This is a genomic window from Myxococcus sp. AB025B (genome assembly GCF_006518215.1).
GTDB lineage: Bacteria > Myxococcota > Myxococcia > Myxococcales > Myxococcaceae > Myxococcus > Myxococcus fulvus.
Genome location: NZ_SRLW01000047.1, coordinates 1 through 43,057 on the forward strand (window position 1 = coordinate 1; position 43,057 = coordinate 43,057).

General features: G+C 70.6%; 32 protein-coding genes. 23 read left to right on the forward strand and 9 right to left on the reverse strand.

Annotated elements, in window-relative coordinates; genetic code table 11:
- Both FL311_RS10390 and FL311_RS10395 read left to right on the forward strand, forming a co-directional pair.
- Window positions 1-1,581: DUF1592 domain-containing protein (locus tag FL311_RS10390; RefSeq protein ID WP_141324773.1), on the forward strand; the 1,581-nt coding region annotated here is incomplete at its 5' end.
- The gene (locus FL311_RS10395) at window positions 1,578-3,185 is read left to right on the forward strand and encodes a DUF1552 domain-containing protein (RefSeq protein ID WP_141324774.1); all 1,608 of its coding nucleotides are present in this window, start codon (window positions 1,578-1,580) and stop codon (window positions 3,183-3,185) included. The genes FL311_RS10390 and FL311_RS10395, both read left to right, overlap by 4 nt.
- A 1-nt stretch (window position 3,186) precedes the next feature.
- On the opposite strand, the gene FL311_RS10400 is transcribed toward FL311_RS10395, so the two are convergent.
- Complete coding sequence (locus tag FL311_RS10400; RefSeq protein WP_141324775.1) at window positions 3,187-5,442, reverse strand: di-heme oxidoredictase family protein; 2,256 nt, start codon at window positions 5,440-5,442, stop codon at window positions 3,187-3,189.
- Window positions 5,443-6,319: 877 nt separating this feature from the next.
- Window positions 6,320-6,718 carry a hypothetical protein gene (locus tag FL311_RS10405; protein WP_141324776.1) on the reverse strand — a complete coding sequence of 133 codons (399 nt, stop codon included), beginning with the start codon at window positions 6,716-6,718 and terminating at the stop codon, window positions 6,320-6,322.
- Window positions 6,719-7,070: 352 nt separating this feature from the next.
- Between FL311_RS10405 and FL311_RS10410 the strand changes: the two genes are divergently transcribed.
- From FL311_RS10410 to mgtA, 7 genes are all read left to right on the forward strand, one after another.
- Window positions 7,071-8,105: a S8/S53 family peptidase gene (locus tag FL311_RS10410; protein ID WP_194869145.1), complete on the forward strand. Its 1,035-nt coding sequence runs from the start codon at window positions 7,071-7,073 to the stop codon at window positions 8,103-8,105.
- 304 nt (window positions 8,106-8,409) lie between these two features.
- Window positions 8,410-8,793 (forward strand): zinc-binding dehydrogenase, encoded by a 384-nt coding sequence (locus FL311_RS10415; RefSeq protein ID WP_228556797.1) that lies wholly within the window; start codon window positions 8,410-8,412, stop codon window positions 8,791-8,793.
- Window positions 8,794-8,825: 32 nt separating this feature from the next.
- Complete coding sequence (locus FL311_RS10420; RefSeq protein ID WP_141324778.1) at window positions 8,826-10,259, forward strand: glycosyltransferase; 1,434 nt, start codon at window positions 8,826-8,828, stop codon at window positions 10,257-10,259.
- Between the two features lie 16 nt (window positions 10,260-10,275).
- On the forward strand, window positions 10,276-12,618 hold the full coding sequence (gene ppsA, locus FL311_RS10425) for a phosphoenolpyruvate synthase (RefSeq protein ID WP_141324779.1): 2,343 nt from the start codon (window positions 10,276-10,278) through the stop codon (window positions 12,616-12,618).
- A gap of 8 nt (window positions 12,619-12,626) precedes the next feature.
- Window positions 12,627-14,729: a PAS domain S-box protein gene (locus FL311_RS10430; RefSeq protein WP_228556798.1), complete on the forward strand. Its 2,103-nt coding sequence runs from the start codon at window positions 12,627-12,629 to the stop codon at window positions 14,727-14,729.
- A 220-nt stretch (window positions 14,730-14,949) separates the two neighbouring features.
- The gene (locus FL311_RS10435; RefSeq protein WP_141324781.1) at window positions 14,950-15,441 is read left to right on the forward strand and encodes an Hsp20/alpha crystallin family protein; all 492 of its coding nucleotides are present in this window, start codon (window positions 14,950-14,952) and stop codon (window positions 15,439-15,441) included.
- Between the two features lie 180 nt (window positions 15,442-15,621).
- A complete protein-coding gene (gene mgtA / locus FL311_RS10440) occupies window positions 15,622-19,110 on the forward strand; it encodes a magnesium-translocating P-type ATPase (protein WP_228556799.1) in 3,489 nt (1,162 codons plus the stop codon).
- On the opposite strand, the gene FL311_RS10445 is transcribed toward mgtA, so the two are convergent.
- The 3 genes from FL311_RS10445 to FL311_RS10455 all read right to left on the reverse strand — a co-directional run bounded on the left by FL311_RS10445 (window position 19,031) and on the right by FL311_RS10455 (window position 23,587).
- Window positions 19,031-21,550, reverse strand: coding sequence for a cation-transporting P-type ATPase (locus FL311_RS10445; protein WP_141324783.1), 2,520 nt, complete (start codon window positions 21,548-21,550; stop codon window positions 19,031-19,033). The genes mgtA and FL311_RS10445 overlap by 80 nt on opposite strands.
- 480 nt (window positions 21,551-22,030) lie before the next feature.
- Window positions 22,031-22,420 (reverse strand): suppressor of fused domain protein, encoded by a 390-nt coding sequence (locus FL311_RS10450; RefSeq protein WP_141324784.1) that lies wholly within the window; start codon window positions 22,418-22,420, stop codon window positions 22,031-22,033.
- 99 nt (window positions 22,421-22,519) lie between these two features.
- Window positions 22,520-23,587 (reverse strand): alkene reductase, encoded by a 1,068-nt coding sequence (locus FL311_RS10455; protein ID WP_141324786.1) that lies wholly within the window; start codon window positions 23,585-23,587, stop codon window positions 22,520-22,522.
- Between the two features lie 65 nt (window positions 23,588-23,652).
- On the opposite strand from FL311_RS10455, the gene FL311_RS10460 reads away from it, so the two are divergent.
- On the forward strand, window positions 23,653-24,555 hold the full coding sequence (locus FL311_RS10460; protein ID WP_141324788.1) for a LysR family transcriptional regulator: 903 nt from the start codon (window positions 23,653-23,655) through the stop codon (window positions 24,553-24,555).
- A 63-nt stretch (window positions 24,556-24,618) separates the two neighbouring features.
- Here the strand turns inward: FL311_RS10460 and FL311_RS10465 are convergent, their stop codons facing one another.
- Both FL311_RS10465 and FL311_RS10470 read right to left on the reverse strand, forming a co-directional pair.
- A complete protein-coding gene (locus FL311_RS10465) occupies window positions 24,619-25,326 on the reverse strand; it encodes a hypothetical protein (protein ID WP_141324789.1) in 708 nt (235 codons plus the stop codon).
- 39 nt (window positions 25,327-25,365) lie between these two features.
- A complete protein-coding gene (locus tag FL311_RS10470) occupies window positions 25,366-26,208 on the reverse strand; it encodes a pirin family protein (protein ID WP_228556800.1) in 843 nt (280 codons plus the stop codon).
- Between the two features lie 85 nt (window positions 26,209-26,293).
- Here FL311_RS10470 and FL311_RS10475 point away from each other — a divergent pair, with 85 nt between their 5' ends.
- Entirely contained in the window at window positions 26,294-27,124 is an 831-nt protein-coding gene (locus FL311_RS10475; RefSeq protein ID WP_141324791.1) for a LysR family transcriptional regulator, read from the forward strand.
- A 171-nt stretch (window positions 27,125-27,295) separates the two neighbouring features.
- Window positions 27,296-28,060, forward strand: coding sequence for a hypothetical protein (locus tag FL311_RS10480; RefSeq protein ID WP_194869146.1), 765 nt, complete (start codon window positions 27,296-27,298; stop codon window positions 28,058-28,060).
- A 5-nt stretch (window positions 28,061-28,065) separates the two neighbouring features.
- Here FL311_RS10480 and FL311_RS10485 read toward each other — a convergent pair whose 3' ends face one another.
- Window positions 28,066-28,506, reverse strand: a complete 441-nt coding sequence (locus FL311_RS10485) for a hypothetical protein (protein ID WP_141324795.1) — start codon at window positions 28,504-28,506, stop codon at window positions 28,066-28,068.
- 210 nt (window positions 28,507-28,716) lie between these two features.
- On the opposite strand from FL311_RS10485, the gene FL311_RS10490 reads away from it, so the two are divergent.
- From FL311_RS10490 to FL311_RS10535, 10 genes are all read left to right on the forward strand, one after another.
- A complete protein-coding gene (locus FL311_RS10490) occupies window positions 28,717-29,355 on the forward strand; it encodes a glutathione S-transferase family protein (protein ID WP_141324797.1) in 639 nt (212 codons plus the stop codon).
- A gap of 109 nt (window positions 29,356-29,464) precedes the next feature.
- Complete coding sequence (locus FL311_RS10495) at window positions 29,465-30,568, forward strand: alpha/beta fold hydrolase (protein ID WP_228556801.1); 1,104 nt, start codon at window positions 29,465-29,467, stop codon at window positions 30,566-30,568.
- A 241-nt stretch (window positions 30,569-30,809) separates the two neighbouring features.
- Complete coding sequence (locus tag FL311_RS10500) at window positions 30,810-32,177, forward strand: TolC family protein (protein ID WP_228556802.1); 1,368 nt, start codon at window positions 30,810-30,812, stop codon at window positions 32,175-32,177.
- Between the two features lie 28 nt (window positions 32,178-32,205).
- Window positions 32,206-33,297: an efflux RND transporter periplasmic adaptor subunit gene (locus tag FL311_RS10505; protein WP_141324799.1), complete on the forward strand. Its 1,092-nt coding sequence runs from the start codon at window positions 32,206-32,208 to the stop codon at window positions 33,295-33,297.
- A gap of 1 nt (window position 33,298) precedes the next feature.
- Window positions 33,299-36,439 carry an efflux RND transporter permease subunit gene (locus FL311_RS10510; protein ID WP_141324801.1) on the forward strand — a complete coding sequence of 1,047 codons (3,141 nt, stop codon included), beginning with the start codon at window positions 33,299-33,301 and terminating at the stop codon, window positions 36,437-36,439.
- Between the two features lie 379 nt (window positions 36,440-36,818).
- Window positions 36,819-37,373 (forward strand): peroxiredoxin, encoded by a 555-nt coding sequence (locus FL311_RS10515; protein WP_141324803.1) that lies wholly within the window; start codon window positions 36,819-36,821, stop codon window positions 37,371-37,373.
- Between the two features lie 6 nt (window positions 37,374-37,379).
- The gene (locus FL311_RS10520; RefSeq protein WP_141324805.1) at window positions 37,380-37,904 is read left to right on the forward strand and encodes a carboxymuconolactone decarboxylase family protein; all 525 of its coding nucleotides are present in this window, start codon (window positions 37,380-37,382) and stop codon (window positions 37,902-37,904) included.
- A gap of 129 nt (window positions 37,905-38,033) precedes the next feature.
- Entirely contained in the window at window positions 38,034-38,510 is a 477-nt protein-coding gene (gene dps, locus FL311_RS10525; RefSeq protein ID WP_046711706.1) for a DNA starvation/stationary phase protection protein Dps, read from the forward strand.
- Between the two features lie 180 nt (window positions 38,511-38,690).
- Complete coding sequence (locus FL311_RS10530; RefSeq protein WP_141324807.1) at window positions 38,691-39,497, forward strand: hypothetical protein; 807 nt, start codon at window positions 38,691-38,693, stop codon at window positions 39,495-39,497.
- A gap of 47 nt (window positions 39,498-39,544) precedes the next feature.
- Entirely contained in the window at window positions 39,545-40,807 is a 1,263-nt protein-coding gene (locus tag FL311_RS10535) for a pyridoxal phosphate-dependent aminotransferase (RefSeq protein WP_141324809.1), read from the forward strand.
- Between the two features lie 70 nt (window positions 40,808-40,877).
- Here FL311_RS10535 and FL311_RS10540 read toward each other — a convergent pair whose 3' ends face one another.
- Window positions 40,878-41,282 (reverse strand): hypothetical protein, encoded by a 405-nt coding sequence (locus FL311_RS10540; RefSeq protein ID WP_141324810.1) that lies wholly within the window; start codon window positions 41,280-41,282, stop codon window positions 40,878-40,880.
- Window positions 41,283-41,576: 294 nt separating this feature from the next.
- Between FL311_RS10540 and FL311_RS10545 the strand changes: the two genes are divergently transcribed.
- Window positions 41,577-42,893 (forward strand): MFS transporter, encoded by a 1,317-nt coding sequence (locus FL311_RS10545; protein WP_141324812.1) that lies wholly within the window; start codon window positions 41,577-41,579, stop codon window positions 42,891-42,893.
- The last annotated feature ends 164 nt before the right edge of the window (window positions 42,894-43,057 follow it).

The window sequence follows — 43,057 nt, forward strand, 5'->3', positions numbered from 1 at the left end:
TCCCGGAAGCAGCTGATGAACTCGCTGCGCTCCGCCGTCGACCGCGCGCTGCCGGAAGAAGCCGATGCCATCTGGACGAAGCTCACCCCCATCCTCGCCCGCTACCCCACGGACCAGCGCACCCCCGCGCCCGGCGACGTGAAGGGCGGCTTCAGCCGGCTGGACCAGTCCATCCAGCAGACCCAGGTCGACGTCATGTACGACCTGGGCAAGGCCGTGGCCCAGGAGCTCACCAGCACCGACGCGCGCCGCGACGCGCTGCTGGGCCACTGCGCGAGCGACAGCCAGACCTCCAACGACCGGGCCTGCCTGGAGGCCTTCCTCCGAGGCTGGGGCGCCCGCGTCCTGCGCCATCCCTTGTCCACCGCGGAGGTCACCGTCTTCGCGGACATCGCGGGCACCACGCCCGTGGACAGGGCCGCGGTGGCGGACGTCATCACCACCCTGCTGAACTCGCCCGGGTTCCTCTACCGGATCGAGCACGGCACCACCGCCGGCCAGCCCGCGAGTCCCCTCTCCGCGTTCGAGCTGGCCGCGAAGCTGTCCTACCAGTTCTGGCAGGCGCCTCCGGACGACGCGCTCTGGGCCTCGGCGGAGGATGGCTCGCTCCTGACGGAGAGCGGCTTCGAGGCCCAGCTCGACCGGATGCTCCAGAGCCCCCGACTGCGCGGCTCGCTGGACGAGTTCGTCAGCGAGTGGCTGCGCCTGGACGAGCTGCCGTCCCTGGTGGCGCTCCGGAACGACCCCATCTACCGCTCCTTCGTCGGCGCGCAGATGCCCACGGACGCCACGCGCACCGCGATGTTCGAGGACGTCCAGCTCTCCGCGTGGAGCACCCTCGTGTCGGGCGGCTCGGTGAGCGACTTCCTGAACGACCGGCGGTCCTACACGGCGGACCCCTTCCTCGCCGGCATCTACGGTGTCCCCGTCTGGGACGGCTCGGGTCCAGCGCCCGTCATCCCCTCCCAGAATCGCAGCGGCCTGCTCACCCGCGCGGCGCTGCTGGCCACGGGCACCGCGTCGACGCGTCCCATCCACAAGGGCTACCTGGTGCGCAACGCGCTGCTCTGCCAGCAGGTCGGCGCTCCGCCGCCCAACGCCAGCGACAGGCCTCCCGCGCCGACGGACCGCATGACGACGCGGCAGGTGGTGACCCAGCTCACCTCCGGAGGCAGCTGCGGGGGATGCCACAACAACTCCATCAATCCCCCGGGCTTCGTGCTGGAGGGGTTCGATGCGCTCGGACGCGAGCGCGGCGTGGAGCGGCTGTTCAACCCGCAGGGCCAGGAGACGGCCGCGCCCTCCGTGGACACCTCCGCGGACGTGTGGCTCTACGACTCCGAGCAGCGGGTCATCTCCAACGCCGCGGAGCTGTCGCGGATGGTCGATGAGAGCCAGCTCTTCGAGTCCTGCGTCGCGCAGCACTACTTCCGCTTCGCGCACGCTCGCGTGGAGTCCACCTCTCGCGATGGCTGCCTGCTCTCGGAGCTGGAGTCCGTCGCGCGCAGCGGCGCGCCGATGGCCGACCTGCTGAAGACCATCGCCCGACACCCCACCTTCAAGCAGAGGAGCTTCCAGTGAGCAACACACCTGTCATCCGATGGGACCGCCGCATGTTCCTGCGCGGCGCGGGCGGCGCCGTGCTGGCGTTGCCGCTGCTCCCCTCGCTCTTGAGTCCCCGCGAGGCGAAGGCCCAGGCCGCTCAGCGCCCGAAGTGCTTCGTGCACTTCCGCACCCCTCACGGCGCCATCTTCGGCGCGAGCATGTGGCCGACGGACGCCGCGCTGACACAGAGCCTGTTCTACGCGGACCACGACGTCCGACGCGGAGACCTGGTCGCGACGGCCAACGCGAGCGGTGACGCGGCCATCAGCCGGGTGCTCACCGCGAGGTCGTCCGTGCTCACGCCCACGCTCGTCTCGAAGATGAACATCCTGCGGGGGCTCGATTACCCCCTGTACATGGGTCACAACTTCGGCGCCCCGCTGGGCTACTACGACTTCGACAAGCAGCGGCCCGGCTCCCCCCGAGCGACCATCGACCAGGTGATGGCCTACTCCCCGGCGTTCTATCCAAGCGTCGCCTCCGTCCGGAAGCGGAGCGTCGCCATCGCCGGCTCGGGCACGTCGACGGGCAGCTGGGGATACAGCACGCCCGGGGTCCGCTCCTCCGGCGTGGCCACGAGCGCCATCGGCGGCACGGAGAGCTCACTCGCCCTCTTCGACACCCTGCTGGCCGGGACGAGCAGCCCCGGCACCACCCGGCCCTCCGTGGTGGACAAGGTCCTGGAGAGCTACCGGCGGCTGCGCAACGGCAACGGTCGGCTCTCGGCCGAGGACAAGCGGCGACTCGACCAGCACATCGACGCCGTCGCCGAGCTGCAGCGCCGCCTGGAGACCACCAGCGCCGGTTGCCAGGTGCCGGCCCGCCCCACCACCGACAACCTGTCGCTGCGAAACTCCAGCGCCTTCGCGGGCGACCCCGCGATGAACGTCGAGTACTTCCGGCTCATCAACGAGGTGCTCGCGGTGGCGATGAACTGCGGCGTCTGCCGCGTCGCCACCCTGAGCATCGACGAGAACAACCAGAACCTGACCTTCACCCCACGCGCGCCGCAGGGCGAGGACTGGCACAACAACGTCGTGCACCCCTCGACGGTGCCCGGGGCCAACCAGGACCTGGTGGTCCAGTTCAACCAGGTCTTTTTCTCGCAGGTGTTCCTCGACCTCGTCTCCCGCTTCGAGCGCTTCTCGAACGGCGCGGGAGGGACGCTGCTGGATGACGCGCTCATCGCGTGGGGCCAGGAGAACGGCAACACGCCGCACTTCTCCTTCTCCGTCCCGGTCGTCACCGCCGGCAGCGCGGGGGGCGCCCTGAAGACAGGCAGCTACTGCGACTACCGGAACATCACGCGCAAGGTGAGCGGCGACTCGAGCACGGGCAGCGAGGGCAGCTTCCTGTGGGCGGGGCTGCTCTACAACCAGTGGCTCGGCACCGCGCTCCAGGCGATGGGCATCCCGAAGTCGGAGTGGAGCGAGACGGACCACCCCGGCTACGGCTGGAAGGCGTCATACCAGTCCACCTACGAGTACCTCTTCACGAACAAGGGCTTCAGCTCGGCGCAGGCCTACCCGGCGTCGATGTGGCAGAAGACCGGAGAGTTCCTGCCGTTCCTCTCGCCCTGAATCAGAGCGACTGGATGAACCTGAGGAGCGCCGCGCGTTGGGCGGCATTCGCGGTGCGGAAGGCCTCCTTGGAGGACTCGGCTTCACCTCCGTGCCACAGGATGGCCTCGGAGAGGTTGCGCGCGCGGCCATCGTGCAGATAGGCCTCGCCGCCGCTGACGCCCGCCGTCAAGCCGATGCCCCAAAGGGGCGGCGTGCGCCACTCCGCGCCCGACGCCCCCTCCTCCGGGAGGTTGTCCGCCAGCCCCGCGCCCAGGTCATGCAACAGCAGATCCGTGTAGGGCCGAATCACCTGGCTCCGCAGCTCGGCGTAGGGGTGATACGGGCTGGTCGTCAACGTCGAGACGTGGCACCGCGCGCAGCCCATGCCCCCGAAGAGGCTCTCCCCCTGGAGCGCCTGGGCGTCACCGAGATTGCGGCGCGCGGGGACTCCGAGCAGCGCGAGGTAGCGCACCATCTTCTCCAGGTCCGCGTCCGCCAGCTCGGTGCTCGCGCCCGCGCAGGTCTGCTGCGAGCCACAATCCGGCATGGGGAAGACAGACGTGGTGACGCCCATGTCGACATTGAGCGCGTTCGCGACCTGATGTCGGAGCCTCGCCTTGCCCGCCTTCCAGCCGAAGCGCCCCGCGCGCGTCTGCCCCGTCTGCGGGTCCACCACCGTCTGCACGCGGCCGGAGATGCCATCGCCGTTGGCGTCATTCGGGTCGGCGAGGCTGGCCAGCGTGCCTTCGTCAATCGCCTCCAACAATCCCAGACCGACGAGGGGCGGCGTGATGCGGGCCGAGTGGTGCGTGGGAACGGGCCCCGTGAAGGCATAGACCGGACGCCGCAGCTGATAGCCCGTGCCGTCGCCATACGTGCCGTTCGTCACCGTCCAGCCCGAGATGCTCACGCTGCCCTCGGGCGTCCCCTGGGTGCTCTGCGGCTGGAGGACCCATCCCAACGCCGGATGCGCCGTCACCGTGGTGCCGACGGCCCCCACCCTGACGGTGTGGCGCAGGGGCGGCGCGACGACGACGTGGCCATGAGGGCTGGTCCCGCTGGAGCCAGCGCCGTTCACCGTGAAGCTCACCGGCGACGTGGTGCTCAGCCCTCCCGAGGTGTTGCCGATGGTGAAGTGGTACTGCACGACCGTGCCCGCTGGGACGTTCGCGAGCACCTGGGTGTTCGTGTTGGAGCTGTCACGCGCCATCCGGAAGCTCTGCTGCGCGCCCCCGTTGAGCCGGTAGTGGACGTCCGCCCAGGGCGCCGCGTTCACATAGAACCGCACGGTGTACAGGGACGTCGCCGGGTCGGGCGGGAGCGCGCGGCCATTGTTGATGTGGCAGGCCACGCAGCTGCGAGCGATATAGGACGGGCCGAGCTTGTTCTGCTGCGCGGTGAAGCTCGGGTTGCCAGCCTCCGAGTGGGTGCCGTCCGCGAAGTCGGTGTGATGCAGGCGCCGGCCCTCGACGAACGGCTGGGCGTTCACCGGCGCCAGGTTGGTCGCCATCTGCTTGAACAGGTGCGCCGGCTCGTTCGAGTAGTTGTAGCCCAGCGTCGTGCGCCCACCCAGCCACGCCGTCTCCGCGAGGGGGAACGAGTCCAGGTTCGCCCCCCTTCCCTCCCAGGGCACCATGCCGCCCTGGCCCACGATGTAGAGGAACGCCGTGCCGTAGTAGTTGGCGCGCCCCACCACGGGAGGCAGCATGAAGGGGCTGATTTCAATCTCCATGCGGTCGCCCACCTGGAGCCGCCGGTTCTCCTTCGCGTTGTAATTGAGGGTGGCCGTGTAGCGCAGGGGGTCCACCTGCGCCATGTCCACGTTGAACCAGTATTGAGAGAGCACCGCCTGGCCTTGGTAGAACGCGCGGAAGTCCGGCGTGTCCAGGGGCCAGAGCGAGGTGATGTTGACGGTGATGTCGTTGCCGCCCTTGGCCACCCTGTCGATGACCTCGATGCTGTACGTGCGGTACTCGAAGTACAGCGGCAGGTAGTGCTCGTAGCTCTGGAACTGTGACTCCCGCGCGTGGCGATCTCTCGACCGGTCCGCGAGCCGGGTGATGAGCGCCGTGGGTGTATCCACCACCAGCGCGGGCTCCAGCGGAGTGCTGGCGTCGAAGAGCGGGACCACCGGGGCCAGGGGCGCCACGGTGGAGGAGGCTTCCGGCGGCGCTTCCTCCTGATGCCCCTGGGGCGCGTTCCCGCAGGCGCCCATGAACAACCCCAGGATGGCCAGACTCCAAGCCGCCGCGCGTGTGCTGGAAGGCTCTCTCATGCCAGGGATTATATTCCGGCCAAATCCGTAATTCGCGAACTCCATGAGTGACGCATCACATCCATCCCATGTCTGTTTGAAATCAGATATCGGCGGGGCTTCACCGGGTCGCGGCATCCACGCGTCTGCGTGGGGCTCTGACGTCCAGGCCCCCCTGTCCGTCCTTCATCAAGAAGCGCACCTGCTTCAGTGCGTGGAGGTCCTTCAGCGGGTCGCCCTCCACCGCCGCCAGGTTCCGCGAGCTTGTTCGGCTCCACCGAGCCGAGCTGGTCCTGCAGGCGCAGCAGCTCCGCCGCGTTCAGGGTCGCGGCGCGCAGGGCGAGGCGCGGCGGCCCAGACGGGACTCGAAGCAAGGAACAGCGTCGCGACAAGCGCCGCGCACTCGAGCGTGAGGCTCTTCATGGACATCTCCAATGGAGAACGACTGTGATTGAAACAGCCTCGGGGCACACAACGGCAGTCGCCCCCCCACTCGCGAAGCCACCCGGATGCGCCGGACAGCCCTCGCGGTGTGGAGCCCCACCTCGAATCATCCCCTGGAGGCTGAAACCAACGTACGATTCAAATCGTACTTTGTCAACGCGGCGCTCCCCTCATCCGTCAAGCAATCCACGCGGATGAGCCAGGGTGCCGACCATGATGTCGGCACCATGCGCCCCACTTCATCGACGCTTCGCCTCCCGACAGTGTTCCTCGCGATGGTCCTCCAGGACTGGGCGGGAGACCCGAGGCCGCTCCCGGAGCTCCCAAAGAGGAGGTGAGCCCGGTGCTGGCCGTCCCGGCTGGGATGGGGCGCGAGCAGCTTCGCGCCCGGTCCGCGGGAGGCAATGTCGCCCGGGCCGGCCTCTACTCCGCCCAGGGACGCAACAACGTCATCTCACGCGATGGTGCGAAGACCCCGCGACCTCCCAGCCCCGCGGTCCCTTGGACAGGCACAGCGTCGGCACCGAGCCCCTACCCGGGACCGCGTCGTCCCAGTCACTGGCATGACCAGTCCGTGGAACCGCATGACGCCGGGCCGGGTGGCCTCGAGCGTGACGCGCTTGCACTCCGCGGTGAGCACCGTCTCCCGCTTCAGGTCATGGCCCTCGACGACGAGGCACGCATCCTCGGGGCGCGGGGTCTCCATGGCTGTCGCCCGCGCGACGAGCGGCCCCAGGACCTGGACCCGCGCCTCGCGCGCCGCCGACACCCGCTGCATGCCCCAGACGAAGACCCCGCCCAGCACCACGGCCAGGCCTCCCACACCGCCGACCAGCCATTTCAGGATGCGCACCGAGACCCACTCCTCTTCGGCCGCTCCTGTCGAAGGGCCGCGCCTGTTCAACAGGCCCACGCGCGGGAAGTCTCACAGGTTCGCCGCTCAGCCCCTCTCCTCCCGGGTGGCGAAGAGCCCGTAGCCGACGAGCGTGGCGAGACAGGGCCCCAGCTGCCGTCGCACGGCAGCGTCCTGTCAGGACGAGCCTGCGTCCCATCGGGACGAAATCGTGTTTCTCCCCGACGAAGCCGCGTCCTGTCAGGACGAAGCCGCGTCCTCCTGGATGCATGTATTTCCCACCGAGACAGTCCTTGTCGTCACCGGGAAGGGACGATTCACTCAAGGGTCCCATCTGAACTGGAGCCGTGACATGTCCTTGGGTGCATACCGAGTCTACGAGGCGGATTCCCGCGAGGCGTACATGGAGGAGGACGCAGAATTCGCCAGGATGCTCGCGCTCGCCGGCTCGCGCATGCACCCGGTCACCATCGCCGTCACGGACACGGGCATCTACGCCGACCGGCCGGGCGGCGCGTACTTCCAGGCCACGGAGAAGTACCTGCGCTCGCACCTGGCGGGGACCTCCAGCCATCCGCGGAGCTGGCACCGCGAGGACTTCTGCCGAATCATGGCGGATGGAACCGTGGGCAGCGCCCCGCCCGTCACGAGCGACTCCATGTGGCACGGGACGGCCGTCGCCGGACAGGCCGCCTGGGGCACGGACATGATCAAGCTGGTGGACTGTCGCGTCACCTGCGACTACGTCCAGAACCTGCCGACGAAGCAGGTCGACATGGAGGCCCGCTACATCGCGGCCTTCGACTTCGCCCGTTCCCGGGGCGCCCGGGTCGTCAACATCAGCCAGTCCGGCATCTCCAGCAACGCGGAGGTCTCCGCCTTTCGCGAGGCCATGCTGAAGCACTCCGACATGCTGTTCGTCGGCAACGCGGGCAACGTCCGCTTCCAGGCCGCCGCGGGCGTCTTCAGCCGGCGCAGGCGGGATGACATCCCCAACCTGTTGCTCGTCGGAGGCTGCACCCCGGATGGCGCGGTGGAGCGGAGCCTGGACGGGATGACGCAGGGCTGGGGCTGGAGCCCGGAGTTGGTGGACATCGCCATCCCCGGCGACTACCAGGAGCTCTACACCGTGCCGGGGCTGGCGCGAGCCTATGGCCAGGAGACGTACCGCGACATGGGCATCTCCTTCGGGTGCCCGGTGGCGAGCAACATCGCGGCGAAGATGATGCTGCTGTGCCCCTCGCTCACGCCGGAGCGGACGCGGAAGATGATCATGGCCTCGTCGCGGACCATGCCCATGCTGAAGGGCAAGAACCGCGTCAACGGGATGATCTCCCCCATGTCCTGCTACGAGGCGGCCTATCGCCGGTGGGTCCCCTTCCGGTGAGTCGCTGACGAGCTGCCAGGTTGCCCACCAGGTTCATGACCACCTTCGACGCCGCTGTGCCCATTGAATGGCCCCAGGGCTGACGCGTCGGGGCAGGCGCTCACGCATCGCGGCCTGAGGGCCCCCCGCCAGGTTGACGCTCGCCTCGGGCCCCGGCCCGAGGCGGGCGTCGCCGTTGCACGTCGAAGGCATGCGCCCGAGGTTTGTCGTGAGGTGGACCCGAGGCACATCCCGCCGGGGGGAATCATGCGAGCAACCGTCTTTCGAGGCGTCGGGGACTTCGGTCTCGAGGAAGTCGGAGTGCATGGCTTCCAACCGGGCGAGCGCGTCCTCGTCGGCGCCATCACTCCGCGCGGGCAAGGCAACGCCTGTCTGTCCGGGGACGTTCGAGACGGCCCTGCGCTCGCTGCGTCCGGGCGGCACCCTCTCCAGCCTGGGGGTCTATTCGGGCAAGCTGCAGCTGCCCTACGACGCGTTCGCCGCGGGGCTGGGGGACCACCGCGTCGTCACCACCCTGTGCCCGGGTGGCAAGGAGCGCATGCGCCGGCTGATGGCCGTCGTCCAGTCGGGACGGGTCGACCTGACGCCCCTGCTCACCCACCACTTCGCGCTGAAGGACATCCGGGACGCGTACGAGCTCTTCGGCCAGCGCCGCGACGGTGTCATCAAGGTCGTCATCCACCCGTGAGTGACGCCCCCTCCGCCTGAACCGGAGCCCCCATGCTCAAGCCCTTCGAGGTGCACGTCCCGGCGGAACCCCTCACCCGCTTCGAGCACGAGCTGGACGAGCAGGGATGGAACGCGCTGCGGACGCTCGCCCAGGAGACGCGGGCCCGCATGGCCGGTCGCACGTTCTGGAACATCAGCTCCACGGCGAGGGGCGGCGGCGTGGCGGAGATGCTCCCACGCCTCATCGCCTACGCGCGCGGCACGGGCGTGGACGCGCGCTGGCTCGTGCTCACCGGCACCCCGGAGTTCTTCCACATCACCAAGCGGCTGCACCATGCACTGCATGGCTCCCCCGGTGACGGCTCCGGGCTGGGGACGTCCGAGCACGACTGCTACGACGAGGTCCTCCGCGACAACGCGGAGGAGCTCCTCGTCCTGGTGAAGCCCGGGGACGTGGTCCTGCTGCACGACCCGCAGACCGTGGGGCTCGGCCCCGCCCTGTCCTCCGCGGGCGCCCACGTGGCCTGGCGCTGCCATATCGGCCGGGACACGCCGAACGCGGAGGTGGAGCGGGCGTGGGAGTTCCTCGCGCCGGGCCTGGCCGCCGCCCGGCTCACGGTCTTCAGCCGGGCCGCATATGCGCCCCCCCAGTGCGCGGACCGGGCGCTCGTCATCCAGCCCTCCATCGACATCTTCGCGGTGAAGAACCAACCCATGGCGCCCGAGGTCGCGCGCGCCATCCTCGCGACCACCGGTCTGCTGCGCGAGACGCCGGACACGGCGGCGCCCGTCTTCACGCGCGCCGACGGCGTGACGGGGCGCGTGTCGCGGGGCGTGGACGTCATCCGGCTGGGCGCGGGGCCCGCCGCCGAAGTTCCCCTCGTGGTCCAGGTGTCCCGGTGGGACCCGCTGAAGGACCCGGCGGGCGTGCTGCTCGGGTTCGCGAGGATGCTGCGCAAGGCGCCCCACGTGCACGCGGAGCTGGTGCTCGCGGGGCCCGCCGTCACGTCCGTGGCCGATGACCCCGACGCGGCGGCGACCCTCGAGGACGTCCACGCGCTGTGGCGACAGCAATCGCGCTTCGTCCGCCAGCATGTCCATCTGGCGTGCCTGCCCATGGCCGACAGCGAGGAGAACGCCGCCATCGTCAACGCGCTGCAACGCCACGCGAGCGTGGTGACGCAGAAGAGCCTCCAGGAGGGCTTCGGGCTCACCCTCACCGAGGCCATGTGGAAGCAGCGCGCCGTGGTGGCGAGCGCGGTGGGCGGACTCCAGGACCAGGTCGTCCATGGGGAGAACGGCCTGCTCGTGCGGAACGCCGGGGACCCGGAGGAGTTCGCGGGCGCGGTGCGCTCGCTCCTGGAGGACCCGGCGCGGGCCGCCGCACTGGGGCGCCGTGCCCGTGAGACGGTCCGCGCCCGCTTCACCGCCCCTCGTCACCTCACGGACCTCGCGCGCCTCATCGAACGACTGGACGCGCGCTGACACAGGAGATGGAAGCATGGACCCTTCCCATGAGAGCCAGCAGCCCGTCCGGCCCGACGCGCCCGGTGCCACCTCAGACCTCATCCGCTGGTTCGACTCGCTGTCGCGAGAGGACGTCAGCGTGGCGGGAGGCAAGGGCGCCAATCTCGGGGAGATGACCCACGCCAGCCTCCCCGTACCGCCGGGGTTCGTGGTCACCGCCGCCGCCTTCCAGGAGGCCATGGCGCCCGTGCGCCCCCGGCTCCGCGAGCTCTGGCAGCGCGTCGACCCGGAGGACCCGCAGTCCCTGGCGGAGGTCACCGAGGCGCTGCGAGCCACGGTGCGCCAGGTCCCCGTGCCCGAGCGCCTGCGCTCCGCCCTGCTCGGCGCCTATCACCAGTTGGGCGAGCAGGGGGCCGTGGCCGTCCGCTCCTCGGCGACCTCCGAGGACACCGGCGCCACGTCCTTCGCGGGCATGCACGAGACGTACACCAACGTCGTGGGTGACGAGGCGCTGCTCGACAAGCTGCGCGCGTGCTGGGCCTCGGCCTATGGACAGCGCGTGGTGGCCTACCGGAAGGCCCAGGGCCTCACCGAGGAGCCGGCCATCGCCGTCGTCGTGCAGCGCATGGTGGACTCGACTCGCGCGGGGGTCATGTTCACCGCGGACCCGGCCACCGGGGACCTCCACCGCGTCATCATCGAGGCCGCCTACGGCCTGGGCGAGGTGGTGGTGAGCGGCCAGGTGGAGCCGGACACGTACGTGGTGGCCAAGCAGGGACCGCGTCTGCTGGAGGTGCGCGTCGGGGAGAAGTCCTTCCAGCGGGTGCGCGATGGCGTGGGCCAGGAGCGGCGCGAAGCGCTCTCCCCCGAGCAGGCCCACCAGCGCGTGCTCCAGGACGTGGAGGTGTTGGAGCTGGCGCGCCTGGGCCTGCGCGTGGAGCGCCACTATGGCGCGCCGCAGGACATCGAATGGGCACAGGCCGGTGGCAGGCTCTATCTCGTCCAGTCGCGTCCGGTGACGACGCTGGGCGGGGCGACGAAGGAGGAGCGCAAGGACGCGCGGCCCAAAAGCCCCCGGGTGTCCGGGCTGGGCGCCTCTCCAGGGGTCGCGACGGGGCGCGTGCGCGTGCTGCGAAGCCCCGAGGAGGGCCGGCGGCTCCAGACAGGCGAGGTCCTGGTGGCGCCGATGACCTCTCCGGACTGGGTGCCGACGCTCCGGCGCGCGGCCGCGGTGGTGACCGACAGCGGCGGGATGACCTGCCATGCCGCCATCGTCAGCCGGGAGCTGCGCAAGCCCTGCGTGGTGGGCACGCGCACGGCGACCCGGCGGCTCCAGGACGGCGAGGAGGTGACGGTGGATGGCTCCGCGGGCACGGTCCTGGAAGGCCGGGTGGAGCAGCAAGCCCCCGGGGTCGTCTCGTCCGAGCCGCGGAGGCCGAGCGGCCTGGCCTCCGCTGGAACCGCCACGCCCGAAGTGCTCGCCACGCGCCTCTACGTCAATCTGGCCCTCCCCCAGCAGGCCCGCGACGCGGCGGCGCTCCCCGTGGACGGCGTGGGGCTGCTGCGCGCCGAGTTCATGCTCACCGAGGCGCTGGGCGGGGTCCACCCACGCAAGCTCATCGCCGAGGGGCGCGGCCGCGAGTTCGTCGAGCGGATGTCCGACGCGCTGCTCCAGTTCACCCGCGCCTTCGGGAGGCGGCCGGTGGTGTACCGCACCACGGACTTCCGGACGAACGAGTTCCGGGGCCTGGAGGGCGGCGCCGAGTTCGAGCCCGCCGAGTCCAACCCCATGATGGGCTTTCGCGGCTGCTACCGGTACATCCGCGAGCCGGAGGTGTTCAGGCTCGAGTTGGAGGCGGTCGCCCGCGTGCGGGAGCAGACCCCCAACCTGCACGTGATGATTCCCTTCGTGCGCACCACGTGGGAGCTGGCCGCCTGCCTCGAGGCCCTGGACGCAAGCCCCCTGGGCCGCCACCGCGGGCTGGAGCGCTGGGTGATGGCGGAGGTGCCCTCGGTCGTCTACCGAATCCCCGAGTACGCGCGGCTGGGCATCAGCGGCGTGTCCATCGGCTCCAACGACCTCACGCAGCTGATGCTCGGGGTCGACCGGGACTCCGAGTCGTGCGCGGAGCTGTTCGATGAAGCGGACGCGGCGGTGCTGGACGCCATCGTCCGCATCATCCGGGCCAGCCGTGAAGCCGGCATCACCTGCTCCCTCTGCGGTCAGGCCCCCTCCAACCGCCCCGAGTTCGCCGAGCACCTGGTGCGCGCGGGAATCACGTCCATCTCCGTGGACCCCGCGGCGGCCTGGGCCACACGCGAGGTCATCGCGGCGGCGGAGCGACGGCTGTTGCTCGAGGCCGCGCGAGCGCGGTGATGCGTCGCATGCGACGGACAGCGCCACGAGCGCCCTCCTTCTGGGCCCGCCTGCGCCTGCCGCGGCTGCGCCAGGCGAGGCGCTCCCGAGCCGCGCTGGAGAAGTCGCTCCGGCTGGCGGAGGCGCGCCTGTCCGGGCTCATCGCCACCACGGTCGACGCCATCATCTCCGTCGACACGCGGCAGCGAATCACCCTCTTCAACGAGGGGGCGGAGCACATCTTCGGGTACTCCGCACGGGACGCGGTGGGTCAGCCCCTGGACCTCCTGCTCCCGGAGCGCTACCGAGGGGCCCACCAGCACCACGTCCAGCGATTCGCGGCGGGCTCCCGGCTCTCCCGACAGATGGGCGAGCGGAGCACCATCATCGGCCGGCGCAGCAATGGCGAGGAGTTCCCCGCGGAGGCCAGCATCTCCAAGGTGGAGCAGGAGGGCACGCTCGTGCTCACCGTCATCCTGCGCGACATCTCGACCCGCAGGCAGGCGGAGGAGGTGCTCCGGACCAGCGAGGAGCGCTTCCGCACGGCGTTCGCGAACGCGCCGACCGGCATGGCCCTGGTCGGGCTGGATGACCGGTTCCTGAGCGTGAACTCCGCCATGTGCGACATCGTTGGCTACACGCCGGAGGAGCTCCTCGCCCAGACCTTCCGGGACATCACCTGGCCCGGGGACCTGGAGGTGACGCTCCAGAACAGACAGCGACTGCTGCGGGGGGAGGTCCACACCTGTCAGCTGGAGAAGCGCTACCTGCACAAGCAGGGGCACACCGTGAGCATCCTGCTCACCGCCTCGTTGGTCCGTGACTCCCGGGGGCAGCCGCTCCACTTCATCGCGCAGGTGCAGGACATCTCCGAGCGCCAGGAGCTGGAGCGGGCCCAACATTTCCTGGCGGAAGCGGGGCCACGACTGGCGGGCTCGCTGGACTCCCGGACGACGATGGCCGCCGTCACGGGGCTCGCGGTCCCCGCGCTGGCCGACGGGTGCATCGTCGGCCTGGTGGACGAGCACGGGCAGGTCCGGGCGGTGCAAGCCGCGGCGGTCTCCCCCGAGAAGTCCAGGCGCCTGGACGCGCTGCTCGCCCACCACCCGTGCCTCCCCTCCCTCCAGGGGGAGCTCGTCGCGGGTGTGCTCCGAACGGGGCGCTCCGTGGTCCTGCCGGAGTCCTCCGGAGCGGAGACACCGCGGGAGGATGGCTGCCCGCTGGACCTGCTGCGCGGCCTCGGGTCCGTCTCGGGACTCATCGTGCCGCTGCGGGCCCGGGAGCAGACCCTGGGCGCGGTCATGCTGTGGACGTCCGAGTCCGGGCGCCGCTACGGCGAGCAGGACCTGGCGCTGGCGGAGGCCCTGGCCAACCGCGCGGCGCTCGCCATCGACAACGCCCGCCTCCACGAGCGGTCCGAGCAGGCGACCCGCTTGCGGGACGAAGTCCTGCGCGTCGTCGCCCACGACCTCCGCACGCCCCTGAACGTCGTCGCGCTGTGCACGGAGTCCCTCGGCAGGAGGCCCCCTGGCCAGCGGCCTCCCACCCAGACGCTCGAGACCCTCCGCAAGGCGGTGGAGCGGGCCCAACGGCTCATCCAGGACCTGCTGGATGTCGCCCGGATGGAGTCCGGGCACCTGCTCGTCGAGCGTGCGCGGGTGGATGGCGCGTCTCTCGTCCAGGAGGCGCTCGACCTGCACCGCGCGCTCGCCGAGGAGAAATCCATCCAGCTCTCCAGTGACGTCCCCCTGCACGCCCCGGCGCTCCTCGCCGACCATGCCCGGGTGGTCCAAATCCTCTCCAACCTGCTCGGCAACGCCATCAAGTTCACGCCCGCCGGCGGACACGTCCACCTCCAGGCCGTCCCCGAGGGAGCCATGATGAGGTTCTCCGTCCGGGACTCAGGGCCCGGGATTGCACCGGAACACCTCTCGCATGTCTTCGAGCCCTTCTGGCAGGCGCAGGCGGGGAGGAAGGAGGGCGCGGGACTCGGGCTCGCCATCGTGAAGGGGCTCGTCGACGCGCATGGCGGCAAGCTCTGGGTGGACAGCCGCCCCGGACAGGGAAGCACCTTCTGCTTCACCCTCCCCACGCAAGCGTCGGCCGACCAGCCACACCCACCTCACGCGTGAGTCCACGGCGGCAGGCCGCACGCTCGCCGAGGCCGGGCACGGGGGCAGGTCTGTCGTGGCGGTCCGAGAGGAAGCCCCGACACGGGCAGGGCGGCGATGGCCCCCGCGTCCGGGGCCCAGCACACCTTGCGCGCTCCGAGGCCCCCCTTACCCTTCAAGAGGGAGCCAGAGGCCTGGCACGCATGGCGCGCGCCGGTCAGCCCCAAGGAGGTCATGAACCATGGCAATGCTTCCCGTCCGACGCGCGAAGAGGCTCGCGAGCAGCGAGCAATCCTGGGACCCCTTCGCTCAGATGCGGGAGTTGCTCCAGGCAGCCCCCACGGAGTCACTGCGAGGGCTGGTGCCGGGAGCCAGGGAGGACTGGACGCTCTCCCCCGACTTCGACGTCAAGGAGACGCAGGACGCCTACGTCTTCAAGGCGGACCTGCCGGGCATCCAGCAGGAGGACGTGGAGATTTCCGTCACCGGGCAGCGGCTCACCATCAGCGGCAAGCGCGAAGAGGAGAAGCGCGAGGAGGGCGAGCGCTATTTCACGTACGAGCGCAGCCACGGCAGCTTCGCCCGGACCTTCACCGTGCCGGAGGGCGTGGACCTGGACAACGTCAACGCGGAGCTGAAGGAGGGCGTGCTCACCCTGAACATCCCCAAGCGCCCGGAGGGCAGGTCCAGGCGCATCCCCATCGGCAGTGGCCCGGCCAAGGGCAAGGCGTGAGCCTCGTCCCGCCAGGAGCCGGCCCCGCACCGCGGGGGACGCGGCCCGCGCCCGAGGCGCCTCCGCGGAGGCGCCCGGTGGGGCGGCTGGGAGTGTCCGCGCATGCTTCATCGCAGCATGGACAGACACCGCCGCGAGCCTCCCCCCCGGGCTGAGCGCGGGGCGGGGCCGCGGCCCCGGATGGAGTGGCGCAGGTGGGGCTTCGGACTCGCGCTGCTGGCGTCCGTCGTCCTGGTCGCCACGCGATGGACGGAGGAGCGGGACTTCGCCTTGATGCTGCGTCGGGCGGCGCCCTCCTGGCTGCTGCTCGCCGCGCTGCTGCAGGCGGCGACGTACCTGTCCCAGTCCGCGGTGTGGAGCGCCGTGCTGGCGAGGACGCCCTTCCGCGTCCCGCGAGGCGCGCTCTATTCGATGAGCGTCGCCAAGCTCTTCATCGACCAGGCCCTCCCCTCCGCGGGCATCAGCGGCTCGGTGCTCATCGTCCAGGGGATGACCCGGCGGGGGGTCGGCCGAGGGGCCGTGATGGCGTGTGTGGTGGTCGAGACGATGACCAACCAGGCCGCGCTCATCCTGGGACTGTTGCTCGCGCTCGGGACGGAGGGCTGGGTCGGCGAGGCGCGCGCGCTGGTGTGGCTCGCCACGGGGGTGCTCATCGTCCTCACCGGCGCGCTCATCGGCCTGCTCCTGCGACTGTCCCGAAGGGGGCGCGGTGGTGTCCCGTCCTCGCGGCGCATCGCGAGGATTCCCGGCGCCAGGACCCTCCTCGAGGCGCTCAGCGAAGCACCACCGTCACTGACGCACAGCCCCCGGGTGCTGGGCGAGGCCACCGGCTACAACTTCCTCATCCACCTGCTCGACGCCGCGACCCTGTGGGCCCTGCTCCGCTCGGTGGGGGTGGACGCTCCCGCGGCGGGGGTCTTCACGGCGTTCATGCTGTCCACGCTGGCCCGCACGCTCGGGGTCGTCCCCGGCGGCCTCGGGACGTTCGAGGCCGCGTCCATCGGCCTGCTGCACCTGATGGGCGTCTCGATGGAGGCGTCGCTCTCGGCGACGCTGCTGTTCCGTGGGTTCAGCTTCTACCTCCCCCTGGTCCCCGGGCTGCTGCTGTCCAGGCGCGAGCTGCGCGGGCAACGGGAGGCCTCCCGTCCGAGCCCCGTCGAGCGATATTGGAGTCAGTCCCTCCCGGCCCTGCTCGAGGCCCTGCGGACGACCCCCGAGGGACTCTCCCGTGAGGAGGCCGCGCGTCGGCGGGAGCTTCACCGCGCGAACGCGGTGGAGCAGACGCATGCGCCCTCCCGCCTGGGCGTCGTCTGGGGCCAGCTCAAGAGCCCCCTGGTCCTGCTCCTGGTCATCGCGGCGGCCATCTCCGCGTTCACCGGCGCGTGGAGCGATGCCCTCATCGTCCTGGCCATCCTGTCGGGCAGCGTGCTGCTCGGCTACTCACGCGAGTACAAGGCCCAGGCCACCATCGCGCGGCTGAGGGAGCAGGTCACGACCGGGGTGAAGGTCCTGCGCGACGGGCGACCCACCACCGCGCCGCTGCCGGACATCGTCCCGGGGGATGTCGTGCTGCTGTCGGCGGGCAGCGTGGTGCCCGCGGACGCCCGCCTCCTCGAGGCGACGGACCTGTTCGTCAGCCAGGCGGTGCTGACCGGAGAGAGCTTCCCGGTGGAGAAACGCCCCGGGAGCGCGCTCCCCGAGGCGGCGCTCATCGGACGTGACAACTGCGTCTTCCGGGGGACTCATGTGCGCAATGGCACCGGCCGATGCCTCGTCGTCGCGACCGGCCGGGACACGTCTTTCGGAGGCATCACCCGACACCTGGCGCTCCGGGCCCCCGAGACGGAGTTCGACCGGGGCCTGAGGCAGTTCGGTCATGTCCTGCTCACCACCATGATGGTGATGGTGCTCACCGTCGTCGCCATCAACACGCTGCTGAACCGGCCGCCCCTGGAGACGCTCCTGTTCGCCCTCGCCCTCGCGGTGGGGCTGAGCCCAGAGCTGCTGCCGGCCATCCTCAGCGTGAACCTCTCCGCAGGCTCTCAGGCCATGGCCAACCGAGGCGTGCTGGTCCGCAGGCTCGGCGCCATCGAGAACCTGGGCAGCATGGACGTGCTGTGCACCGACAAGACGGGGACCCTGACCGAAGGTGTCGTCAGCCTCCTGGGGGCCCACGACACCTCGGGCCAGCCATCCGAGCACGTCCTCACCCTGGCGACCCTCAACGCCGGACTCCAGGCGGGCCTGGCCAATCCGCTCGACGAGGCCATCCTCCGGGCGCGACCGCTCCCGGCCGAGGGCGCCCGGAAGCTGGGGGAGATTCCCTACGACTTCGTCCGCAAGCGCCTGTCCGTCATCGTCCGCCAGGATGGCGAGGTCCTGCTCATCACCAAGGGGGCCTTCCCCCAGGTCGTGGAGGCCTGCACCCGGACGGCCGGAGGAGCCCCGCTCGACGCGCCGCTCCGGGCGAGGCTCCAGGACCAGGTCGACGCCTGGGGAGAACAGGGAGTGCGCGTGCTGGCCCTGGCGACGCGCGCCATCCAGGCCCGGGAGCGCTACACGCGGGAAGACGAGCACGAGCTGACCTTCGTGGGATTCTTGACCTTCGTCGACCAGCCCAAGGCGGGCGCCCGGGAGGCCCTCCTGGAGCTCTCCGGGTTGGGGGTGCGCGTCAAGCTCATCACCGGAGACAGCCGCAGGGTCGCGGAGCACGTCGCGAGGCAGGTGGGGCTCGGCGCCGAGCGGGTGCTCACGGGCGCCCGGCTCCACCACCTGACGGACGAGGCGCTGTGGCACCAGGTCGAGCACGTGGAGCTCTTCGTCGAGGTGGACCCGCCCCAGAAGGAGCGCATCATCCTGGCGCTGAAGAAGCAGGGCCATGTGGTGGGCTTCCTGGGAGACGGGGTGAACGACGCCCCGGCGATGCACGCGGCCGATGCCAGCCTCTCCGTGGACCAGGCCGCGGACGTGGCCCGGGAGGCCGCGGACTTCGTCCTCCTCCGGCGACACCTGGACGTCGTCCGACACGGCATCGAGGAGGGGCGCAGGACGTTCGCCAACACGATGAAGTACGTGCTCACCACGACGAGCGCGAACCTGGGGAACATGATCAGCATGGCGGCCGCCTCGCTATTCCTTCCCTTCCTGCCGCTGCTGCCGGGGCAGATCCTCCTGAACAACTTCCTCTCCGACATCCCCGCGGTGGGGCTGGCGGGCGACAGCGTGGACCCCGAGCTGGTGGACCGGCCGCGGCGCTGGGACAATCGCCTCATCGGGCGGTTCATGGTGACCTTCGGGCTGCTGAGCTCGCTCTTCGACGTCCTCACCTTCGGGGTGCTGCGGCAGCTGTTCCACGCCGGCCCCGAGCTGTTCCGCACCGGCTGGTTCATCGAGTCGCTGCTGACGGAGCTGGCGGTCGCGCTGGTGGTGCGCACGCGCCGTCCCTTCTACCGCAGCCGCCCTGGGAGGCTGCTGCTCGTCTCCACGGGGGCCGTCATCGCGCTCACCTTCCTGGTGCCCTTCATCCCCCACGCGAGCGTCCTCGGCTTCGTGCGCCCTCCCCTCCTGCTGCTCGTGGCGGTGACCACCATCACCCTGCTGTATGTCGTCGCAGCGGAGCGGGCCAAGGGGCCCTTCTTCCGGAGACAGGACCCAGCCCACGTCCGATGAGCAGCGGCACCAGCGCCACCAGCACCCCCAGCGCGACGCGCGCCCAGTCATCGACATGCAAGGGGTGCAGCCCCAGCACCGCCGCGAAGGGCCGCACCTGGATGAGCAGGACGGACACGCCCAGGGACAAAGCGCAGATCCACCGGGCCGTGCGGGTGCGCAGCCCCGTGAGCACGGCCGCGAAGCAGGCGCTCGCGAGCGTGAGCGAGGCCAGCGCCACCGCGCGACCGTGCTCCACGTCGCGCGTGGGGCCGAGGCTCCGGTCGTAGCCCCAGACCAGTCCCGCGGTCAGCAACCCGCCCGCCACCACGAGGGTGACCCAGTCCCGCGAGGAGAAGACGCGCGTGGCGCTCCGTCCCCGGGAGGGCCCCAGCCGGCCCGGCCGCGCCGCCTCCTGGAAGGCCAGCATCGCCGTGGGGTGGATGATGAGCTCCAACCACACGATGTGGATGGGCAGGTACAGCAGCGGATAGCCCGCCAGCGGGAGCAGCGCGGCCGTGAACACGAGCGGGATGTGGACGAGCAGCAGGTACTGGAAGCAGCGCTGGAGGTTGTCGAAGAGCTGTCGGCCCTCCGCGATGGCGCGCACCAGCGTGCCGAAGTCGTCGTCGAGCAACACGATGGACGAGGCCTCGCGCGCGCCGCGCGTCCCGCGCTCCCCCATGCAGATGCCCACGTCGGCGGCCTGGAGCGCGGGGATGTCGTTCACCCCGTCCCCCGTCGCCGCCACCACCTCGCCGTGCTCTTGCAGCGCCCGCACCAGCGCGTGCTTCTGGGCCGGCAGCGCCCGGGCCACCACGTCCACCGCCGGGGGCGCGCCCGCGTCCTGAAGGCGCGCCTCCAGTGCCTCGCCCGTCATGACCACGGGCCGTGCGCCGCCGAGCCCCAGCTCCCGCGCCACCGTCAACGCCGTCTCCGGATGGTCCCCTGTCACCATCACGGTGCGCAGCCCCGCCTCCCTGCACTCGCGCACCGCCTCCCTGACCCCGACGCGAATCGGGTCCTCGCAGGCGATGACCCCCAGGAAGTGGAAGCCCTGGTCGGGCTCGCCCCCACGCCACGAGGCGGGGTCCAGCGGCTGACTCGCGCACGCGATGACCTTGCGCCCCTCGCGCGCGAGCGCCGAGACGCGCTGGGCCCACGCCGCCCGGTCGTCGGGCGCGAGCGCAGCGCGGGCCATCACCTGCTCAGGGGCTCCCTTCACGGCGGCGAGCAGCCCAGCGCCCTCCTCCACCACCGCGGTCTCCCGCTGGCGCTCCTCCGTGAAGGGGAACGTGGCCCGGACCCGCCCTCCGCGCACGGGGACCGAGGCCCGCGCGGCCTCTTCGAGCAGCGCGGTGTCGAGCGGGTCCTGCCCTTCCTCGCGCGACGCCAGCGCCGCGACGCGCAGCAGCTCCTCCCGGGTGACGTCCGACGAGGGGAGCACCCTGGCCACGCCCAGCCGTCCCTCCGTCAGCGTGCCCGTCTTGTCGGAGCAGATGCACGTGACCCGGCCGATGTTCTCCACGGAGACGGCGCGCCGCACCAGGGCCTGCCTGCGCGCGAGCCGGTAGACGCCCGCGCCCAGGAAGAAGGTGAGCGCCAGGGGGAACTCCTCGGGGAGCGCGGCCACGCCGAGCGTGGCGGCGCTCAAGAGCGCATCCGCCCATCCGAAGCCCTGGCGCCAGCGGACGAAGGCGAGGACGCCACACAGCCCGGCGGCCACCATCACCAGGACGGAGACCAGCTGCGCCACGGCCTGCTGGAGCGGTGTACGGGCTCGCGCGCCCCGCTCTGCGGAGCGCACGATGCTCCCATAGAGCGTGTCGGCGCCCGTGTAGACGACGCGCACCCAGGCCGTCCCCGTCAGCAGGCGCGTCCCGGCGAGGCCCCAGTATCGCCCCTCCACGGGTGGCGCCTCTCCGGGCGGCAGCTGTCCCAGGGGCCGCTTGCCCACCGGCAGGGACTCGCCCGTCAGCGAGGACTCCTCGGCCTGGAGTGCCTCGCCCCGCACGACCAGGCCATCGGCGGGGAAGTAGGCACCGGCGTCCACGCGGGCCAGGTCCCCCACCACCACCTCCGCCGCGGGGACCTCCGCCTCGCGCCCATCCCGGAGCACGACGGCCCGCGCCGCCAACCGACTCTGCAGGCCCTCGGTGGAGACGCGCGTGCGATGGTGAAGGAAGGCATCCATGCCGAGCAGTGGAGCAATGGCTCCCAGCAGCACCAGCCCCTCCGACACCTTGCCCAGCACGAGGTAGAGCGTGCTCATCCCCACGAGGAACCAGAGCATCGGGTCGCCCGCCGCCTCGCGAAGGCTCGCCAGGGTGGAGCGGCGGGGCCTCACCACCACGTCATTGCGCCCATACTGCCCGCGTCGCGCCAGCACTTCGTCGGATGCGAGCCCCGTGGCCTCTGCCAGGGGACAGGGCAGGCGGCGGGTGGGGACGGGGATGCGCATGAGCGCTCACGGTGCCGCTTCGTCGCGAGGCTGGCGGGTCGCCAGGGCGTCCACGGAGACGGGTCTGGCGGCGACGCCCGACTCCGGATGGGCTCGAGGCAAACGTGCGGCGGGAGCACGCACCGCACATTCACCGCCCCCACGCAGGGTCGCTGCGTCGGCTTCGTTCGGGCGCTTGGCGCGCTGTCCCCCGCCGGGTCCCGCCAGGACGACCCCGACCCGCCAAGACCGCGCCGACGGGATGGGCTCCTCCCCTGGCGGGCATCAAGGTCGAGCAATGGCTCCAGGCAGAAGAGGTCCGCTACCGCCAGCGACAGGAACAGGGGCAACAAGCGGCGCCCGCCGGCCACCCTCACTGCGCCATCCCGGATGAAGTGCGGCCCTCGGCCCGTGGTGCGTGGGGCCCGCGTGCGCGCCCCCGCGACTGCGCGCCCCCTGGCGCGCGGACGGCTGGCGCGTGCCTGGACAGCCCGCTTGAGCTCAGACGAGCGAAGGGCGATGGACGTCCGCGGGGCTCATGTCGCTGGCCTCCAGGAGCTCGCTGAAGGCGTCGAACCCTTCCTTCTGGATGAACGCGTACTCCGCCTCATGCAGTGGCACGAGCCAGCACAGCGCGAGGTGCTGGGGGCCCAGGTGGAGTCCGCCGAACTCCTCGTCCTCCCCCACGGCCTCGTCCACGAGGAGCGCGCGGGTCGGCCAGGCCTTCGGCACCCGCTCCGAGGGAGGGAGCGCGCGGCCCGGCTCCACTCGCACGCCATCCCGGCGCGAGTGGGCGACGAAGTCCATGAGGAAGCCGGCGACCTCCTCGAACGTGGCGCCACCCAGGTCCTCGGGGAGCACGAGCAGGAACTCAAAGCGCGCGCCGGACATATTCCTCCACCGTCGGATTCGTGGGAACCCAGGCCCGTGCGAACACCGGCTCCGGTGCGGACCTGGCAGCTTGCCCCCGCCTCGGGTGCGCTTCGCGCTTCACCTCGCGGAGGGCGTGCCGCGCGGGTAGTCCGTGTACCCCTCCGCGCCACTCGCATGGAGCAGCTCCTTGCGAATCTCCGCCAGGGGGAGCCCCTCGCGTGCGCGCGTGACGAAGTCAGGGTTCGCGATGAATGGCGAACCGAAGGCCACCAGGTCCGCCTGCCCGGCGGCGAGGGCGGCCTGGGCGCTCTGCGCCGTGAAGCCCCGGTTGGCGATGAGCGTCCCCCCGAAGGCGGCGCGGAGTTCCTTCACCGTCGCCGGCAACGCCTCGTGCGAGTTGCCCACCACGTGCACATAGACCAGACCGCGCAGCCGGCCCGCGACGTAGGTGTAGAGCGCGTGGATGTCGTCGTAGAGGGGCATGTCCACGTGGGTGTTGTAGGGCGACAGCCGCACGCCCACCCGGTCCGCGCCAATCGCCTCGGCGCAGTCGTGCGCCACCTCCACCAGGAGCCGCGCGCGGTTCTCCAGGCTGCCGCCATGGGCATCCGTGCGCGGGTTCAGGTGCGGGTTGAAGAACTGCTCGAACAGGAAGCCATTGGCCCCATGCAGCTCGATGCCGTCGAAGCCGGCGTCGATGGCGTTCCTCGCGGCCTGGACGAACTCGCGTCGGACCTGGGCCACCTCCCGCGAGGTCATCGCCTCGGGCGTCGAGATGGGCCTGGGCCCCTGGGCGTCGGTGAAGATGTCTCCCTTGGCCGGCACCACGCCCGGCGCCAGCAGTCGCGCCCCCGGCGGCAGGTTGAGCACGTGGCCGACACGGCCGCAGTGCATCACCTGGACGAAGATGTGGCCGCCCGCGTCGTGCACGGCGTCCGTCACCTCACGCCAGCCGGCCACCTGCTCACGGCTGTAGATGCCCGCCTCACGGGCGAAGCCGAGGCCGTTGGGCGAGGGGCTCGTCCCTTCGGTGATGATCAACCCCGCCTCCGCCCGCTGCCGGTAGTAGTCGCGCATCAGCGCGTTGGGCGTCCCGCCAATGGCGCGACTGCGCGACATGGGCGCCATGACGACGCGGTTCGACAGCGTGATGCGACCCAATCCGTAGGGAGTGAACAGTGCCATGCGCGGAACATGCGCTGGCGAGGGCCTTCGGACAATCGAACCTGTCTGGGATACACTGTCCGGATATGCGGACAGTCGACCCGAATGGCATCATCGCGTTCCTGGAAGTCGTCGAGCGCGGCAGCTTCCGGGGCGCCGCGCGGGCGCTGGCCCTGCCCAAGTCGACGGTGAGCCAGCGTGTGGCGGTGCTCGAGGAGCAGCTCGGCGTCCAGCTGCTCCTGCGCACCACGCGCACCGTCATGCTCACCGACATCGGCGCCAGCTACCAACGTGAGGTCGCGCCGGCCATGGCCGCGCTGCGTGACGCCGAGGCGTTGGTGAACGAGCTGCAAGCGCACCCGAGCGGACGGCTCCGGATGAGCGCGCCGGTCGAGCTCGGCCAGCGGTTGATGGGCGGGGTGCTCGCGGCCTTCGCACAGCGGTATCCGCAGGTGAAGCTGGAGCTGGAGCTCACCGACAGGGAGGTGAACATGGTCGAGGAGGGCCATGACCTGTGCATCCGCGTCGGCCCGCTCCGGGACTCGCAGCTCATCGCCCGCAAGCTCGGCGCGCCCTCGCACGTGGGCATCTTCGGGAGCGCCGCCTATCTCAAGAAGGCGGGCAGACCCAAGCATCCTCGCGAGCTGTCGGCGCACCGGTGCTTGAGCATGGGCAGCTCCACCTCACCGATGACCTGGGCGTTCAGCGGGACGCGGCCCGTGAGCATCCGGCCGGCCATCGCGGTGAACAGCTTCCAGGTGCTGTGCGCGCTGGCGGCCGCGGGGGCGGGGCTGGCGCGCCTGCCCCGCGCGCAGGCGAACACGCGCGCCCTGGTGGAGGTCCTCGAACCGTTCGCGCCAGCCCCGCACCAGGCCTTCGCCGTCTACCCGGCCGCGCGGCACCCGAGCGCGGCGCTGCGCGCGATGCTCACGGTGCTGGGAGAGACGTTCGGCTCCTGTGAGGCCGCGGTTCGCGGGGGCGAGCCGTGATGGCCTCGCGTCGGCTGCGGGAGGCGGTGCCCGTCCGGCTCAGCCTCTCCCCCACGGCGCCCCTCACAGGGGCTTGAGCCGGCCCTTGGCCTCGACGTGCCGGGCGCGGAGCTTCTCCCATGCGCCGGGCAGGAACGGGTCCTTCCCGCTCGCCATCAACTCCCACACCGACTCCTCGTGGTAGCCGTCCCCATCCAGCGCCTCGGGGACGAAGAACTCCGCGGCCACGTCCTTCGAGGTGAAGTGGAGCGGCAGGCCCCAGCCCTTGCCAGCGAACACCACGGCGTCCAGCTCGGTGGCGTTCACCCCCGTGTGGCCGTCGAGCATCACCACGCGGGCCTTCAAGCGCGCCGTGTTCAACTCGGCCGACTCGTCCCCGTGGTCTCCGAAGCAGCCGCCCGTGAGCTCCACCGACTTCGTCACGTAGCAGCACGCGCTGCCGCTGAAGCGCAGGTTCCTGGCGCGCACCTCGCCGAACACCACGAACAGGCTGGTGTCGTAGGGGCGCGTCGACAGGTCGATGTCACCGGCCACCTCGAGGTCGCCATCCACCACGAGAATCCACGGAGACTCGGGGACGAGCTTCTCGAGCCGCACGGGCCCGGTCGCCAGGTGAATCTCGGGCACGGGCTTGTGGTGCTGCCCGGCCCGCTCCTGGATGTGCTCGAGATTCTGGACGAACCAGCCGAAGGTCTCCGCTTCGTTCGCGGCCTCGAAGCGGGCCTTGATTTCGTCGAGCGGGACGACGCGCGTTGCCAGGTCGGGGAACATCGGGCCGTCATATCAAACGCGACCCGCGCCCAGCGTGCGTCAGGCCACGTCGATCCAGAGGGCGGCGCTCCCGGTGGCCGCGCTCAGTTGGACCTCGCCCTCCCCCAGCTGCGCGCCCTCGCCGAGCGCCAGGTCCACGCCCGAGCCACCTCCCACCGCCTCCACCCGGACGGGCCCCGTCGTCGCGAGCAGGTAGCCACGACGGGCACGGCCGATGGTGAGCCGCTCCGACCGGCCCGCGGCGAGCGGGAGCCACCAGACCTTCACGTCCGCGCGCAGCGACATGCCCTCGTCGCCCGCGATGAGCTGGCGCCCTCCCCCCGAGAAGTCGCGCGACGAGTAGACCGGCGGCCCCCCATGGGTGTTCGGCCGGAACCACAGCTGGAGCATCCGCGTGGGGCTGTCCGTGTCGTTCCCCTCCGCGTGCACCATCCCATCCCGCGCGGAGATCAACTGCGCGGTCCTGGCGCCCATCGTGGCGCCGTGAGCCTGGTCTCCGTGGTGGGACAGCGTCCCCTCCACGACGATGCTGAGGATCTCCATCTCCTCGTGCGGATGGAGCGGGAAGCGCGACTTCGGCGCGAACGTCGCGTCCGCAAGGACGAGCAGCGGCCCCAGCGGCTTGCCCCGACCGGCGTGGGGCCCCACCGTCGCCACGAAGTGGTCACGGAGCGAGAGCCACGAGAGCGTGGTTCGAGGCAGGGATGCGAGCGGACGGTGTTCGAGGTGCGGCATGGGCGTGCTCTTTTCGGTGCGACAGCCGGAGAGGGCGACGGCGCTCCCGGCGACGAACGCTCGACGGGAGAGCGTCACGACGTGCGACTGGGAGGCGTCGTCGGACGACCCGGTGCCCGAGCGGCGGAAGGTGGGGTGGCGGGCCATCAGCGCGTCCTCCTACGTGGTGGGATTGATAGCCGGGCGCGCCTCGTTTGACACCTGCGCGTCGACGCACAGAGAATGTGCGCCCATGCATATCTCCTGGGATGAGATTCAGACCCTCGAGGCGCTCGTCCGCACCGGCGGCATCGAGGCCGCGGGGCGCGAGCTGTCGCTGCGCCACTCCTCCGTCTCCAGACGCATCGCCGCGCTGGAGGCACGCCTGGGAACGGCGCTCTTCGCGCGGGGTGCGCGCCTGGTGCCTGGCACGCTGACGCTGCGAATCGCCGAGCGGGCCGCGCCCATGCGCGCTGCGGCCCGGGACATCGAAGGCTTCCTGGGGTCCGAGCGGCGGGGTCGGGAGCGGACCGTGGTCGTCACGACCAGCGACGTGCTGGCGCCGCTCCTGTTCCGCGCGCTCGCGAGGGCACGCCCCGCGCAGGCGGTGGAGGTCCTCGTGAGCGACGACGAGCTGGAGCTCCTGCCCGGCCAGGTCGACCTGGCGCTGCGCCCCGGCCAGAGCCCGAGCGGCTCGCTGCGCGGCCGGAGGCTCGGACGGCTGAAGGTCGGCGTCTACCGCGCGAAGGGAGGAGCACCGGACTGGCTCCAGCCGAGCGCCGAGCTGCGAGCCAAGGCCTCGATGCGCTGGTGGCGCGAGGTGCCCGCGGATTCGCCGGGCGCGGTGACCTGCAATTCACTCCTGGCCATGCGGGACGCGTGCTGCGTCGGACTGGGGAGGGCCGCGCTCCCGTCCTTCCTCGCGCATGGAGATGCCCGGCTGCAGTTGGAGCGGGAGCTCGACGGTGGACCACCGCTCTGGCTCCTCGCGCCGATGGCTCGCGGCGTCCCCAAGGCGCTTCGAGAGACCCAGGGCGCCATCTTCACCGCGCTGCGCTCGACGGAGGACGCCTTCGCCGAGTAGCGCGGAGGTCACGCGAGCGTCAGGGGCGAAGCTCCCCGAGCAGACGCAACGTGGCCTCTGTCCATGGCGGCGCCATCATCGATTCCGGCTTCCAGCCCCTCGACGACGCGGTCCTCGAGGGTCCGCCATGTTATGCGGTTTCGCCCAAGCATTTCCGCCACGGAGCAAGCCATGCGCAGCCTCATCCTCTGGACCCTGTTGTTGTTCGCCACGGAGAGCCTGGCCGTCGAGACCCGGCTCGTCGTCCGGGCGCGCGCCCGGGACGGCAAGTTCGTCGGGACGTCCATGGGCGGCGTGCAGGTGGTGCTCCGGGATGCGAGCACGGGGCAGGTGCTGACCCAGGGCGTCACCGCCGGCTCGACGGGCAACACGCAGACGCTGATGAAGCAGCCCCAGGTGCGCGGCGCGCCGCTCGCGGACGAGGCCTCCGCGAAGTACACGGCCACGGTGGACCTCACCGGGCCGACGCTGGTGACGGTGGAGGTCTCGGGGCCCCTCGCGCAGCGGCAGGCGCTCGCCACCAGCACGACGCAGCTGTGGCTCCTGCCCGGCAAGCACGTCGAGGGCGATGGCCTCATCCTGGAGCTGCCCGGCTTCGTCGTCGACGTGGTGACGCCATCCGCGCAGGAGTTCCTCAAGCTCCCCGCCGACAAGAAGCTCACCGTGCCGCTGCGCGCCAACGTCGTGCTCATGTGTGGCTGCTCCACCGAGCCCAAGGGCCTCTGGGACTCGAACCGGTATGAGCTGCTCGCCTCGGTGAAGCACCACGGCAAGCCGCTCTCCCAACTCCCCCTGAAGTTCGCCGGGAAGACCAGCACCTACGAGGCCGCGCTGTCCGTGCAGCAGCCGGGCGTCTACGAGGTCACCGTGACGGCGTTCGACCCCGCCACCGGCAACTCCGGCGTCGACTCCACCACGTTCGTCGTCGAGCAGTGACCCGCTCAGAAGTGCAACTGCATGCGCACGCCGGGCTGAATCCAGACGTGGAACCGCCGGCTGTCGCCGGGGATGTCCACGGAGTCCGTCTTGCGATACCGGCCCAGCGACGTGGAGACGTACGGCCCTACCGACAGGGTGCGGTTGAGGAGCAGGTCCAGGCCGGCGTTCGCGTGCCCCAGGTCGAAGCCCCTGCGTTGCCTGGAGCCAGCCAGCCTCTCCCCGTCGTCGCTCACGAGCTGCGCCGTGGCGAACTGATACCCAAGCCCCACGCCCACCCAAGGCGACACGAACTCGCCGGGGCGGAAGCGATAATCCAGCTCGAGGCCGTAACGTACGACGGTGGCGCCGCACAGGGCCTCGAAGCACGCATCAGGCGACCTGCCGAATCCGAGCTGGAAGTAGGCGCCGAGCGAGTGAGTGGAGATTGCAACGCCGCTACGCATTGCAAGGCCACGGCCAGACCGCGACCGCGGGCATCCCTGAGGAGGAGCCCCTCCAGGCCTCCCCGCGAACACCCGCCATCCGCGACACGCTTGTCATGCTCATTCGGGCGCCCCCACGGGCCCCCCCGCATGGGCCGCGAGGTCAGAACCCCAGGGGCTGGAAGAATCCTGACATCCCCCTGTCACGCCCGGTGGGTAGTGCTTCCGGTCATGAAACTCTACTTCCATCCGATGTCCGGCAATTCGCGCCGCGTGCTGCTCGTCGCCGCCCACCTCGACGTGCCCCTGGAGCGCGTCATGGTGGACCTGCCCAAGGGCGAGCAACGCGCGACGTCGCACCTGGACCGCAACCCCAACGGGCTCGTCCCTGTCCTCGACGACGACGGCTTCCTGCTCTGGGAGTCACGCGCCATCATGCAGTACCTGGTCGAGCTGACGCCGGGACAGACGCTGCTCCCCACGGAGGCGCGAGGTCGCGCGGACGTGAGCCGCTGGCTCTTCTGGTGCTCGGCGCACATGGCACCGGCGTGCACCATCCTGGTCCAGGAGAACTTCGTGAAGGCGATGACGGGCCGTGGACCGCCGGACCCCGCCGAGGTCTCTCGCGGAGAAGCGCTCTTCTCGAAGTACGCACGCCTCCTGGACGAGCACCTCGCGGGCAAGACGTGGGTCTCGCGGGAGCGCCTGACGCTCGCGGACTTCTCGCTGGCCGCGGGGTTCGCGCTCGCCGGACCGGCGCGCCTGCCGCTCGGGGATTTTCCGAACGTCCGGACGTGGCTCGGCCGCGTGCAGGAGCTCGACGCGTGGAAGCGCACCGCGCCGAGCCTGCCGCTGCCGGCTCGCGGCTGAGTACATCAGGACTCACGGTGCCACCGGCCGGGCCCCTGGCGTGAAATCAGGGGCCGGAGTGGGGGCGTGGCCGCAATCGGAGCGGCGCTGGAGCGTTACTGTGCTCCGAATGCCCCCTCGTCCCCTTCGAGCCCTCCGTCCCCGCTTCGCCCACCTCTGCTCGGGAGTCCTCGGGCTGACGCTCCTGATGGGTGGGTGTGCCACCTCCCGACCTGCCCCCGGCGCGGTGGCCGCGTCACCGTATGGCGCCGACGCGGCCCATGCGGTGGGCTTCACGTCGCTGAGCTACACGGATGCGGCGCGCCAGCGCACGTTGAAGACGGTGGTCTGGTATCCGGCGGCGCCGGGCTCGGCGATGGAGGATTTCGCGACGGCGCCCATCTTCGTGCCCTTCGTCGCGGCGAAGGATGCGCCGGTGTCCACGGCGCACGAGCGCTGGCCCCTGGTGGTCCTGTCCCATGGCAACGGCGGCTCGGCCCTCAACATGTCGTGGTTCGGCGCGCACCTGGCCGCGCACGGCTTCATCGTCATGTCGGTGGACCACCCCGGGAACACCTACGGCGACACGAGCCCGGAGGGTTATGTGCGCGGCTGGGAGCGGCCCCAGGACTTCACGGCCTTGTTGGATGCGGTGTCGAAGGACGCGGTCTGGGGGCCCCGGGTGGATGCCGGGCGCATCGGCGCGGCGGGACACTCCATGGGGGGCTACACGGCGCTCGCGCTGGTGGGGGCGCGGCTCAACCTGTCGCCCATCATGCAGGGGTGCACCTCGCCGGAGACGCGCGCGCACCCGGGCTGCGATGAGCTGCGCGAGGTGGACTACAGCCGCATCGACCTCGCGCTGGCACGGGCGTCGTACAAGGATGCCCGGGTGAGGGCGGCCTTCTCCATGGCTCCCGGCATGGCGGGGAGCTACGAGGCACGGGACGTCGCGGACATCGACGTACCGGTGGCGCTGGTGCTGGCCCAGGGGGATGAGCTGATGCCCCACGCGCAGAACGGCATGCACCTGGCGAAGCTGTTGCCCTCGGCGAAGACGGTGGTGCTGGAGGACGCGGCGCACTTCACCTTCCTGCCCCGGTGCACGGAGCTCGGATTCAAGGTGGCGGAGATGCTGTGTCGGGACGCCACGCCCGGGACGCGAGGGGCCTCGCAGGCTCGGACGCTCGCGGAAGCCGTGGCGTTCTTCCGGCGGACGCTCGGCGGCGACTGAGCGGGACTCGCCGGCCCCGTTCGCCGACGGGTGGGCCCCGTTCGCCGCTCGCTCGGGCCCGCTGACAGAACTCTCCACCCGCGTGCTGCTCGCGCGGGCACCGTGCCTCCACGACTTGTTCCCTGGAGGCATGTCCCATGTCGTGCAAGCGGCTCGCTGTCCTTCCCCTCGCTGTCGGTCCGGCGTCATGTACGACCGAGGATGACGGCGACACCCAGACGACCGTGGGCGGCACGCCATCGTGAGTCACCACTCACGGGGCGTTCGTCGACTGGCGTTCGCCCTCGTCCTCATCGCCGTTCCGACACACGCCGAGCCGCTGCCTCCTCTCAAGGTCGAGGACGCGATGCTCAGCCCCGTCGCTCCCGCGCCCCGGCTCGTGAGGAGCTGGGATGAGGCGCTCGCGCTCGTCCGGGAAAGGTCCACGGATTTGCGCGGCGCCGAAGCGGGCGTGGAGCGCGCGAGCGGCCGCTGGCGACAGGCGCTCTCGGCGCTGCTGCCCCATGCGTGCACCCAGGTGGCGGTGGCCCAGGACCTCCTCAATCCCTCCCTGGCCCCAGGTGTTCTTCCGGGAGCCGCGGGGGATGGTCGCACCGCCACCCAGCCCGCGGTCACGCTCACCACGACGCTGACCCAGTCAGTCATCGACCTGGGCGCATGGCGAGGCCTGTCCTCCGCGCGAGAAGCAGAGGCCGGCGCGGTGGCCTCGCTCCAGGACCTCCGCCGTCGCCTCGTCCTCGGGCTCGCGCAGACACTCGTCGCCACGGTCGCCGCCGAACGCACGGCCGAGATGAACCGTGTCGGCCTGCTGCGCGCCCTGGAGCGCGCGGCCCTCACGCAGCGCGCCTTCGAGCTGGGCGCGGGCAACCAACTGGACGTGGTGCGTGTCCAGCAGGACGTGGCGGTGGCGCGCGGCGCGCTCGTCGCGGGGGACGAGCAACTGCGACGGACGCGTGAGGCGCTGGGACTCGCGCTCGGCTTCGGAGAGTCGATAGGCGTCGACCCGTCCTTCGACCTGCACGGGCTGGTGGATGACACCCGGAGGGACTGCGTCGTGCTGGAGAACCTGGACGCCCGGGCGGACCTCGTGGCGGCGCGGACGCAGGTGGCCGCGGCGCGTGACAGCCGGAGACAAGCTGCCGCGGGATATCTCCCCACCCTCGGTGTCAGCAGCACGCTCCTCGGCCTCACCACGGAGCCGGGCTTCGACCGCTTCGCGACGTGGAGCGTCTCCGCCGTGCTCTCCCTGCCACTCTGGGAGGGCGGCCTGCGCGAAGGGCTCGTGCGCGAGCGCGCGGGCCTGGAGAAACAGGCGGAGGCACAACTGGAGGACACCCGCCGCGATGTCGCGGTGGAGATGGCACGCGCACGTCGGAGCGTGGAGGTGGCCGAGTCCCTGGTGAAGACGGCGGTGGCGTCACGTGACCTCGCCGAGCGCACCGACCAGCTCACCCGCCGCGCGTTCGAGGTGGGCCGAGGCAGCAGCCTGGAGCTGGTGCAGAGCGGCGCGGCCCTGCGAGAGGCCGAGCTGAACCTGGTGCTGCGTGAGTTCCAGCGCGTCCAGGCCCACCTGGACGCCTTCCTCATGGAGGCCCGATGCAACGGATGAAGCCCCTGGTGCACCCCTGGAGACTCGGATGAAGCGGCTGTGGAGTGTGGCGTTGTTGGTGGTGTTGGGGTGCTCGGGGAAGAAGGCGGCTCCGGCCGCGCCCGAGCCTCGGGAAATCGACGTGGTCACCGTGGCCCCTCGCGAAGTGCGAGACACAGGGGAGTACCTGGGCAGCCTGCTGTCGCGACAGAGCGTCACGGTGCTCCCCCGGGTGGACGGCTACGTGCGCCGCATCCACGTGCGTCCTGGCCAGCACGTGGAGTCAGGTGCACCGCTCCTCGAGGTCGACTCCCGCGTGGAGACCGCCGCGCTCGACGGTGCGCAGGCGCAGCTCGGCTCCGCGCGGGTCGAGCTGGAGCTGGCTCGCCGCACGCTGACCCGCACCCAGGCGCTGCGTCAGGAGGGGCTCGCCAGCGCGCAGGAACTGGAGAGCACCCAGGCCCGCGTCGAGGCCGCCCAGGCCACCGAGCGCGCGGCCTCGGCCCAGGTCGCCCAGCGCCAGGTGCAGCTCCAGTTCCACGTCATCCGCGCACCCTTCGCCGGCACCGTCGACGACGTGCTCGCCCGTGAAGGCGACTTCGTCACCGCCTCCACCCCGCTCACCCGCGTCGCCCAGGCCGAAATCCTCGAGGTGAGCGTGTCCGTGCCATCTCATCGCGCCCGCTCGCTGAAGCCCGATACGATGATGGAGGTGCTCGACGCGAAAGGCGCGGTGCTGCTCACCAGCCCCCTCTTCTTCGTCACCCCACAGGCCGACCCTCGCACCCAATTGGTCGAGGTGAAGGCCGCGTTCCAGAATACCCAGGGCCTGCGGCCCAGTGAGCTGGTGCGCGCGCGGCTCGTCTACTCCGTGCGCGACGCGCTCCAGATTCCCGCGCTCGCGGTGGTGCGTCAGAGCGGCCAGCCCTTCGCGCTCGTGGTGCGCGAGAAGGACGGCGCCACCGTGGTGGAGCGCCGGCCCATCACCCTCGGCGCGCTCGGCGAGCGCAGCTACGTCGTGGAGCAGGGCCTGGAGACAGGCGAGCGCGTGGCCGTCTCGTTCCTGCAGGCCCTGCGCGACGGCGCGCCCGTGAAGGTGAAGGCCCCGCTGCACACCGCCGCGCGGATGAACGGACGCTGACATGTTCATCGACTTCTTCATCCGCCGGCCCGTCTTCGCCATCGTCTGCTCCATCCTGCTGACGCTGCTGGGCCTCATCGCCATCCCCACCCTGCCCGTCGCGCAGTACCCGGACCTGGCGCCGCCCCAGGTCACCGTGTCCGCCACCTACGTGGGCGCCAGCGCCGAGGTGGTGGAGAGCGCCGTCACCATCCCCCTGGAGCAGGAGCTCAACGGGGTGGAGGGCATGCGCTACATCTCCTCCACCAGCGGCAACGACGGCACCAGCAACGTCACCATCACCTTCGAGGCCACGCGCGACATCGAGGTCGCCGCCGTGGACGTGCAGAACCGCGTCAGCCGCGCCGCCGCGCGACTGCCCGCCCAGGTGAACCAGACGGGCATCGTGGTCAACAAGGCCTCCAGCCAGCTCCTCCTCTCCGTCGCGCTCTACAGCCCGGATGACCGCTACGACGCGAAGTTCCTCTCCAACTACGCGGATGTGAACCTCAAGGACGCCATCAAGCGCGTGCGCGGCGTGGGCGACGTGCGCATCTTCGGCGAGCGCAAGTTCTCCATGCGCGTGTGGCTGGACCCCACCGAGCTCGCCCGCCGCAAGCTCACGCCCCTGGACGTGACGCGCGCGCTCCAGGAGCAGAACCTCCAGGTGGCCGCGGGACAGGTGGGCCAACCCCCGTCCGAGGAGGACCAGCCCTACCAGCTCGCGGTGCGCGCCCGCGGCCGCCTCATCGAGCCGGAGGAGTTCGGCGACATCGTCCTCATGCGGGACGAAAGCGGCAGGGCCGTGCGCATGAAGGACGTGGCCCGCGTGGAGCTGGGCGCGGAGAACTACGGCACCCTCTTGCGCTTCAGCGGCAAGCAGGCCGTGGGCATCGCCACCTTCCAGCTCCCCACTGCCAACGCGCTCGAGGTGCGTGACGCCGTCCTCGCCGAGCTGCAGCGCCTGTCCGCCCAGTTCCCTCCGGGCCTGGAGTACCAGACGGGCACCGACACCACGCTCGCGGTGCGCGCCACCCTGCGCGAGGTGGTCCGCACGCTGGCGGAGGCCATCGTCCTGGTCGTCCTGGTCATCTTCCTGTTCCTCCACGGCTGGCGCAGCGTCCTCATCACCGCGCTCACCCTCCCTGTCTCCCTCGTCGGCACCTTCGCCTTCGTGAAGCTGCTCGGCTTCTCCATCAACACGCTCACCCTCTTCGGCCTCACCCTGGCCACGGGCCTCGTCGTCGACGACGCCATCGTCGTCATCGAGAACATCGAGCGGCTGATGCTGGAGCGGAAGCTGACCGCCGCCGAGGCCGCGCGCGAGGGCATGAAGGAGGTGTCCGGCGCCGTCATCGCCATCTCCATCGTGCTGGTGGCGGTGTTCCTCCCGGTGGCCCTCTTCCCCGGCACCACCGGCGCCATCTACCGCCAGTTCGCGCTCACCATCGCCGCGTCCGTGGCCCTCTCCACCTTCTGCGCCCTCACCCTCCCCCCCGCGCTCGCCGCGCGCATGCTGTCCCACCACACCGGGGACAAAGGGGCCTTCTTCCGTCACGTCGACCGCGTGCTCGACCGGATGCGCCACCTGTACGGCCGCGGGCTGCGCGGGCTCCTCGCGCACCCGGCCCTCATCCTCGGGGCCTTCCTCCTGTGCGTCGTCGCCACGGCCGCGCTGGTCGTCGTCACGCCCACGGGCTTCATCCCCGACGAGGACCAGGGCTACCTGCTGGTCACCGTGCAGGGCCCCGAGGGCACGTCCCTCTCCCAGACGCAGAAGGTCATGGCCGAGGTGGAGCAGGTGCTGCTCGCCCAGCCGGAGGTGCGCGCCATCTTCGCCAACGGGGGCATGTCCCCGCAGGGCACCGGCTCCAACCTGGCCAACATCTTCGTCCCCCTGAAGCCCTGGGACGAGCGGACCGGAAAGGACCAGAGCGTGGCCGCGCTCGTCGAGCGGCTGCGCGCCCCCTTGAGCCGCATCGGCGGCGCGCGCGTGGTGCCCTTCCAGCCGCCCGCCATCCGGGGCGTCGGCGCCGTGGGCGGCTTCCAGTTCGTCGTCGAGGACACCGCGGGCACAAGCTCCCTGGACCAGCTCGCCGCCGCCGCGCGGCAGCTCATGGCCCAGGGCAACGACGACGGCCGGCTGCGCGGCGTCTTCACCGGCTTCAACGCGGACACGCCGCTGCTCGACGTGGAGGTGGACCGCCAGCTGGCCAAGGCCGTGGGCGTGCCCATCGACCAGCTCTTCAGCACGCTCCAGGTCTACATGGGCAGCCAGTACATCAACGACTTCAACTACGCGAACCGCGCGTACCGCGTCTACGTGCAGGCCGAGCAGCAGTTCCGCGACAGCCCCGCGGACATCGCCGCCTTCTACGTGCGCAGCGACACCGGCGACATGATTCCGCTCGAGTCCCTGGTGAAGGTCCAGCCCACCATCTCCGCGCAGCTCATCCGCCACCACAACCTGTTCCGCGCCGTGGAGCTGAGCGGCCAGGCCGCGCCCGGCGTGTCCTCGGGCCAGGCCATGGAGGCCATGGAGGAGCTCGCCGCCCGGCACCTGCCGCAGGGCATGAGCGCCGGATGGACAGGACTCAGCCTGGAACAGCAGCAGAGCGGCGGCCAATCCCTGCTCATCTTCGGCCTGGGCCTGCTCTTCGTCTTCCTCGTCCTCGCCGCCCAGTACGAGAGCTTCAGCCTGCCCTTCGTCATCATCCTCGCGGTGCCGCTCGCCATCCTCGGCGCGCTCGGCCTGCAGCTCTTGCGCGGCCAGGCCAACGACGTGTTCTGCCAGCTGGGGCTGGTGATGCTCGTGGGGCTCGCCAGCAAGAACGCCATCCTCATCGTCGAGTTCGCCGAGCAGCTGCGCGCCCAGGGCCGGAGCCTCACCGACGCCGTGGTGGAGGCCGCCGAGGTCCGCCTGCGCCCCATCCTCATGACGTCCACCGCCTTCCTGCTCGGCGTGGTGCCCATGATGACCGCGTCGGGCGCGGGCGCGGGCTCACGCACCTCCCTGGGGACGGCCGTGTTCGGCGGCATGCTCGTCTCCACGGTGGTGAACCTCGTGTTCATCCCCGGCCTCTACGTGCTGGTGCAGAAGCTGCGCGGCGAGGCGAAGCTGCCCGCCCCCGACGCACGCGTTGCCGCCACGCCCTCGCACTGAGGCACGAAGGCCCTGTCACGGGCCCGGGCACCCACATGTCGGGGCCCGGGCCTTTTCCGTTGGCGGCCCATCAATCGGGCGTCTGCCCGCCTGTACCGCGTGCAACCTCGCGAGAGTTCTCGTATTTTCCGCCGGCTCTCCAGCCGTGATGGAGGGCACCCCACCGGCCCGGCTGTTCATCCACCGAAATTGCAGTGGCGAGTGCCACCGACATTTCGTTATTCACCGCCCCGGCGGCAGTGACTCGCAGGGGATGGAAGCCAAGTCCCCGGAATCATTGCAGTGGATGGGCTGGCACGAAGACTGCTGTAGCAGTGCGCAAGAAGACACCTTCCCAGGGGCCACCCCCGGCCCCCCAAACCCAAGGAGCAGTAACGACATGCTGACCGTTGGCGACAAGATCCCGAGCTTCAAGGTCAAGGCCACCGTGAGCCTGGAGAAGGGCAAGGAGTTCCAGGAGATCACGAACGAGACGTACAAGGGCAAGTGGCTGGTGCTGTTTGCCTGGCCGAAGGACTTCACGTTCATCTGCCCCACGGAGATCGCGGAGTTCGGCAAGAAGAACAAGGACTTCCAGGACCGTGACGCGCAGGTGCTGGGCCTGAGCACCGACAGCGAGTTCGTGCACCACGCGTGGCGCACGCACCACCCGGACCTGAAGAACCTGCCCTTCCCGATGCTGGCGGACCTGAAGCACGAGCTGTGCAACGCGCTGGGCATCCTCCACAAGGAGGAGGGCGTGGCGCTGCGCGCGACGTTCATCGCGGACCCCGAGGGCATCATCCGCCACGTGACGGTGAACGACCTGTCCGTGGGCCGCAACGTCTCCGAGACGGTGCGCACGCTGGACGCGCTCCAGACGGACGAGCTGTGCCCCTGCAACTGGAGCAAGGGCGAGGAGACCCTCACCCAGAAGCTGGCGAAGGCGGGGTAGCGCGTCATGGCCTCACTCGAAGTCGTCCGCGCGGAACTCACGGACGCCCACAAGGACACCCGCCTCAACCTCCAGGCCGTCCTGGAAGGCGGCAGCCTCACCCCGGAGCAGCGCTGGGGCGTGGCCGTCGCGTGCGCCTTCGCCGCTCGGAATGAGCGGCTGAAGGAGGCGATGTTGAACGAGGCGAAGAAGGCACTCACGAACGCCGAGCCCGTCATCGAGGATGCGCGCGCCGCCGCCTCGCTGATGGCGATGAACAACGTCTACTACCGCTTCCGGCACATGATCGGGAAGGAGTCCTACTCGACCAAGCGCGCCGGTTTGCGGATGAACAGGCTGGCGCAGGTGCTGACCAACAAGGTGGACTTCGAGCTGGTCTGCCTCGCGGTGAGCGCCATCAACGGCTGCGAGATGTGCATGCAGTCCCACGAGAAGGTCGTCCTCGAGGGCGGCCTGTCGGAGGACCAGGTGCACGACGCGGTCCGCGTCGCGTCGGTCATCCACGCCGCGGCGGTGGGTCTGGAGTCGTAAGGCTCCCGGCCGCGAGTCATTGACGTGAGGTGAGGCGCCCTCCGGTGGAGACACCGGGGGGCGCTTCCTTTTCGGGCGCCGCGCATCCAACGGGCGTCCAGAACGAACGAGCACGAAAGGAAGGCCATCATGTACCGCAGCCCCAGCCCCCTCCCCGAGAAGACCCGCGCCTCCGTCGTCGAATCCCTCAACGCCCGACTGGCGGACGGCCTGGATTTGCATTCGCAGATCAAGGTGGCCCACTGGAACATCAAGGGCCCGCAGTTCGCGGCGCTGCACCCGCTGTTCGAGACCTTCGCGGTGAGCCTGGCCAATCACAACGACTCCATCGCGGAGCGCGCGGTGACGCTGGGTGGCAAGGCCTACGGCACCACCCGCCACGTGGGCAAGGCGAGCCGCCTGCCGGAGTATCCGCAGGAGACCACCAAGGACTTGGAGCACGTGAAGCTCTTGGCCGAGCGCATCGAGGTGTACCTGGACGGCCTGCGTGAGAGCCGCAAGCTGTTCGTCGAGGTGGACGACGCGGACTCCGAGGACCTGGCCACCGGCATCATCGTGGAGTTCGAGAAGCACGCCTGGTTCCTGCGCGCATCGCTGGAGAGCTGAGACATCCCTGTCACGTGAGGCGCGTGTGCCCGGAGTGTGCACCGCGCTTCACGCCCCTCGTGGGGGGTAGAGTCAGTCTTTCCCCAGTCCTTCCGCGAGGTTGTCTCCAGGCACAGCGGTTGCTCTCCCAGGGTGCACCCCGCCCGCGAAGGCGCGGATGGGATACCTTGGAGCAGCGCCATGCGAAGCCTCTTCTCTTTGTCCGTCGTCGTCGCCCTGCTGTCCGGCTGTGGTGGTGAGCCTCCGGAGGAGCTGGTCCAATCCGCGAAGGCGAAGGTGGAGCGCGCCGCGGCGGTGGGGCACCTGACGCGCGGGGCGCTCGAGGTGCTGGGGCTGATGCCGGTGTACACGTGCGGCGAGCCGCGCCGCGGCTTCCTCGACATCGCCACGGTGGACCTGTCCCAGCGGCTCGCGTGCGCCACCACCACGGTGGAGTCGCTCGACGCGGTGACGGACGGCGTGGTGGTGACGTTCAGCGGCCCCGACTGTCAGGTCCACGGCCTGGGCCTCTCCGGGCGCGTGTTCTTCAGGTACCGCGGCGGCGAGGACCGGATGGAGGTGGAGGCGGACCTGCGCCAGCTGCGCGTGGAGGGCGTGGTGCTGCCCGCCGAGGTGGGCTACGGCACCTGTGGCGACTTGACGAGCGTCTGGGTGAAGGCCGAGGGCGACCTCCCCGGGCGCGAGGGCCACACCATGAGGATGGACGCGAAGGTGACGAAGCGTCCGGGCATGCCGATTCTGGGCGGCTCGTCACTGCTGCTCGACGGCACGGGTGAGCTGAGCGGCCCCGACGGCGTGGACAAGCTCACCCTCACCACCCTGCAATACGAGGTGGGTGAGTATCTGCCCAAGGAAGGCCGGGCCATCCTGGAGACGGCGGATGGCCACCACGTGGAGGCGAGCTTCAAGCCGGTGCTGTGGCGGGTGGGCAAGGTGGAGCTGACGGTGGATGACTACTCGCCGGTGACGGTGCCCATCGTCCGGTAGCGCCGGGCCACGCGCGCGGCGCCGTTTTTCCGCTAGGGTGTGGCGCCGTGAGCGACGACGTCACGATTCCCGCCTTCCGCTCCGTGCCGCGCACGGGCGTCATCTACGTCACCGCCGAGGCCACGCGCCGAGGCTACCGTTCCAGCGACCCTGACTGGTGCAACCTGGGCCAGGGGCAGCCGGAGACGGGGGATTTGCCCGGGGCCCCCGCGCGGCTGGGCTCGGTGAACATCGACGTGGCGGACATGGAGTACGCGCCCGTCGCGGGGCTGTGGGACGTGCGGGAGGCCATCGCCGGCCTCTACAACCGCCTCTACCGCAAGGGCCTGCCCGGCCAGTACAGCGCGGAGAACGTCTGTCTTTCGGGCGGCGGGCGCGCGGCGCTGACGCGGGCGGCGGCGAGCCTGGGTTCCATCAACCTGGGCCACTTCCTGCCGGACTACACGGCGTACGAAGAGCTGCTGGATGTCTTCAAGGCCTTCACCGCCATCCCCATCCTGCTGGAGGGCGAGCGCGGCTACGCCTTCACGCACGAGGACCTGCGGCGCGAGGTGCAGGGGCGCGGCCTGTCCGCCCTGCTCTTCTCCAACCCGTGCAACCCCACCGGCAAGCTGGTGCAGGGGGACGAGCTGGCCCGGTGGGTGGGCGTGGCGCGCGAGCAGGAGTGCACGCTGCTCATCGACGAGTTCTACTCGCACTACGTCTGGACGGGCCGCCCCGGGCACCTGCCGGTGGAGAGCGCCGCGCGCTACGTGGAGGACGTGAACCGGGACCCCATCGTCCTGTTCGACGGCTTCACCAAGAACTGGCGCTACCCGGGCTGGCGCATGACGTGGACGGTGGGGCCCAAGCAGGTGATTGAAGCCGTCTCCAGCGCGGGCAGCTTCCTGGACGGCGGTGGCAGCCGGCCCCTGCAGCGCGCCGCGATTGCGCTCCTCCAGGAGGAGCCGGTCATCGCGGAGACGATGGCCATCCACAACACGTTCCGGGAGAAGCGCGACAGGTTCCACTCGCGCCTGGAGCGGCTGGGCATCCGCACGGACCGCGCGCCGGACGGGACGTTCTATGTCTGGGGCAACGTGTCCGGCCTGCCCGCGCCGCTCAACGACGGCATGGGCTTCTTCCGCGCCGCGCTGGAGGAGAAGATCATCACCGTGCCCGGTGAGTTCTTCGACGTGAACCCCGGCAAGCGCCGCGCGCGCCCCTCGCGCTTCCGCAGCTACGTGCGCCTGTCCTTCGGTCCGTCGATGGAGGTCCTGGAGAAGGCCCTCACGCGGCTGGAGGCCATGGTGCTCAAGCACAGCCGCTGAAGGCAGACGACCACCTTCCGGAGCGCTCTTTCCACGGCGGCTCCGGAAGGCAATCCCAGACAACGACGGACTAGAGGCCCTGCTCCAGCAGGTTCACGATGCGCTGACGGCGCTCGTTCGTGTAGTTCTCGATGTTGCTGAAGTTGTGCCGGTACGACAGCGTCTGGTTCTCGAAGCGGTAGAAGATGCGGTCTTCCGGCTCGATGCCGCTGATGACGTACTTCTTGAAGCCATCGCGGATGGCCTGCTTGGAGAAGTCATCCACGCCGAGGTCCTGGAGCGCCAGCACCAGCGGCTCGAAGTAGATGGCGTCGATGCCCTGCTCGAACAGGTGCGCCAGGCCGTCGGCGCCGAGCGTGTCCCACTCGACCTCGATCTCGACGGGCGCGCCAACGAGCTCGTTGAGCTTCTGCTGCCACTTCGGGAACACGTTCTGCTTGTACTGCGCGATGGCTCTTCGCTCGGGCAAACCCATGACTGCCCCCTCTGAGGTGGAATCCCAGCGTGCTGATGGGAGATGCCTGAAGATTGTATGGAGGCCGTAACCTGTCAAACACCCCGAGTCCCGAGAAAACGAGACACGTTTCTCTGGGATTGGCCCCGCCGCGGGTGGCTCGGCGCCGGGTTCCGGAACGACCCGGCGAGCTGGGGCGGGTGCCGGGTTTCCAGGAGACCGTCCAGCGATTGAGGCGGGGCCCCCGCGCGCACGCCAGGCGCCCAAGCGAGCGCGCGCGGCGCGTTTCAGGAGGCCCTATGCTCGGCGGTGTCCATGAGACTCCCCGCCTCCCGGCTCGCACTGCTCGGCATCCTCTACTTCGTGCAGGGCCTGCCCTTCGGCTTCCAGGCCACCGCGCTGCCCGTCTATCTGCGCGGGCAGGGGGTGTCGCTCACCGCGCTGGGCTTCGCGGGGGTGCTCGCGCTGCCCTGGGGACTCAAGGTGCTCTGGGCGCCGCTGGTGGACCGCTACTGCTCGGCGCGCATCGGACGACGCAAGTCGTGGATCCTCCCCATGCAGGCGGGCCTGACGCTCACGTGCGTGGCGGCGGGGATGCTGGTGTCGGAAGGCGGCTCGCTGAAGGTGCTGCTCGGGCTCATCCTGGTGATGAACCTCTTCGCCGCGACCCAGGACATCGCCGTGGACGGGCTCGCGGTGGACCTGCTGCGCCCCGAGGAGCTGGGCCTGGGCAACACCGTGCAGGTCGTGGGCTACAAGCTGGGGATGCTCACCGGCGGCGGGCTGCTCGTCTGGGCCAGCAAGTACCTGGGCTGGCCGGGCCTGTTCCACGGCATGGCCCTGCTGTGCGCCATCGCGCTCGGGGTGACGCTCCTGTCTCGCGAGGCGCCTCCGCGTGAGCGCGACGCCGAGCCCACCGCGCCGAAGACCGAGAGCTGGCGACAGTGGTTCGCGGTGTTCCTCACGGTGGTGCGTGAGCCGGGCATCGGCTGGGTGCTGCTCTTCATCGGTACGTACAAGTTCGGCGAGACGATGGCGGACGTGCTCTACAAGCCCTTCCTCGTCGACGCGGGCATCCCCGCCTGGCAGATAGGCCAGTGGGTGGGGACGTGGGGCAACGCCGCGTCCATCCTCGGCTCCGTGACAGGTGGCGTGCTCGCCACGCGCATGCCCATCCTCGGGGCCCTGTCGCTCACCGCGTCGCTGCGCGTGCTCCCGCTCATGGGGCGCTGGTGGCTGGCCACCCACGGCGTCAGCGACGCGGGCGTCATCGGCGTGACGCTCGCGGAGGAGCTCGTCGGCGGCGCGCTCACCACCGTGATGTTCGCGTTCATGATGTCGCGCGTGGACCGGCGCATCGGCGCGTCACACTACACGCTGATGGCCAGCATCGAGGTCTGGGGCAAGGCCCCCGCCGCGCCGCTCGCGGGCTGGTTGGCGGACCCCCTTCACGGGCTCGCGTTGGGTTATGGCCCCGTGTTCCTGCTCGGCGCCGGGCTGTCCATCGCGTTCCTCGCGCTGATGATTCCCATCCGTCATCTCCAGGCGCGTTTCGTCACGGATGTGTCACACGAAAACAACGCCCCACAGGCTCGAGACGAGAGCCCTCGTGTGAAAACAGGCACACGCTGAGCACATCGCGAGACGTGTCAGTCGTGGGTGCTAAGTGCAATGCCGTTCACTTTAGGGACGGACGCGACGTAGGGGGCCGAGGGAGCGTGCTCGACGGACCGGGCGAGGGCGTTTCCGTGGGTAGCTGCTCATCTTGATTTTCACCGCACGCGGATACTGTCTTT

Bases quoted from the DNA above. Each gene is read 5' to 3' on its own strand.
- FL311_RS10485 (WP_141324795.1), bottom strand. From the start codon at position 28,506: ATGCGTAGCGGCGTTGCAATCTCCACTCACTCGCTCGGCGCCTACTTC.
- FL311_RS10400 (WP_141324775.1), bottom strand. From the start codon at position 5,442: ATGAGAGAGCCTTCCAGCACACGCGCGGCGGCTTGGAGTCTGGCCATC.
- FL311_RS10520 (WP_141324805.1), top strand. From the start codon at position 37,380: ATGGCCTCACTCGAAGTCGTCCGCGCGGAACTCACGGACGCCCACAAG.
- FL311_RS10435 (WP_141324781.1), top strand. From the start codon at position 14,950: ATGGCAATGCTTCCCGTCCGACGCGCGAAGAGGCTCGCGAGCAGCGAG.
- FL311_RS10420 (WP_141324778.1), top strand. From the start codon at position 8,826: ATGCTCAAGCCCTTCGAGGTGCACGTCCCGGCGGAACCCCTCACCCGC.
- FL311_RS10495 (WP_228556801.1), top strand. From the start codon at position 29,465: ATGCCCCCTCGTCCCCTTCGAGCCCTCCGTCCCCGCTTCGCCCACCTC.
- FL311_RS10540 (WP_141324810.1), bottom strand. From the start codon at position 41,282: ATGGGTTTGCCCGAGCGAAGAGCCATCGCGCAGTACAAGCAGAACGTG.
- FL311_RS10415 (WP_228556797.1), top strand. From the start codon at position 8,410: ATGGCTTCCAACCGGGCGAGCGCGTCCTCGTCGGCGCCATCACTCCGC.
- FL311_RS10545 (WP_141324812.1), top strand. From the start codon at position 41,577: ATGAGACTCCCCGCCTCCCGGCTCGCACTGCTCGGCATCCTCTACTTC.
- FL311_RS10445 (WP_141324783.1), bottom strand. From the start codon at position 21,550: ATGCGCATCCCCGTCCCCACCCGCCGCCTGCCCTGTCCCCTGGCAGAG.
- FL311_RS10460 (WP_141324788.1), top strand. From the start codon at position 23,653: ATGCGGACAGTCGACCCGAATGGCATCATCGCGTTCCTGGAAGTCGTC.
- FL311_RS10490 (WP_141324797.1), top strand. From the start codon at position 28,717: ATGAAACTCTACTTCCATCCGATGTCCGGCAATTCGCGCCGCGTGCTG.
- dps (WP_046711706.1), top strand. From the start codon at position 38,034: ATGTACCGCAGCCCCAGCCCCCTCCCCGAGAAGACCCGCGCCTCCGTC.
- FL311_RS10510 (WP_141324801.1), top strand. From the start codon at position 33,299: ATGTTCATCGACTTCTTCATCCGCCGGCCCGTCTTCGCCATCGTCTGC.
- FL311_RS10410 (WP_194869145.1), top strand. From the start codon at position 7,071: ATGTCCTTGGGTGCATACCGAGTCTACGAGGCGGATTCCCGCGAGGCG.
- ppsA (WP_141324779.1), top strand. From the start codon at position 10,276: ATGGACCCTTCCCATGAGAGCCAGCAGCCCGTCCGGCCCGACGCGCCC.
- FL311_RS10465 (WP_141324789.1), bottom strand. From the start codon at position 25,326: ATGTTCCCCGACCTGGCAACGCGCGTCGTCCCGCTCGACGAAATCAAG.
- FL311_RS10480 (WP_194869146.1), top strand. From the start codon at position 27,296: ATGCGCAGCCTCATCCTCTGGACCCTGTTGTTGTTCGCCACGGAGAGC.
- FL311_RS10430 (WP_228556798.1), top strand. From the start codon at position 12,627: ATGCGACGGACAGCGCCACGAGCGCCCTCCTTCTGGGCCCGCCTGCGC.
- FL311_RS10515 (WP_141324803.1), top strand. From the start codon at position 36,819: ATGCTGACCGTTGGCGACAAGATCCCGAGCTTCAAGGTCAAGGCCACC.
- FL311_RS10470 (WP_228556800.1), bottom strand. From the start codon at position 26,208: ATGGCCCGCCACCCCACCTTCCGCCGCTCGGGCACCGGGTCGTCCGAC.
- mgtA (WP_228556799.1), top strand. From the start codon at position 15,622: ATGGAGTGGCGCAGGTGGGGCTTCGGACTCGCGCTGCTGGCGTCCGTC.
- FL311_RS10455 (WP_141324786.1), bottom strand. From the start codon at position 23,587: ATGGCACTGTTCACTCCCTACGGATTGGGTCGCATCACGCTGTCGAAC.
- FL311_RS10475 (WP_141324791.1), top strand. From the start codon at position 26,294: ATGCATATCTCCTGGGATGAGATTCAGACCCTCGAGGCGCTCGTCCGC.
- FL311_RS10530 (WP_141324807.1), top strand. From the start codon at position 38,691: ATGCGAAGCCTCTTCTCTTTGTCCGTCGTCGTCGCCCTGCTGTCCGGC.
- FL311_RS10450 (WP_141324784.1), bottom strand. From the start codon at position 22,420: ATGTCCGGCGCGCGCTTTGAGTTCCTGCTCGTGCTCCCCGAGGACCTG.
- FL311_RS10505 (WP_141324799.1), top strand. From the start codon at position 32,206: ATGAAGCGGCTGTGGAGTGTGGCGTTGTTGGTGGTGTTGGGGTGCTCG.